The organism is Pedobacter nutrimenti, from assembly GCF_032678445.1.
GTDB classification, from domain to species: Bacteria; Bacteroidota; Bacteroidia; order Sphingobacteriales; family Sphingobacteriaceae; genus Pedobacter; species Pedobacter nutrimenti_A.
This window is the reverse complement of record NZ_JAVTSQ010000002.1, coordinates 461,373-519,043: the sequence shown is the minus strand read 5'-3', so window position 1 is coordinate 519,043 and position 57,671 is coordinate 461,373. Positions and strand designations below refer to the sequence as shown.

The following is a 57,671-nucleotide window of genomic DNA, read 5'->3' as shown; positions in this document are numbered from 1 at the left end:
TTCCAGTCTGCCGGCCTGGTATATACCGGGGCATCCAGAAGATCCCCTTGAAAACTATCTGATAAAGCAGAGGTTTCATCGTTCAGAACACCAGGAATAAGCCGCACAATAGCGTCAACCAGTACAGCAGCAGGCAACTCCCCACCAGACAGTACATAATCTCCTATAGAGATTTCCCTGGTCACAAAAATATCCCGGATTCGTTGATCTATCCCTTTATAGTGGCCGCAAAGAATGATCACATTTTTTCTTATCGAAAGTTCATTGGCGATATTCTGATTAAGTGTTTCCCCATCAGGACTCATAAAGATCACCTCATCATATTCCCGTTCTTTTTTGAGCGCTTCAATGCATTTAGCAAAAGGCTCGATACCCATCACCATACCAGATCCACCTCCATACGGATAGTCATCAACACTTTTTTGCTTATTGCTTGCATAATCCCGCAGGTTATGTACCACAATTTCAGCAATACCCTTCTTCTGCGCCCTTTGAAGAATAGAATGGGCAAAAGGGCTTTCCAATAAGCCAGGAAGAACAGAAATGATATCGAAACGCATGAGATTAATTGTTAAGGTAAATGTCTAACAGGCCTTCCGGAAGATCGATCAGCAGGGTTTGACGCTCTTCATCAATTTCCAGGATCATATCTTCATTTAAAGGAAACAAAACCTCCTTATTTTGATAAGAAATGGTCGCTACAAATTGCTGAGGGTATTCATTAATTTCGATGATCTCGCCAAGTTCTCCTTGTGTTTCATCTGAAACAATATAGCCTTTCAGGTCATTATAGTGAAAATCTTCGTCTTCTCTTTCAGGAACTTTAGACAAAGGGATATAGATCTTTTTTCTTAATAATGGCTGTGCCTTGTCAATATGATCGACATCGTCAAAAAAGAAATTACCGGTATTGTTGGGTTGCAACTTATAGGACGAAATAAAAAAAGGAACCATTTTCCCGTTAATCTCGGCAAATACGATGTCAAGATCCAGCAATTCTGGTTCATCATATTCAAAATACAACTGAACCTCTCCTTTCAATCCTTTTGTTTTGGTAATGTATCCTATATAAAATGCTTCTTCTGCTTTCATTGTTCCTGTATAAAGCCGTTGGGCCTGACTAAAATGTATTAAATAAAAATAGCGAAGGGCCTCCAATGATGAATGAACCCTTCGCTATCCTTTAGAATAACAAAAATACTATGCTTCTTCGTTGTTCTCTTCAGTTGCAGTTTCTGCAGCAGGAGTTTCTTCAGCTGCTTCTTCAGCAACCGGCTCTTCTACTACCTCTTCTACTGGTGCATTTTTTGCAGCAATTGCAGCGGCACGATCAGCATTTTTCTTAGCTTCTGCAGCTAAAGCAGCTTTCTTAACTTCATCTTTAGATTTAGTCAAGTTATCTTTTTTACCTTCAATTCTACCATCTTTAGCGCTTAACCACTCTGCAAATTTAGCTTCTGCCTGCTCTGCTGTTAATGCACCTTTTTTAACACCACCTTCTAAGTGTTTTTTGTATAAAACACCTTTGTAAGAAAGGATAGCGCGACAAGTATCCGTAGGCTCAGCACCTTTGTTTACCCAGTCCAATGATTTTTCAAAGTTAATTTCAATGGTTGCAGGATTGGTGTTTGGGTTATAAGAACCTAAACGCTCAATAAATTTACCATCTCTTGGTGAACGGGAATCCGCTACCACTACGTGGAAAAAAGGTTTTCCTTTTTTACCGAATCTTTGCAATCTGATTTTAGTTGCCATTTTTGATCTTAGTTTATGTATTCAACATAGTTCCCGGAGCTTTATGCTTGCGGGGCTGCAAAAGTAAGTAAAATACTAATGATAAGCAAGATGCAAATTGAAAAACAGCTGCCATTTTAAATAAAAATTATTTCTCAAAGACAATTTAACGCTGAAACACCGAATGATTTTCCCTAAATTGTGTAATAATTTTAATATTTAGGTGTCTTATTTTAAACGAGATTGATATGTTAATTACAACCACAAATACCATTGAAGGAAAAAAAATAGTCAAATATGTTGGCCTGGTTTCCGGCGAAACCATTATTGGGGCAAATATTTTTAAGGATCTCTTCGCCGGCATCCGGGATATCGTTGGCGGTCGTTCCGGCTCTTACGAACAGGTTTTAAGGGAAGGTAAGGACACAGCTGTTAATGAAATGCAACAATATGCGGCAGCCCTTGGCGCAAATGCAATTATTGGCGTTGACCTCGATTATGAAACTGTGGGTAGTGGAGGAAGCATGCTTATGGTAGCGGCAACAGGTACCGCAGTGATTATAGAATAAAAGAAAAGGGCTTTTTTAAAGCCCTTTTCTTTTATAATTTTATAATGATAATATTTCCACGAGTTTTAACCATGCTGGACTGATTTCTTCTGCGTTGATGTGTTTAATTGCATGACTAAAAGGCGTAAATACAATTTCCCTGTTGATTTGTCCAACCATTTCTCCTGATTTACCATGTAAGAGGCCTTCTACCGCAGAAACCCCAAACCGGCTGGCCAAAACCCTGTCCATACAACTGGGCTTACCCCCTCTTTGAATATGGCCCAAGACGGACACCCGGATATCATACGCAGGAAATTTTTCTTTAAGCACTTCTCCGACATTAAAACCTCCACCAATTTCATCCCCCTCTGCAACAATAATAATTTTTGAGGCTTTATCTTTACGTCCGTGCTCCAATCTGGTGATCAATCCTTCAATACCGGTTTTAGCTTCTGGGATCAGAATGGCTTCAGCGCCTACTCCAATGCCACTTCTGAGTGCGATAAGACCGGAGTCCCTACCCATCACTTCTACAATGAACAAACGGTCATGAGATTCCGCTGTATCACGAATCTTATCAACGGCATTAATGACCGTATTGATTGCTGTATCATATCCAATGGTAAAATCTGTACCTGCCAGGTCATTATCTATGGTTCCGGGCAAGCCAATGATCGGGTAGCCAAACTCCTGGGAAAATAAATTTGCTCCGGTGAATGTTCCGTCTCCGCCAATTACAATTAAAGCGTCGACACCCTGTTTCACCAATTGTTCGTGGGCAGTTTTACGACCTTCGAAAGTGCGAAATGCATCGCTTCTTGCTGTTTTCAGGATCGTCCCTCCACGCTGAATGATATTTGCCACAGATTTTCTGTCCATGGAAATGAAATCACCATTGATAAGACCTTCATAACCCCGGAGTATTCCGGTAACTTCTAAGTCATAGTAAATTGCTGCTCTAACAACTGCCCTTATGGCAGCATTCATACCCGGAGCATCACCTCCGGAAGTCAATACACCTATATTTTTAATCTTATTCATTTAAACCTTATTTCCCTGCTTTAAATTTATCGAGTCCGCTCTGCAAATACGCAGCATATTCTTTAGCATCAAATATAGCACCTTTAGGCGTAACCAAAGGATTTAAATCCGGTCCGGCTAAAACATAAAAGGGCTGAGAGTTGGTATTGTATTTTGTAGCCTGGAAATCGCCGTTCCACCAGCCCAGATCATCTGTATTATGTTTCAGAATAGTGGAGTAATGGACTTTTTCCTTTGGCATTTTTACATTTCTTTCGTCTACATATAACTGGATCAGTACATATTCGTCACGAATTAATCTGCCCACCTCTTTGTCAATCCAAACCATATCTTCCATCCTGCGGCAGTTTGTACAGGCATGGCCTGTAAAATCAATCAGGACAGGCTTATTCACCTTTTTAGCATATTCAAGTCCCTCATCCAGGTCAAAGAAAGGATGGAAACCAACTGGAGGTTTTAAAAATTCACTGTGTTTTACCTTGGCCGGAAAACCAGCAGATACAGGAGCTGCAGATGACCCGCCTCCGCTTAAAATAAAATCCTGTGTGTTCATAGGTGGGGCAATACCACTTAAAATATTCACCGGGGCACCCCATAAGCCAGGAACCAGATACATGGCAAAAGAAAGTGAAATGATGGCAAAGAAAAGACGTGGTACAGAAACATAAGGGACATCACTGTCATGAGAAAATTTGATCTTCCCCAAGATATAAATCCCCATCAAAACAAAAATTACAATCCACAATACCAGGAATATTTCGCGGTCAAACCATTCCCAATGCCAGGCCAGATCCGCTGCTGAAAGGAATTTTAAAGCCAATGCAAGTTCCAGGAAGCCGAGACATACCTTAACACTATTCAGCCAACCACCTGATTTTGGCATACTGCTTAAAAAGCCAGGAAAAACGGCGGATAAGGTAAAAGGAAGTGCAAGCGCCAGGGCAAATCCAAACATCCCAACTGCAGGGGCCAGAATCTCTCCTTTTGAACTGGCCTGAACCAGCAGGGTACCAATAATTGGTCCTGTACAGGAGAAAGAAACCAGCGCCAGCGAGGCTGCCATAAAGAAAATGCCACCCAAACCTTTGCTGTCATCTGCTTTCTGATCAATCTTATTCACAATAGCGCTTGGCAGGGTAATTTCGAAAGCGCCAAAAAAAGACACCGCAAACACCACAAGCAGAATAAAGAACAGGAAATTAAACCAGCCGCTGCTGCTGAATGCATTCAGTCCTGCCGAGCCAAAAAGAGCGGTGACCAACAAACCAAAGGCAACATAAATCACAATAATGGAAAGTCCATAGATCAGGGCTTGTCCTATTCCTTTTTGTTTGCTCCCCGATCTTTTTGTGAAGTAACTGATGGTTAATGGGACCATAGGAAAGATACAAGGCATTAGAAAAGCCAGAAACCCACCAAATAAACCGGCGATAAACGTTTCCCAGAGTGTCTTTTCTTTTTCTGTCTGACCTGCTGCAGGTATTGTTTTACCGGCAGTTATAACGGCTTCTTCTTTTTTTGCTGTATCGGCTTTAACAACCTCTTTTTTCAGGTCATTTTTGGCACTGTCTGCAGGAGAGCCTATTTCTGTAAATTCTATATCATCGGCATTCAGTGTCGTATCCTGTTGCTGTATCAGCGCAAAACTCCGCCCGGAATTCCCCAGACTAAGCGAAAGAATGACTCCTAAAACCAGTATTAACTTTTTCATCAGTATATAATTTGTTTTTTAATGGAGATGAAGCTATCATGAGCATATTCATTGCTGTTTGCGAGCGTTTGCTCATGATGGTTTCATTAGTATATAATTAATTTTAAAGGTTATGAAGCTATCATGTGCTACCAAATTCTATTCCTATCGGTTTGTCTGCTGCTGCACATGATGGTTTCATAATAACAAGACGGTGAATTTAACGATAATTTTTATCCGGATAAAAATAAAAAGAGCGCCTCCCAAGGGTTGCGCTCTTCAATTTCTAGAATAGAATCCTCTATTTTACCTGAACGCTGAACTCCACTTCTGTTGGAGGCAAACATTTACTATCGTTACAAACCATAAATTCTACTTTTCCTTTGACGGTTGTAGAAGGTTTGTTCAGTTTCACTTTTTGCTGAAAGATAACTTGTTTTTCAAAATAGCTTACATTCATATCGAATGACTTCTCAAATTTAGTAACTGGTTTTGGCTCCGAAGTCGTTCCAACCTTTACATAATCTTTAGAAGGGGCAAAAGTAACGGATGTTTTCACAGGTCCGCCATCTTTTACATTTTGAGAATAAATATGCCATCCATCTTCGATGCTTGCTTTAATAAAAACAATAGCTTCTGTCTTACTGATCTTTTTTTGTCCATAAGACCATTTTACCGGATTTTCGATCTGAGCTGATGCAGCAAAAACCGAAAGCACTAAAAAACTAAGTATTAATGTGATTCTTTTCATTGTGTGTGGTTTGTTTTTACTTAACGTTTTTTCAATTTAAAAATTCTATTTCCTTAAAATTATATTCCTTTTCTGTTTCTCCCTCAAGTAGGACCAGCATCCCGGTATCTCTTACCCCTTGTATGCTTGCGAAAAATACTTCGCCATTATGTCTGTACTTATGCTGTTCATCGAACCTGTACAGCCTGTTATGATAAGCATTCCGAAGGTAAAGGTAATCTGCGGCCTTTAATTTCAGGTAATTACTTTCAATATGACTGCAAATGTCTGTTAATAGCATTTTTAAACTAACATCTTTATGTAAAATTTGATAAACAGATGTTGCCTTACCACTTAAATGTGGTTCGAAATGCTGCTGGTTTACATTTAAACCAATTCCGATAATACCAGATTTAAACCGGTTTCCGGCAATCATATTTTCAATGAGTATACCCCCTAGTTTAAGATCTTTATAATAAATATCGTTTGGCCACTTTATACTGACTCCAGCGCCTAATAAATTAGTTAAGGCCTCATTAACGGCGATACTTATGGCCATATTGAGCAGGAATTGTTGCGGTATATTCAGGAAGCTCGGCTTCAGATACACACTGAAAGTAAGGTTCTTTCCAGGCTCTGTATGCCAAATGTTCTGTTGCTGGCCTCTTCCTGCATACTGATTATCTGCCATAATTACAGTTCCTTCTGGTAATGGCTCGGATTTTGACACCAATTCTTTCAAAAAGTTATTGGTAGAATCAACCTCTGATAATTTGATAAGATTTTGACCAACAAATAATGTTGAAAAAGTGTTATTTTGCAAGTGTTGATTATATTTGTTGTTTATCAAAACTAAAACATTTTAATGGTAAAAAAGAAAATAGGAAACCTTTCTACATACCTATCCGAATTGGCTGTACATGGTATACAGGAAAAAAAAGGGAATGACATCGTACGTCTTGATTTAAGAAACCTCAACAGCTCCGTTTCAGACTATTTTATCATATGTAATGCAGATTCTTCTACTCAGGTCAAGGCAATTGCCGACAGTGTAGAAAAGGAAATCTATACAAACACCCAAACCGACCCGTGGCGTAAAGAAGGGTTCGAGAATGCAGAATGGATCATTCTGGATTATTTTGACATCGTAGTTCATATCTTTAAAACCGAGAAAAGAGATTTCTTTGGAATTGAAGACCTATGGGGCGATGCGCAGTCTACTTCTTATCAAAGCGCCTAATTTTAATTAAAACATTTTGAATCCATGATGAAAGAGAAAGAAAATACAAAACCCAAGTTGATTAAAAGGATACCCAATATTCCAAAAAAACCTCAAAAGGGTTCCAAGTTTAACATCTTCTGGGTTTATGCCGCTATAATTCTGGGATTGATCTTACTTCAGTTCCTGTTTAACACAGATACCAGCAAGCCGGTCCCATACCAAACCTTTGAAAGCGAAATGCTGAAACCAGGTGATGTAGAAAAAATTGTCGCCTACAAATACGAGGACCTGGTCCGGGCAGACGTTTTTATCAAAAAAGACCGGGTTAAAGAAAGTAAATACGATCAGTACCGTACCAAAAACAACTTTGGTGCTGCCGAAGGTCCGACAGTATATTTTACTGCCGGTTCTATGGATGGTCTGGATGCACAGTTGAAAGAATCTCAAAAAGATATTCCTGAAAACCAGCACATTCTTGCTGTTAAGGAAACCAGACAAAGTACCTTTAATTCCTGGTTCTTTACGGTGATCATTCCGGTGCTCTTATTTATAGGCTTCTGGATCTTCATTATGCGTCGTATGGGCGGTGGCGCCGGCGGTGGAGGCGGTCAGATCTTCAATATTGGAAAATCTAAAGCGACCCTCTTTGATAAAGAAAGCCAGGTCAATGTTACCTTCAATGATGTTGCTGGTCTGGAAGAAGCCAAACAAGAAGTAATGGAAATCGTCGATTTCCTTAAAAATCCAAAAAAATACTCTAATCTGGGTGGTAAAATACCAAAAGGAGCCTTGTTGGTTGGTTCTCCCGGAACAGGAAAGACTTTATTGGCTAAAGCCGTTGCAGGTGAAGCCCAGGTACCTTTCTTCTCTCTGTCTGGTTCAGACTTTGTGGAAATGTTTGTTGGTGTTGGTGCTTCCCGTGTACGTGATTTATTTAAACAAGCCAAGGATAAAGCACCTTGTATCATCTTTATTGATGAGGTAGATGCAATTGGCCGTGCAAGGGGCAAGAACAGCATGATGGGTGGAAACGATGAACGTGAAAACACATTAAACCAACTTTTAGTGGAAATGGATGGATTTGGCACAGATTCAGGTATCATTATCCTTGCAGCCACCAACCGTCCGGATGTTTTAGATTCAGCTTTGCTTAGACCAGGAAGGTTTGACAGACAGATCTCTATAGATAAACCCGATCTGGTTGGCCGTGAACAGATCTTCAAAGTGCACTTAAAACCAATTAAAACCTCGGAAGAAGTAGATGCTAAAAAACTTTCAGCGCAAACACCTGGTTTTGCAGGAGCAGAAATTGCAAATGTTTGTAACGAGGCGGCTTTAATTGCTGCCAGACGTAATAAAACAAAGGTAGACATGCAAGACTTCCAGGACGCTATTGACCGTGTTATCGGTGGTCTTGAAAAGAAAAATAAAATCATCTCTCCTGAAGAAAAGAAAATTGTGGCTTATCATGAAGCCGGGCATGCTATTGCAGGCTGGTTCCTGGAACATGCTGACCCATTGGTTAAGGTATCTATTGTTCCTCGTGGTATTGCTGCACTTGGTTATGCTCAATATCTGCCAAAAGAACAATTCCTGTATACAACAGAGCAATTAACGGACGGTATGTGTATGACCATGGGTGGAAGAGTTGCCGAAGACATCGTATTTGGAAAAATCTCTACCGGTGCCCAGAATGACCTGGAACGGATCACTAAGCTTTCTTATGCAATGGTAACCATTTATGGTATGAATGCCGTTGTTGGAAATGTATCTTTCCACGATCCGCAAACAGAATATAACTTCAACAAACCTTATTCTGAAAAGACTTCAGAAATCATTGATAATGAAGTTCGCATCCTGATTGCAGCTGTATACGACAGAACCAAGCAATTGCTGATTGAAAAAAGAGACGGCTTAGAGAAACTGGCTCAGAAATTACTGGAGAAAGAGATTTTATTCCAGGCAGATCTGGAAGAGATCTTGGGTAAACGTCCATTTGATAACCGTACGACCTATGACGAATTCGTTAATGGAACCGGAGATCAGACACCAGCAGCCAAGGGTTTGGTGCACGATGGTGTTGGCGAAACTACTGATCCTTCTGCAACTGCAAAAACTGTACAGCCAGAAGAGAATAACTAATTTATGGTAAGCTGCCGTTCCTCAGCGGACGGCAGTAAATCAAAAACCTATGCAAGAAAATATCTCTTCAAAAGAGTTAATGCTAAAGAAAATCAGGAAAGCACTCCTTGAAAAGAGAGATCATCCTTATCCAAATTTAGAAGAAACTCCACTATACAAAAAAGAGGAAGAACTCCTGGAAGTTCAATTTGCCGAACAGCTCACCGCTGTATCCGGCCATTTTATTTTCTGTGAAAATGGAATGGATTTTATTGAGAACATCCTGGATCTTGCCGATAAATTTAACTGGAGAAAAATCTATTGCTGGGAACCTGAATTACAGGAATTATTAACCCAATTTGAATTTCCTTTTTATAAGACCGATAAGGACTTTGAAATGGCCGAAGTAGGCCTTACACTTTGCGAAGCATTGATTGCCAGAAATGGCTCTGTAATGGTCTCTAACCAAAATGCCGCGGGGAGAAGGCTCAGCATATTTCCCCATCACCATATTGTAATTGCCAGAACCGGTCAGCTGGTGGCCGATCTTAAAGATGCCTTTGCATTGATTAAGAGTAAATATGGGGCGCAGATTCCCTCTATGATCAGTACAATCACTGGCCCAAGCCGTACAGCAGATATTGAAAAAACACTGGTCCTGGGTGCCCACGGCCCTAAAGAGTTGTTTGTCTTTTTGATTGACGAATTCAATTAAAATTTGTAGTTTAAGTAATTAATCCTATTTTTATACTGTATACCTAAACGGTATACGGTATGAGATGAGTAATATTGAGATGAATTTGTATTCCGTAATTATAGGTACAGGAAGTTTTATTCCTGATCATGTTGTATCAGGAGATGCCTTTTTGGACTCCACTTTTTATGAAAATGGCCTTATTCTGGACAAAGGAAATGCAGAAATTATCTCGAAATTTTCTGAAATCACAGAGATCAACGAAAGACGTTATGCTGACCCTGCACAAGTAAGCAGTAACATTGCTACAATTGCTGCCCAAAGGGCGATAGACAATGCCTCAATAGACAAAGAAAGCCTGGATTACATCATATTCTGTCATAACTTTGGTGACATTAAACTCAACAGCAACCGCATGGACATGCTTCCCGCGCTTGCTGCAAAAGTTAAACAGGCCCTGGATATTAAAAATCCAGATTGCGTAGCCTATGATTTGATTTTTGGCTGTCCGGGTTGGGTACAAGGCTCCATCCAGGCAAATGCCCTGATCAAAAGCGGGGACGCAAAAAGGGTAATGGTTATTGGAGCGGAAACCCTTTCCAGAATCATTGATGCACACGACAGAGACAGCATGATCTTCTCTGACGGAGCGGGCGCGGTGATTTATGAAGCGAAATCCTCAGCAGAGCCTATAGGACTTATTTCTCACAAGACACAAACCTATGCCGTTGACTATGGCTCTTTGCTGGTGATGGGAAGAAGTCATAATCCCGATGCCTGCAATGAAAATGCCTATCTGAAAATGAATGGCAGAAAATTGTATGAATTTGCGGTAAGCTACGTGCCCCAGGTGATCAAAACAGCCATTGATAAAGCTGGAATTGACATTCTAGACATTAATATCGTATTTATTCACCAAGCTAACGGTAAAATGGACAATGCCATTATGAAACGCCTGTTTAAATTATACAATCAGGATAAAGTTCCTGAAAATCTGGTCCCGATGACAATCTCCTGGCTGGGCAACAGTTCGGTAGCTACGATTCCGACACTTTTAGATCTTGTTGCTAAAGGTCTGGTCAAAGACTACGAGATTAAAAAAGGTCAATATGCTGTATTTGCTTCCGTAGGCGCAGGAATGCACATCAATGCCTTTATCTATCGCTTTTAATTTCCGGTTCGCTTTAAGCCCTGTTTAGCCTGCAATTCTATACTACTCTCATATTCATGGTCTTTCATTGAAATGGCGGTATTGTAGCAGGCTTTGGCTTTAGCAGGATTGCGCTTTTTCTCGTAGATCTTCCCCATAAGTAAGGCAGAATTGGCTGCAAAATAATATTTTAAGCCCTTTCCGGAATTGATTGCATTTTGATAATCGGCAAGCGCCTCATCATCTTTGCCCAGTTCATCATTTACCCTTCCCTTGCGATAATAAAACTCCGTTTTGTTCTTTGCTGTCATATTGTCTGTTTTAACAATAGAAAGAACTTCCGATGCTTTGGTTAAATAACCCCCATCGAAAAGAAGCCGGGCTTTAAGGAGTTCTGGTGTGGGTGCTGGTGCCGTAGCTTCATTAAGTGCCTGTTTATCTTTTTCCATATAAGTATAGCCCCCGCTTTTAACTTTGGATGTAAAGCAGGAATAAGCCCCTGTATCCCCTTTTAATAAGGAAAGCCAAGCCAAGTGAAGGTTCACGTCTTTAATGTAATTAGCGCCCTTATTTTGCTGCAGAAATTTATTAAAATATGTTCCTGCCGAGTAATCCAGCTTATTGAGTTTGGCTGTTCCCATAAGCAGGTCCAGATAAGGAAAGGAAGAATAAGCCGCTCCGGAAGGCTTTCCCGAGAGAATCTCTATCGCCTGATCATTATGGCCACTTCTGATACACACATAGGCCTGAAGATAAGATTTCAGCAAACTCGCATCATTGATCCTTTCCGTGTATTTCATCGTTCTGCTATAAGCGTCAGGGCTGTGGGCAATATCGCTCAGTACATAGGCGTAGTAAAAAACAACCTCTTCATAAAAAGGTTCATAAGTAGTTTTAGGAAGCTGTTCTGCCAATTTATCAAGCATTGAAATCCCGGTATTCAGATTTCCTTTGACACCAAAAGTAGATAATGTACTTTTTAACATGCCATCAGGCAAATTTCCCAGGAAAGCATTAATTAAACCCAAACCTTTTTGGTTCAACTGAAAAGCCGGAAATTTTTTACTATTGTCCGCCAATAAGGAATTAGCCCTTTTTATCTCTCTCGCCGCCGTAAAATATTCACCGAATTTACCGCTCAGCAACGCCCATTGCAAATTGATTTCTGCCTGTGCATAGAGATAATAGGGTGAATTTCTATCCTTGTCGTCTTCAATTTTATCCAGCCTGTCTGATTTATAATCTTTAAGGCGGTCAAAATCCGACTTACTTTCAGTGGTGATCAGGTAAAAATAATCGATGTAATTTTCCAGTAAAGGAACAATGGAATTATCTGGATGTACAGCCTTCTCTGCAGCAACAAGTTGCCTTGCTGCATTTAATTTAAGGTCAAAGATGTTTTTATAAGCCTTTAAGCAATTGGCATTGAAATCAAAGTTAGAAAAGCCTTTCAAAGGAAAAAGCAGAACAAAAACCAGGAACAAACAAACGGGTAACCCCTTCTTATACATAGACAGATCGTGTTAAAATACAAAAACAGTTAACGCCTGTAATCAGCATTATGTTTCACCTGTTATTTTATTATTTTCCAAATAACCCAAAATTTAGGCCAAAAAAAACGGCCAGGTAAACACCTGACCGTTTTGTATTCTTTTTAAACCGTCTATTGTTGTTCTGCCAGTTCGTGAGTCAAAGCCTCATCTACCAGAATCCTTCCACAGTGCTCGCAAACAATAATTTTCTTGCGCTGACGGATATCCAGCTGACGCTGAGGTGGAATCTGGTTAAAGCACCCTGAACAAGAATCCCTGTCAATAGTCACAACCGCCAGACCATTGTTCGCATTGCCTCTCAATCTCTTGTAAGCAATCAGCAAACGGTCCTCAATTTGAGTTTCTGCTTTTTCAGATTTTTTGGTTAAAGCCTGCTCTTCTTTTTCAGTTTCTGCAGTAATGGTTTCCAGCTCCCCTTTTTTGATATCCAGGTCTTTTCTTCTGGATTCCAGGTCAGCAAGCGCTTTTTCGTAAACTTCCGTTTTTTGTGCAATCTCAAATCCGTGCTCACGGATCTTTTTCTCACATACCTGTATTTCTAAAGACTGGATCTCCACTTCTTTAGTCAAAGCATCGTATTCACGATTATTTTTAACATCCTTTAACTGCGTTTCGTATTTCTTGATCAGGTTTTGTGCTTCCTTGATCATATTTTTACGCGTTACAATAGCATCTTCAGTATCATCCAGTTCGCCTTTAAACTTCTGAATACGGGTCTCCAATCCGGCAACCTCATCCTCTAAATCAGCAACCTCCATTGGTAACTCACCACGAATCTGGCGTATTTTATCAATTTTAGTATGAAGGGTTTGTAATTCGTATAAAGCTTTTAGCTTCTGCTCTACAGTTTGTTCCATTAAATGAAATAATTTATGGGTATAATTATATTTAACTAATTATCAATGATTTAACAGCCTCTCAGCCTTTACAAGATGTCAAATTACGGCCGGCATCCTTGCTTTAAAAAAGCCGCCGTTCTTGATGATCTGTTGCTAAAGCTTGCAAAGATAAGTATTATTTTTGCTTTCATCTATACAATTTGCTATTAATCTGCGATTTGCTCTCTTAAAATCTCCGTGCGATCCGTTGTCCCCAAATCTTCTTACAGATCCCTGGTCTTGCGGAAAAGACTAAAAGAAATAATGAACCGGATTGGTACAGTGTTCCGCTAAACGGACAGGGAATTCCGGAAATTTTTCCAGAATAATGTCCTGCAGCAAATTGGAAGTAAATTGTTCACTTTCAAAATGCCCTATATCAGCGATCATCAATTTCTTATCCGCATCAAAAAATTCATGGTATTTGAAATCTCCGGTAATGAACACATCCGCATTCGCCGCAATAGCATCTCCCAGTAAAAAGCTACCGGCACCACCACATACGGCTACTCTTCTGATCTTTTTCGGTAGGGGCCTGGTGTGTCGGATCACTTTTACATTCATGCTGTATTTGAGGTAATTCAAAAAATCATCGGCTTCCATCCCTTCTTCCAGCCAGCCCACCATGCCAGCACCAACGTTATCCAGTTTATTTTCCAGCGGATAAATATCGTAAGCCACCTCTTCATAAGGGTGGTTCTCCAGCAAAGCGACCAATACCTTGCGTTCATCCTGGGTTCTGAAGATCGTTTCTATCCGGACTTCATGCTCCTGATGCTGTACGCCTCTTTCTCCAACAAAAGGATTGGTATCCTGGCTCCCCTTAAATGTACCATAACCCTCTGCATTAAAACTGCATTCGCTGTAATTAGCGATCTGACCTGCGCCGGCATGAAAAAGCGCAGCGCGTACCTGCAACGCCTTTGCCGATGGACAAAAGGTAACCAGTTTCCTCAAAAGATCGGTTTTAGGACGGAGTATCCTTGGATTTTTTAAGTTCAGCCTTTTACAGATCTCCCCGCTCACCCCATTGTGCACATGGTCAAGATTGGTATGGATGGCATATAGCGCTATATTATGCTTAATCGCCTTGATGACCACCCGTTCAATATAGTTTTTTCCGTTTAATTTTTTTAAACCCTTAAATACAATAGGGTGATGGGTAATGATCAGATTGCAGTTGTGAACAATGGCCTCATCTACAATTTCTTCTGTACAATCCAGGGCCACCAGTGCGCCGGTAACTTCCTGATTACCATCTCCAACTATCAGACCTGAATTGTCATAATCCTCCTGGTAATTTAAAGGCGCATAGCCTTCCAGAAACCTGGTTAAAACAGCTAACTTCATAAAGAGTAAATTTACGACATCGGGAACAGAATCTCTCTCTTTAAATTAAAAAAGCCGCTGCAAAAATTTGCAACGGCCTTGGATCCATTTGGTGTGTGTTATTTTAAAGTACCCATTTTTATCATTTGCAGACTTTCAAAGACCATTCTCTGGTTATATTCAAAAGCCAGGTTCTTATGGTTGATCAGGTCAATGATGGTACCGATGGCACAAAGACCATAAGTGAAGAAATACAAGATGCCCATTCCGATCTGATTCACCAGAAAGCGAGGCAGTCCTGGCACAAAAAAACCAAGTATACAGTACAGGATCATATCGTCCGGATTCCTTCTTTTACTGCTGTAGATCATCAAAAAGCCCTTCAACTGCTGTTCACTAAAGCCCGTAGTTGCCGACTGCAAGTAGGAATATTCCTGTGGCGTGATGCCCGGAAGCATCATAAATGGTGAATCAAACATAATCTTTCTCCTTATTCTTTAAATTAATTCTTTTTTTATCATTCCAACTCAGTTTTATAAGAACACCTATCCGGTAAAAGATGAGTAGGGTTGCTGGTATTCCAAGCCAATGCATTTCTATACTCTCTTTCAAATGACCGTGAAACAACTGCGTAATCGATCTTCCAAGTCCGCATCCCGGACACCATTTTATACCCATATTGGCCAAAGGGCAAAAGGTAAAATGATCTCCTGAAAGGTGACTGTGCGGCTGCGCAGTTGCCAGCAGAATCATTGCCACCAACCAGAAGGTCAGCTCCAATGGAATTTGCTGCAGCATTTTCACAATTCTTTTCATTTTAGAGTAAATAATAGACTCATTGTTACAGGATAGCTATCTAATAAAATCTTACCTTTGTCTTGTGAACATCCGCGACCTGATCAACAGATACAAGACAGATGAACGCATTGTTGCATTGGCAAAGGCCCTCAACGGCCCTAAAGGTAATAAAATTCAGCTAAAAGGTTTAGTTGGTTCAGCCGATGCGACAGTTGCTGCAACTGCCTATTTTTTACTTCATAAGCCCCAGTTATTCATATTACCGGACCGTGAAGAGGCTTCGTATTTCCTCTCTGACCTTGAAAACATTCTGGATAAAGAGATCCTTCTTTTTCCTTCTTCTTTCAGAAAAGCATTCGATTTTACACAAATCGATACCGCTAATGTTTTGGGAAGGGCAGAAGTACTGAATGAACTGAACCACAATTCAGAATTTGGTAAAATCGTGGTTACTTACCCGGAGGCTCTTGCAGAAAAGGTTATTGACCGTTCCGTACTGGAAAAAAACACCCTGGAAATCAGTATCAATACTAAACTGGGTATAGATTTTATCAATGAATTTCTGATAGACTACGATTTTCAGCGCACAGACTTTGTTTATGAACCTGGTCAGTTTTCTATCAGAGGCGGTATCGTAGATATTTTTTCCTTTTCTCACGACCTTCCTTACCGGATTGAGTTCTTTGGAGACCTGGTAGAAAGCATCCGTACCTTTGAAATTGAAAGCCAGTTATCTGTAGAAGACGTTAAAACCTTAACGATCATCCCCAATGTACAATCCAAATACCTGACAGAAAACAACATCAGTCTGCTTGACTACATTGAAAAAGATACTCAGCTTTGGTTTAAAGATGTTGAATTTACCCTGGATATCGTTAAAAGCGGCTACAAAAAAGCAGTAGAACTCTGGAAGGCCCTTCCGGCAAAAGATAAAACTCAAAACCCGGAATGGATAGACCCTAAATTCGGATTTACAGACGAAAAAATGCTGGCTGATATCCTCCAGGACTTCCATCTTGTTGAATTTGGTAAACAATTTTTTTACAAGACCGATCATGTTTTCGCCTTTGATACCAAGCCGCAGCCCTCCTTCAATAAGGACTTTAATCTACTGATCCATAACCTCAAAGAAAACGAAAAGGAGGGAACCCATAACTTTATTTTCAGTTCTTCTCCAAAACAGACGGAGAGGTTATATGCGATTTTAGATGATATTGACAAGACTGCAAAATTTACCCCTGTCAATATCCCGCTGAGAGAGGGATTTGTAGACCCCCAGCAGCATCTGGCTTTTTATACAGATCACCAAATCTTTGACCGCTTCTATAAATACAAGCTCAAGCGTGGTTATCAGCGGAGTCAGGCCATCACACTCAAAGAACTCCGGGACTTGAAACCTGGCGATTTTGTGACCCATATCGACCATGGAATCGGTAAATATGCCGGTCTGGAGAAAGTGGAAGTGAATGGTAAAACACAGGAAATGATCCGCCTCGTTTATGCGGATAATGACTTGCTGTACGTGAACATCAACTCCCTGAACCGGATTGCCAAATACAGCGGCAAAGATACTACCCCACCCAAAATGAATAAATTGGGTACCGAAGCATGGGATAAGCTTAAAAAAACCACTAAAAAAAAAGTTAAAGACATCGCCCGGGACTTGATTAAGCTTTATGCCTTAAGAAAAGCCCAGGTCGGAACTGCTTTTGCCCCCGACGGCTATCTGGAAACTGAACTGGAAGCCTCCTTTATTTATGAGGATACCCCGGACCAGGAAAAAGCCACCCTCGATGTCAAAAAAGATATGGAAGCCCCGCATCCGATGGACCGTTTGGTTTGCGGAGATGTAGGTTTCGGAAAAACAGAAATTGCTGTAAGGGCCGCTTTCAAGGCTGTTGCCAACGGAAAACAAGCCGCTGTACTGGTTCCGACCACCATTCTGGCCACACAGCATTTCAAAACCTTTTCACAGCGTTTAAAAGACTTCCCTTGTACAGTTGATGTCATCAACCGTTTCAGGACCAATAAACAGATTAAAGAAACCTTATCCAAACTGGCTGAAGGTAAAGTAGATATTGTTATTGGTACACACCGTCTGCTCAGTAAAGATGTAAAATTCAAAGATCTGGGGATTATGATCATAGATGAGGAACAGAAATTTGGCGTATCCTCTAAAGAAAAACTAAGGGCTTTAAGGGTCAATGTAGATACCCTTACCCTAACTGCTACCCCGATTCCAAGAACCCTGCACTTCTCTTTAATGGGAGCAAGGGACCTTTCCATCATCAACACCCCACCGCCTAACCGCCAGGGTGTAAACACGGAACTCCATGTATTTAATGATAAACTGATCCAGGAAGCCGTACAATTTGAACTGGACCGCGGTGGCCAGGTGTTTTTTATCCATAACCGTGTAAAGGACCTGATGCAACTGGGCGGCCTGATCCAGACACTGGTTCCAAAAGCAAGAATTGGAATTGCACACGGGCAACTGGACGGAGATGCCCTGGAAGATGTGATGCTGGATTTCATCAATGGTGAAAAAGATGTACTGGTGGCCACCACTATAATTGAGGCCGGGCTGGATATTCCAAATGCCAATACCATCATCATCAACCATGCCCATATGTTTGGTCTGAGCGATCTTCACCAGATGCGGGGCAGGGTAGGACGTTCCAATAAAAAAGCTTTCTGCTATCTGCTCAGCCCACCTTTATCTACCCTGACTTCTGAAGCCCGCAAACGTCTCAGCGCTATTGAAGAGTTTTCAGACCTTGGGAGCGGCTTTAACATTGCCATGAGGGATTTAGACATCCGTGGCAGCGGAAACCTCTTAGGCGCAGAGCAAAGTGGCTTTATTGCAGAAATAGGCTTTGATATGTACCATAAAATACTAGACGAGGCCATTCAGGAACTTAAGGAAGATGAATTCAAAGACCTGTTCAAAGATGAACCTCAGCGTCCGTTTGTCAGTTTCACCCAGCTGGATACAGATCTGGAATTGTACATACCAGATGATTATGTAACCAATATCACTGAAAGATATAACCTTTATACAGAACTGTCCAAAATAGAAAACGAACAGCAGCTGAAAGCTTTTGAAGCCAGTTTAAAAGACCGTTTCGGCCCTGTTCCAAAGGCCGTTCAGACCATGCTCAATGCCTTGCGCTTACAATGGGTAGCTAAGAAGCTTGGCTTTGAGAAGCTTACCTTTAAAAAGGGCGTAGTGCGGGGTTATTTCATTGCAGATAAACAATCTTCTTTCTTTGATTCCAATATGTTCAATAAAATATTGCACTTTGCGCAAATGCATCCACGCCTTTGCAACCTGAAAGAAGTCAAAGATTCGCTGCGGATTGCCTTTGAAAATTTAAATACCGTTGACGAAGCTGTAGAAATGCTGGAAATGGTTGCACAATAAGCCCTTATACCTTTATGAATCCACAACTTTTAAAAGACCTGGTGACCATGCAAATGCCTTTTGGTAAATACAAGGGCCGTATCCTGTGCGATTTGCCAGAGTCCTATCTGATCTGGTTCCAGAATGAGGGTTACCCACCCGGCAAGCTGGGCCAGCTCCTCGGAACGCTCTATGAAATTAAACTCAACGGTCTGGAATATCTTTTAAAGCCGCTAAGGGAAGGAAGAAGATATTAGTTCAAGACGAGATACAGATACGTAAAAACAATCGGTGCAGCAATTAAAAGCCCATCAAAGCGATCCAAAACGCCCCCATGACCTGGCAACAGTGTACCTGAATCTTTTACATCCAGACTTCTTTTCAACATAGATTCGACCAGGTCACCCAAAGTACCAAAGGAAACCACCAGTACCGCCATTCCTACCCAAACCGGAGCAGCAATCTCTTTGAAATAAAAGGAAACCGCTAAAGCAACCAATACACTGGTCAATACCCCTCCTAAAAAGCCTTCCCAGGTCTTTTTAGGGGAGTGACGTTCAAATAATTTATGTTTACCCAGTTTCCTTCCAAACAGATAAGCACCGGTATCACTTGCCCAGAGCATCAGTAAGAAGGCCAATGGCAAATGATAATTATATACATTCCCGCTAAAAGAAAAGCCCAGGGCATAGAAAAAGCAAAAAGGAATGGTTGTATATATCAAACCCACAAAAGTGTAGGAGATGTCAGAAAAAGGGGCCTTTTCCTTTCTATACAGTTCCGCAATAAACACCGAAACCAATAAAGGAATCAGCAAGAGCAAGTACCGGGCTTCAAACTTTAGAAAATAGCAAGAGGCCAGTGAGAGGAAAATAATCCCACCGCTGAGCAGACCAATGCCTGTATGGGGTTTGATGCCAGAATTCCTGATCAGTTTGTAAAATTCTGACAAGGCCATTAAACTCAGCAGTAAATAAAAGACACTAAAAGTATATGCACCCAGGAATATAGATCCGAGCATGACTATGGTAAAGAAAAAAGCGGTTATTGCCCTTGTTTTCATAATTCGTTTTGCTCAATATACACCTTCGCCTTTTCTTCATCTTCCGCATTCACCATCACGGTGAGCACCCCAAAAGTCCCGTAAGAGGAATCCTGTTTGTTTAGTACCACAGCCGGTATCTCATTTTCTATTAATCCCTGTTTCAGGATTTCTGCACTATAGGCATTACTCGTGGTAAATACCTTAACCCAATTGTCTTCCATGAGTTGTTCTTTTTTTAAAATATATAAACAAGGCTATAGTGACCAATAAACTCAATATATAACCATACCATTTAAAATGAAAAGTATTATCGGTGTCATCCAGCGGTAAATGTTTAATTTGGAGGTACCAGGCCACACAAACGGCATAGCCATTGTTTATAAAGTGCCCCAGCATCGCATACCATAAACTCCCGCTCCAATAATAGATATACCCAAATCCAGCCCCTAATAACAATCTGGGTAAAAACCCAAAAAACTGCATATGTATAGCGCTAAAAATAAAAGCAGCAAACCATATGGCTACATGGGGATTGTTAAACATTCTGTTCAAACCTCTCTGCACACCACCTCTGAACATCAATTCTTCTGCAACCGCAGGCAACAGTGCAATCATAAAAAGATTCACCAGGAAATCCCAGGTTGTATTGATCTTAAGCAGGATCATCGTCATCCTCATTGCCTCTTCTTCCTTTTCCCGAATCAAGGTGTCCAAGGGTTTCAAAAAATCAGGCAATACCATTTTCTGATTGATCAGGGCTGTCCATTCCATAAAGGGCATGGAACATATCATAATTAAAAAAACGAGAAAAATCCATTCCAGCTTTGGTTTTCCAAAACCATAAAAATCTTTAATCTTTCTGCCGTTCTCAAAAGCCAAAAGGAGTGGGGGAGCAAGAAACAAACCAATTGAAGTGCAAATCTGAATGATTTTTAAGCCATTTAAATATTCAGGGTTTCCTCCCATTAAAGCATTTGGCTCAAAAACCTTCGATCCATACATCAAAAAGAGAATCGCAAAACCCAGCGCCGTAAAAACAAAAACCCCGGCAAGGGCATAACCTGCCAACGCAAGCAGCTGTACATAAGCACTTTTTTCAGGTTTTACATTAGGCGGAAAATTCATTATTTGGATTATTTGTACCTTTGTCTTTTTAATTTTGGTTTGAAGATAGAAAAATGTCTGTAAAGATAGGAAATATAGATTTGGGAGACTTCCCTTTATTGCTTGCACCGATGGAAGATGTAAGCGATCCTCCTTTTCGTTTTGTATGTAAACAAAGCGGGGTGGATATGATGTACACTGAATTTATTTCTTCTGAAGGACTGATCCGGGATGCCGCCAAAAGCAGGGCAAAACTGGATATTTTCGAATACGAAAGGCCAATAGGCATCCAGATTTTCGGCAGTGAAATTGATCATATGCGTGAAGCCACTGAAATCGCAACGATGGCCAAACCAGACTTGATGGACATCAATTATGGTTGTCCTGTAAAAAATGTAGCCTGTCGCGGTGCAGGATCAGCATTACTCCAGGACATTGATAAAATGGTTAAGATGACAGAAGCCGTGGTCAAAGCAACACACTTGCCCGTTACCGTTAAAACCAGGCTGGGTTGGGACGATACCACTAAAAATGTAGAAGAAGTAGCTGAACGCCTGCAGGACATCGGTATTCAGGCCCTAACCATTCATGGAAGGACCAGGGCACAATTGTACAAAGGAGAGGCCGACTGGACGTTGATCCGGGAAATCAAAAGAAATCCACGGATCAAAATTCCCATTTTTGGAAACGGTGACGTAGACAGCATCCGCAAAGCAGCAGACTGGAGACTGGAATTTGAAGTAGATGGTATTATGATCGGAAGGGCAGCCATTGGTTATCCATGGATCTTCAGGGAGATCAGACATTTTTTCAATACCGGGGAAATTCTTCCTGGTCCAACCGTAGAAGAGCGTGTATCTGTGTGTAGAACACATTTTGAAAAATCGCTGGCCTGGAAAGGTCCAAAAGTGGGTATTTTTGAAATGAGGCGCCATTATGCCAACTATTTTAAAGGTTTGCCAGACTTTAAAGGGTATAGAATGCAATTGGTAAAAGAAGAAAATATAGAAACCATCCACAGTATTTTGGACGAAGTGGCAGACAAATATCATAATGTTCAGCCCCTGAATGAAATGGCTTGATTTTTGAAATAATTTAGTAAAAATAGCAGTAAAATGGTCACAGCAATAACAGAGGGTGTAAAAATTTCCGTAGAAACCATGTACCAGGAAGAATATTCCAATCCTTCCAATGACCAGTTCATGTTTGCGTATCGTATTGAAATTGAAAACATGTCGGATTATACCATACAATTGAAAAGACGCCAATGGTTCATTTTTGATTCCAATGGAACGGAAAGAGAAGTAGAAGGCGAAGGTGTAGTTGGCTTGCAACCCATTATTGAACCTGGAAATCACCATTCTTACGTTTCAGGATGCCAGTTATCAACAGAAATAGGCAGCATGAGGGGACATTACTTTATGTCCAGAGTGGCTGTAGAAACAGAGTTTATTGTTGACATTCCACAATTCGAACTGATTGCTCCTTACCGTTTAAATTAATTACGGTTTCTTCCAAAGAGCATAGAAGCATAATAGATCAAATTGGCCAGTGCACCAAGTGCAGCCACCACATAGGTCATCGCTGCCCACCAAAGCGCATCCTTGGCTTGTACATTTTCATCTTTAGTATTCATAATATGCTGATTGGTCTTCAACCACAGTAATGCCCTTTTACTCGCATCAAATTCTACGGGTAAGGTTACAAAACTAAACAAGGTTACCAGTAATAATCCGGCAACACCTATACCAAGCACAAAGGGGTTTCCTGTAAAACCAATCATCAGTATGCCGATGATCAGCACCCACTGGAGCAGATTAGAAGAAATGCTTACTACAGGAACCATGTTAGATCGCAGTTGTAACCAGTGATAGGACCTGGAATGCTGTACTGCATGCCCACATTCATGTGCTGCAACAGCTGCTGCGGCAACACTCCTTCCATGAAATACATCTGTACTCAGGTTCACCGTTTTATCGGCAGGGTTATAATGATCGGTCAGTTGTCCTTCTGTACTCATAACCTTGACATCATAGATGCCATAATCGTTCAACATCCGCTCTGCTACCTCTTTTCCTGATAAGCCTGAATTCAACTGCATTTCAGCATATCTGGAGAACTTATTTCTAAATATCCACTGCACAAACATACTGATCACCAGCATGATTAATATTGCTATTAAATACGTTTCCATTTTTTAGGTATGTTTTTCATATACACTCCAATCAAAAAGCGTTCCCTTATTTTTTAACCTGCTGAAATTTAGATAAATTTAGTCTATGGGAACTACCTTATCTTACTGGGAAAAAGCCAGTTTCTTTACTTTTGACATTGGCATTATAGGCAGTGGTATCGTCGGATTAACTGCTGCAATTACTTTAAAACAACAATATAAAAATCTAAGTGTAGCCATCTTTGAACGCGGATTTTTGCCTTCTGGTGCCAGTACAAAAAATGCAGGATTTGCTTGTTTCGGAAGTATTTCTGAACTGATCGAACAGGAAAAATCTATTGGATCCAACGGACTTCACCGTCTCATAGAAAAAAGATGGAAAGGTCTTTTAAAACTTCGGAAACTGGTTTCTGATCAGAATCTGTCCTATAAAAACTATGGCGGATTCGAACTTTTTAAACCTACAGAACAAGAACTTGCCGCCGCATGTGTAGCTAAAATTGATCACTTTAACCAACTGATCAAAGACATCATTCCAGGCGGTAAAAGTTTTAGTCTGGCAGGGGCTAAAGTAAACACTTTCGGCTTTAAAGGAATTGAAACACTGATAGAAAATCAGTTTGAGGGACAGATTGATACAGGAAAAATGATGAAACATCTCCTGCAGCTGGCCAGCAGCCTGGGTGTCGTGCTGTACACCAGCTGTGCGGTGGAAAAAATAAGCGAAGAAGAAAGACATCAAATCCTTTCCACTCCACATGGTCCTTTTAAATGTACGTCGGTACTTCTCGCCAATAATGCTTTTATCAATGAACTTTTGCCAGAAATAGATGTTGTACCCGGCAGAGGACAGGTACTGATCACCAAGCCCATAAAAAACCTTAGGATCAAAGGTACTTTCCATTACGACAAAGGCTACTATTACTTCAGGAATATTGATGACCGTATTTTATTGGGTGGCGGGCGCAACCTGGCTTTTAAAGAAGAACAAACAACAGCATTTGGAACAACTCCAATTATTCGCAAGGCATTGGAACAATTGCTCCAAGAGACCATTTTACCGGATATCCCTTTTGAAATTGAGACCAGCTGGAGTGGAATCATGGGTTTCGGAAAACATATTGATTCCATCATCAGGCAAATCAAACCAGGTATTTTTTGTGCAGTAAGATGTAATGGAATGGGGATTGCAATGGGCAGTCAAACCGGTCAGGATGCTGCCGAACTGATCCTCAAAAGCCTATAACAGGTCTCTTCTTTATTTACTAATTAATTTGTTATTCATTTTTAAAATATTCATTTTTGATAAAAATATTAGTAAAATGGAATACCTGATCCTGACCTTGCTGTTGCTTATTTTATGTGCCCTGATCTTTTTATTTACAAAAAAAAACACTGGCAGTGGCGTTCATCTGCTTGAACTCAAAGAGACGGAACATCAGAAAGCGATCGCCTGGCTTAAAGAAGAAAAAACAAGGACAGAAGACGAATTGAATGATCTGAGAAATCTGTTTATGCAGGAGCGGGGCAAACTGATCAAAGCAGAAGAAAACCTCCACAGTCAGCTGGCCAAACAAGCTGAACAGGAAAAATACATTGCCGAACTCCAGTATAAATTCAAACTAGAATTTGAAAATATTGCCAATAAAATCCTGGATGAAAAATCTTCTAAATTTACAGAACAGAATAAAGTCAACCTCGACAGCATATTAAGCCCGTTACGCGAAAATATCAAGGCCTTTGAGGAAAAGGTAGACAAGGTCTACAAAACTGAATCTGACGAGCGGAATACCCTTAAAGGTGTCATTTCACAGCTCATGGTACAGAGCAAACAAATACAGGAAGATGCCACCAACCTGACCAAGGCGCTGAAAGGCGACAGCAAAAAACAAGGCAACTGGGGAGAAGTGATCTTAGAACGTGTACTGGAAAGATCAGGACTGATCAAAGACAGGGAATACCGTATACAAACTTCCCTCAGTGGTGCAGAAGGTACCCGTCTGCAACCCGATGTACTGATCGATCTTCCTGATGAGAAACATATCGTAGTGGATTCAAAAGTGTCCCTTGTCGCTTACGAACGCTTTGTCAGTGCAGAAAGTGAAGAAGAACGCGAAAATCAGCTTAAACTTCACATCCTTTCCATTAAAGCCCATATACAAGGCTTATCAGGAAAGAACTACCAGGACCTTTACCAAATCAATTCTCCTGATTTTGTCCTGCTCTTTATTCCGATAGAATCCTCTTTTGGATTGGCTGTACAAAGTGATGCGGAACTGTTCAATTATGCCTGGGACAGGAAAGTTGTGATTGTGAGCCCTTCTACCTTGCTGGCCACCCTCCGCACCATTGCCAGTATATGGAAGCAGGAACGGCAAAACAGAAATGTTTTAGAAATCGCGAGGTTAAGTGGTAGCATGTACGATAAGTTTGTTGGATTCTTAAGCGATATGGAGGCCATAGGACGCAACATCAGGCAAAGCCAGGATGCCTATGACAAAGCGATTAGTAAACTCTCCACAGGGGCTGGAAATCTGTCCAGTACTTCTGAGAAAATTAAAAAGCTGGGTGCAAAAACAAATAAGCAGATTGATGTTAAATTTTTGGACCCAGCTTTAACGGAAGAGGAATAACTATAATTTAAATGCGTTCCAGCCCTGGGCTTTCAGTTCATGAACCACATTCGACTTGGAAATCATCTTGCAACCAGAGTTTTTATCCGTCATATGACCTATAACCGTAATGTCAACATCATGCTTTAAACGCTCATAATCAGCCTGTTTAATTGTGAATAACAATTCATAATCTTCCCCGCCGTTCAGTGCACAAACTGTAGGGTCAAGTCCAAGTTCACGTGCCGTTTCATAGGTCATTGGATCAACAGGTAGCTTATCTTCATAAATGGTACAGCCCACACCAGACTGTTCAGACAGGTGGAAAATCTCAGATGCCAGACCATCTGACACATCAATCATCGCCGTCGGTTTTATTTTCATTTGCGAAAGCAGATCAACAATATCCCTACGGCCTTCAGGTTTAAGCTGACGCTCAATGATATAATCCTTTCCTTCCAGATCAGGCTGAATATTAGGGTTTTCCAGGAAAATCTGCTTTTCCCTCTCCAGGATTTGCAGACCTACATAGGCACCTCCAAGATCACCGCTCACACAAAGCAGGTCGCCTTCACCAGCGCCATTCCGGTAACAGATATCCTGCTGGTCTGCATAGCCAATACTAGTTACACTAATCACCAAACCCTGTTTACTCGAAGAGGTATCCCCTCCTATTAAATCAATATTGAATTTATTACAGGCCAGCTCCACCCCTTTATAAATCTCTTCTACAGCTTCCAGCGGAAATTTACTGGACAAACCAATGGAAAAGGTAATTTGTCTTGCTATGCCGTTCATGGCATAAATATCACTTAAATTAACCTGTACAGCCTTGTAACCCAGATGCATAAGGGGTACATAAGCCAAATCAAAATGTACACCTTCCAGCAGCAGATCCGTAGAAACTAAGGTCTGCTTGTCTCCAAAACTCAGTACAGCTGCATCGTCTCCAATCCCTTTTACACTGCTCTCATGCTGGATCTTAAAATGATCCGTCAGGTGTTTGATCAGCCCAAATTCTCCTAATTCTGCAAGGTCTGTACGTTCTTTATTTTCAAACATTATCTTATTGTTATATAGTCAATTAACAGGTTATCCACATTGATTTCATCGTCTATTTTTCGAAAATCAACAGCATCTGGTTCTAATTTATAAGCCTAAACTAGCTGATATCTCCAGCATTCTTTCGATCGGTTTCCTTGCTTCCACAATAATATTTGCGGGAACAGTAACTTCCGGAAGACCATTTTTCATACACAAATACAATTTTTCAAGCGTATTTCTCTTCATATAAGCACAATCGTTGCAAGCACAACTGTTGGTTGGAGGAGCTGGAATGAAAGTTTTTCCCGGACTTGCCTTTTCCATTTGGTGAATAATCCCACTTTCGGTAGCCACAATAAACTCTTGTGCATCGCTATTGATGGAATATTTTAACAATCCTGTTGTAGAACCAATATAATCAGCCATTTGCAAAACCGCTTCTTCACATTCGGGGTGCGCAATGAATTTTGCATTGGGATGTCTTTCTTTTAGTTTGGTAATCTTTTCCCTGGAAAAAATTTCATGAACCATGCAGGCGCCGTTCCATAAAACCAAATCTCTTCCGGTTTTTTTAGCAACCCATGCTCCAAGATTTTTATCCGGTCCAAAAATAATTTTCTGATCTTTTGGCAAACTCTCTACAATTTGTACCGCATTGGTTGAAGTACATACAATATCACTTAATGCTTTTAATTCCGCAGTACAATTTACATAGGTGATCACCAAATGGTCTGGATATTTTTCCTTAAATTTTTTAAATAAATGTGGTGGGCAACTATCGGCCAGTGAACAGCCCGCTTTTAAATCGGGCAGCAAAACCTTTTTTTCAGGAGATAATATTTTTGCAGTTTCTGCCATAAAATGCACTCCGGCAAACACGATAACGTCGGCTTTTGTTTTAGCAGCTTCCTGTGACAAGCCCAAACTATCACCAATATAATCAGCAACATCCTGTATATCAGCTTCTTGATAATAATGAGCCAATACTATAGCATTCTTTTCCTTTTTCAGTTTTTCAATTTCTTCAAAAAGATCCAGAGTCGGGTCAATTGCTTCATCTACAAATCCTTTGATATTTAATTCCTCTAGGACATCCGTTTTCATTAAAGTATAATTTATTTATTTTAAAATATATATTTTCTTTATAATTATTTAATAATCAGCAGTATCCGCTGTATAATGCCTCTTAGATTGCGATATTCACAAGCTGATGCCCTGTACCAGAGCTATATCTAAATGTCAGCGCCTCTGTTTTTATATTTTTTAACGGAACCAAATATACCCAATCTTAATCTGACCGCTTTAGAATGTGATATTTAAAAATTAATTTTTCCTTTTATCTTATAACAAACTCTCAGGAGCTCTATTGTCAAAAAAAAGAGTCCTTTTTTTTCAGCAAACTTCCTATTCTAAATTTGAGCGCTTTAGAATGCGATATTTAAAAATTGACTGACCTTCCTGTCGTATAACAAATTCTCAGGGACTCTGACTCTAAATTTTTTCCTTTTTCTGCTTTTTAAAATTTATCCGTCCTAAAACTTTTGTAAAGGTACGAGGTTTCCACACTTCAATAAATTATAATTATTTAATATAAAATCATTTTCTATTGTTTATTAGTGTGTTGGTATTGTTGGTAATTTCGGAATTTCTATGCAATTATATAACTTGTTCTATAGTTATCCACAAATGATCTGCTTTTTTTTTATAAATATCAGCTGATTAACAATTAGATATTATTTATTCTAAAAACTTATCAATACCAGTATGTGAATTTTTTGACTGAGGATAAAAAGTGAATAACCCTGGGAATGCTGGTTAAAAATAACTGAAAATATTGTGTCAAAATCTGTTTTTACCTTAGCTTTAAACATTCAAAAATATTTGTTCTATTTATTTATACAAGAAATTAACAGTTCTGCCAACGTTGTTAACAAAGTGGTGGAAATTAGCCTAAATCAATGAAAAAAGTCGATTTTTTAGTCATAGGCTCGGGTATTGCGGGTTTGAGCTTTGCTTTAAAAGCTGCCCGGCACGGGAAAGTTTTAATTATTACCAAGTCAAATGAAGATGAATCCAATACAAAATATGCCCAGGGTGGGGTAGCAGTTGTAGTTGATAAAGATGATTCATTTGACAAACATATTGAAGATACTTTAATTGCAGGAGATGGATTATGCGATGAAAAGGTAGTGGAAATCGTCGTAAAAGAAGGGCCTCAGCGTATTCAGGAGATTATTGATTATGGAATCAATTTTGATAAGGATCCGAAAGGCGTTTACGATCTGGCCAAGGAAGGTGGTCATTCGGAGCACCGCGTTTTGCATTATAAAGATGTGACGGGTTACGAAATTGAGAGTGTTTTGCTCAAGCAGATTCATGAGAACGAAAACATAGAGATATTAACACATTACTTCTGTCTGGAGTTGATAACTCAACACCACCTTGGTGAATTTGTTGACAAGAGTACTAAAGATATCCACTGTTTTGGTGTATATGCCTTTAACACAGAGCGTAACGATGTGGAGAAAATCTTAGCTTCTGTGACTATCATGGCATCGGGTGGTGCAGGACATATCTATTCGAGTACAACAAATCCGGTTATTGCTACCGGCGATGGAATGGCGATGGTTTATCGTGCTAAGGGAAAGTTGAGAAATATGGAGTTTATCCAGTTTCATCCCACGGCACTTTACCATCCGGGTGAGTATCCTGCTTTTTTAATTTCTGAGGCAGTTCGTGGTTTTGGCGGCGTGCTCAGAAGAAAGAACGGAGATGAATTCATGTATGAATATGATGCACGCGGTTCTCTGGCACCAAGAGATATTGTGGCGAGAGCCATAGATTCTGAGATGAAAAAGTCAGGTGAAGACTTCGTTTATCTCGACATTACGAATCGAAAAAAGCAGGATATTTTAAATCATTTTCCTAATATTTATGCCAAGTGTTTGTCTATCGGGATAGACATGACTAAGGATCTGATACCCGTTACACCAGCTGCACATTATATGTGTGGAGGTATTTTGGTTGATGAATTTGGAAGATCTTCTATACAGAATCTGTATGCTTGCGGAGAATGTTCCTCTACAGGACTGCACGGTGCAAATCGCTTAGCTTCCAATTCTTTACTGGAAGCGCCGGTCTTTGCCCACCGGATTTATCTGGATGCCGTTGAACGTTTTAAAACAGCTGTAATGCCAGATCATATTCCGGATTGGAATGAATTCGGTGTTACGCAATCGAATGAGGACATCCTGGTGACTCATAATTTAAGAGAAATGCAAAAGCTGATGAGTGATTATGTTGGCATTGTTCGTTCCGATTTCAGACTGGACAGGGCCATGAGAAGGCTGTACCTTTTATTCGAAGAGACTGAAGAATTCTATAAAAAGAATAAAGTTTCAGTTAAATTATGTGAACTCAGAAATGTGATACAAGTGGCCTATATTGTTATAAAATCAGCAATGGCGAGAAAGGAAAGCAGAGGTTTGCATTATACAACAGATTATCCAAAACATGCAGAAACACTAACAGATACCATATTTTAAACGAAGGATTATGCCAGTAATATTACCAGTGAAAGGGAAATCTCCCGATTGGGGAGACAATTGTTTTATTGCACCAAATGCCACAATAGTAGGAGAGGTGAGCATAGGAAATAACTGCTCTGTATGGTTCAATGCGGTGATCAGAGGTGATGTTAATCGTATAAGTATCGGTAACGAAACCAATATACAGGATGGCGCAGTCATCCATGCAACCTATTTAAAGGCGTCCACAACAATTGGAAACCGGGTTTCTGTTGGGCATAATGCTATTGTGCATGGCTGTTTGATTAAAGATCATGTGCTGATTGGGATGGGGGCAGTTGTAATGGATCATGCGGTTGTTGAGGAGTATTGTATCATCGCCGCTGGATCTGTGGTGCTGGAAAATACTTATTGTGAAAGCGGATATATTTATGGTGGGACACCAGCTAAAAAATTAAAGCCCATTACTGAACAGCAACGGGCTTTATTAAATAAACTTCCTGACAATTATATTCTATACTCTGATTGGTTCAGGTAAATTAAGAGGAGGGTTCTTTTGGGATAGTGATGGTTTCATTTCTATCCCAATTGGCCTTTATGGAGAGCTCTTTTGGCTCATTGTAAACCTTTTCAGGTTGAATACCTTTGGCTATCTTTCCGGTATCCCAGAGACCGTTTTTATTAGCGTCGTAAATAATCCTCACGAAATACTTTCCTGCCCGGTAATTGGCAAATTTTAGTACCGTATCCCCCTGGAAAGTATTGGTATTGACAATGAATTTCTTTTCATCCAATACCTGTAGGATATACTGCTTATCTTTTTCAGTAACAGCTACTTTGAGTTGTAATGTGCCATAATTATCCTTGTTTGCCAACTCAAATTTCTTACTGAATTCTTTATTTGTAGCTTTAAATATAGCTGTGAAGGCACCCGCTCCAAACTTGATTTCATAAATGCTTTTGGCTACCCATGGGTATTTAACCAGGTAGGAGAGCAGGTCTGTACTGTCTTTAACTATGGTTATCCCTTTCTTTATAACAGAGTCTTCCATTAGGGTTATTTTAGACAGATCAACACCTTCTACGGGCAGTGTAAAGCTTAAACGAAGGGGCCTGTTGGGATTAAGTAAATTGCCCTCCAGATTGTCTGTAGCGGTTAGCGTACGCGTATAAGTATCTTTTTTACCCCGTGTCAGTTTTGCCGTCTGAAGCAATTTTCCTGCATCAGTTACACTTACTTTTACGGAATCAAAGTTCATATCTTTTAACCAGAGCTTCACGGAGTCTTTCGTGGCATTGAATTTAACAAGTTTACCCGCATCCAGGGCCGAAGGTTCGGTAACTGTAAGTTCTGGTTTGGAGAGTTTCTGGTTAAAGTCCATAAATATACTCCCGTCGGGGTTGAGTTTACGATCAATGATCCTGAATACTGCAGCATCCTCTTTAAACATCACCATATTAACGTCGTTCGTATTGGCTTTTAAATGTATTGGCTCTTTTAAAAATCCAACTTCATCAGAGCTTTGCTGGTAAATTTTATCACTGTTTTTATCCTTAACCGTGTAGATTTTATAGTCACCTTTTCTTAGATTACTCAGTTTGTAGTTTCCGCTGCTGTCTGTTGTGGTATAAATAGATGGACGTTTTTTACCAAATAAGCTGTCTCTTTCCAAAGGGAAAAGCATAACTACGGCTTCTATTTCCGGAAGCTGCGTCAGGGAATTTATGACTTTTCCCTTTATACTTAAAGAGTCCAGGGTAGGACCGGTCGAAAATACATAGGTGAAATTCTTGATCACGTTTCCTTCGTTGATATCGCCAATGGATTTACCGAAGTTTAAAGTATAAGTGGTATTCTTTTCCAGACTGTCCATGAAATTGATTTCAAGAAATTTCTTCTTTACTTTTAGTTCAGGTTGTCTTTCCAGTTCAGGTGAAATTGAAAATTCCTTTTGCTGATTATTGATCTTAAAATATTCATCGAACTGAATCACTATTTTTTTAGCCCGAAAATTAGTAGACAGATCTTTTGGTTCCATTTTCAAAACCTTCGGTGGCTTGGTATCTTTTGGCCCTCCGGTGAGCTGGCCAGGTGTCCCGCAGCCATAAAAAAGGGAAATTCCCATTAGGATAGAACAAAAGATGATTAAAATTCTATTAATGCCTGATTTTGCCATTTTAATGAGCTCTGAGTGATTTTATTCGTGTTTAAACTACTTATATTAAAAAAATTAAAAAGTGCTTTATATCGCTTTAAAATAAGTCTGATTTCGAAGCGATGTTTTGTGCTTTAATTCATTGATTATCAATTAATTGTGTTTTATTTACTGATATGTACCATTAAAACGGAGATATCGGAGGGCGAGACACCTGAAATTCTTGAAGCCTGACCTAAAGTTCTCGGTTTGATCTTCAACAATTTCTCTCTTGCCTCTTTAGACAGGGAAATCAGTTGAGAATAGTCAAAATCAGGATTGATGTCTTTATCTTCCATCTTCTGCATTTTGTTGACGATTTCCTGCTCTTTCTCAAAATAGCTCTCGTATTTAATTTTGATCTCTGCTTGTTCCACTGTCTCCTTATCGTATTTATTGAGTAGTTCATTAAATGCCGGGCTAACCTGACGAAGGTCTTCTATGCCCACCTGAGGACGGCTTAATATGCTAAACAGTTTCACATTTTGAGTAAGTGCACTGGTACCTAGTTTTTCCAGCATGTCGTTTGCGGCCAGCATGTCAATACCTTCTTTTTTTGAAAAGGCAACAATGGCATCTGAATTGGCTATCTTTTGTTTCACCAGGTCGAGGCGTTCATCGCTGATGAGTCCCAGCTGATGACCAATAGGGGACAGGCGAATATCTGCGTTGTCTTGTCTCAGCAGCAACCGGTGTTCAGCTCTGGAGGTAAACATCCGGTATGGCTCATCTGTTCCTTTGGTTACCAGGTCATCAATTAATACACCTATATAGGACTCTGATCTTTTCATAATCAGTTCCTGTTTATCGTGTACTTTCTGATGCGCATTAATTCCAGCGATAAATCCCTGACTTGCAGCTTCTTCGTAGCCTGTAGTTCCGTTGATCTGCCCTGCAAAGAATAAATGGCTTATTTTCTTTGTTTCCAGCGTCAAAGTGAGTTGGGTAGGTGGAAAATAATCGTATTCTATGGCATAACCCGGGCGAAACATTTTAGCATTTTCAAAACCTGGGATTTGAATCAAAGCACGATATTGCACGTCTTCGGGGAGGGAGGTGGAAAATCCATTCACATAAATTTCGCAAGTATTCCAACCTTCAGGTTCTACAAATATCTGGTGTCTTTCCCGTTCTGCAAACCGGTTAATTTTGTCTTCTATAGAAGGACAATACCTTGGTCCAAGGCCTTTGATCCTTCCGGTAAACATGGGTGATTTCTCAAAACCTTCTTTTAAAGTTTCGTGTACATTGGCGTTGGTATAGGTGATCCAGCAGCAACGTTGTTCTGTAGGAAGTGCTACATTGGTATAAGAAAATCTACCTGGATTTTCATCACCCCATTGTTCTTCCATCAGGGAATAATTTAGGGACCTCCCATCTACACGGGGTGGGGTTCCTGTCTTCATTCTTCCTGCTTCGAATCCGAGTTCTTTGAGTTGTTCGGTAATTCCGGTAGCTGCTTTTTCTCCTGTACGTCCACCACCAAATTTCTTTTCTCCAATATGAATTAATCCATTGAGAAATGTACCGTTTGTGAGTACAACAGATTTAGATTTGATTTCCACGCCTATAGAAGTTTTTACCCCAATTACGCGATCGTTCTTTATAATAAGGCTGCTGACCATGTCCTGCCAGAAGTCTACATTTGGTGTGCGTTCAAGGGCCAGGCGCCATTCTTCAGCAAATCTCTTTCTGTCGTTTTGTGCTCTTGGACTCCACATAGCCGGGCCTTTTGAAAGATTCAACATTCTGAATTGGAGGGTTGTTTTATCTGCGATGATGCCTGAGTAGCCACCCATCGCGTCAATTTCTCTAACGATTTGTCCCTTGGCCACACCGCCCATAGCAGGATTACAGCTCATCTGCGCGATCGTTTCCATGTTCATGGTAATCAATAGAACGGAGGATCCGAGATTTGCTGCAGCTGCAGCTGCCTCACAACCTGCATGGCCGGCACCTACAACAATGACATCATATTCTTTAAACATTGCTCTTTTTTATTAATGTTCCACGTGGAACAAGCCTCCTGTAATTGCGAACAAGAGTACTTAGGTTTCACGTGGAACGTTTACTTTTAAAATTCTTAAAAAGGCTGAAAATAGCCACAAATACCCATACTGTCTCTAATATAACGAAAGGAATGAAGCTGATCATCCAGGAAGAATATCCTGCAATCGCAGCACCAAACAAATTCAATATGGCATAAATCGGATCTTCGGCTTTGATTAATTTCAAAGCTTGTAAAAAGAAGGCAACTAGTAAAAGGCCTACACCGATTGTTGCAACTAGATCAGAGGGTTTCATCTTTAATTTATTTTTTCAGATAATTCCAACCAACGTTCCGTAACTTGATCCAGCTCACTTTGAATACGCTCTATTTTATTGGTCACTTCCTGTATCTGGATGTAATCTGTGCTCTCTATAGAAAGTAGGGAAGAGGTCAGTTCTGAAATCTTATTTTCAAGTTTGGCGATTTGGGATTCTGAATCGTCCAGTTCTTTCTGCTCTTTATAACTTAACTTTTTTACCACAGAGGCAGGGGAGTTTTCTACTTCCACTTTTTTAGATGGTTTAGTCTCTTTCGTCTTTTCAGCTTCTAAACTAATCCTGTACTCAGAATAATTACCATTATAAATCGTTACTTCTCCATTGCCCTCCATGATGAACAATTGCTCGCTCATTTTATCCAGTAAATACCTGTCGTGAGAAACCAGAATTAAAACGCCAGGGAAGTTTTCCAGAAACTCCTCCAATACATTTAGGGTATCAATATCCAGGTCATTTGTTGGCTCATCCAGGATAAGGAAATTAGGATTCTGCATCAGGACTTTCATCAGGTGCAAACGCTTCTTTTCACCACCGCTTAATTTTTCTACCATCCCATGTTGCTTCTTTGGAGGGAACAAAAATAAGGTCAGTAACTGCGAAGCGGAGATGGTGGATCCATCTGCCATTTTGATATATTCTGCATCAGATTTTACAATATCAATAACACGCTCTTTTTCATTAAATGCGAGACCACCTTGTTTATAATATCCATAAACTGTAGTATCTCCAGTGTCGGCGGTACCTCGTTCCGGAGACAAGTTTCCAGTGATGATATTTAGAAAAGTAGACTTACCTGTTCCATTTTTTCCTGCCAGTCCAATACGGTCTGCTTTCTTAAATGTATAGCTAAAATCATTAATAATTTTCTTCTCGTCAAAGGATTGTCCGATGTGGTGCAACTCTAATATTTTATTGCCCTGGCGGGACATTTTTACATTCAAGGTAACTGTTTGATTATCAGATCTTTGTTTTGTTTTGTTCTCCAGGTCGTAAAATGCGTCTATTCTGGACTGTGATTTTGTAGTCCGGGCCTGTGGCATACGGCGCATCCATTCCAATTCCTTTTTCAACAGGTTCTTGTTTTTCTGGAAGGTACTTTCATCTGCGGCTTCCCGTTCTGATTTCTTCTCCAGGAAATAGGCATAATTCCCGTTGTAATTGTATATTTTACCTCTGTCGAGTTCTACGATCGTGTTACAAACATTGTCCAGAAAATACCTGTCGTGTGTAACTAAAAGTATAGTTTTATTGCCGGAAGTCAGCAACTTTTCAAGCCATTCAATGGTATCAATGTCCAAATGATTGGTAGGCTCATCCAGTACATAGATCTCCGGATCCTCGATCAGTAGCTTGGCCAAAGCAAGACGTTTTTTTTGTCCTCCTGAAAGGGTAGAGATCTTTTGCTGCAAATGGTTAATGCCCATTCTGCTCAGGATGGTTTTGATCTCATGCTCATATTCCCAGGCATTATGCTCGCTGAGTTCTTCGTATAAGCGGTTCAGTTTTTTCTCGTCAGGATTGGGATCTTCGATCAGTTCTTCATATTCTTTAATCAGCTGTTGCTGTTTATTCTCCAGGGAGAAAATGAAGTCACTGATGCTGTAGCCATCCGGAAAAGATGGTTCCTGGTCCAGAAATCCAATCTTAACCGATTTATTCTTCACGATCTTACCTTCCAGCGGGTTGAAACGCTCCGCAAGTAATTTCAATAACGTACTCTTCCCTGCTCCGTTGATACCTACCAGCGCTACACGCTGTCCGGTCTGGATGCCAAGGGTTAGATTTTTAAACAGCCATTCATCATGATACGCATGACCCAGGCCTTCTGCTGCAATTAGTGTGCTCAATTTATATTTTTAACGATTTGTCAGTTAAGAAATTATTACAAAAGTAAGCAATAATTCTCTTGTATAGCATTGGAGTATTGAGGTATGCTGCCACAGTTTACACCAAAGCAACAAAGCAGACATATGATGTCCCTGGAAATGAAGTCTGAAATCAGATCAAGACTTATCAGGATTTAGACGGGTATTATATGCCACATTGCTTCTGGCGGGGTTTATTTTGGGACAAGCAATTTCCTTCCCGGAAACGATTCCAGGCGATAGAAGGCATGGAAATTGAATGGGAGGTTATTTGGAATTAATGAGGGAAAGATAATGATCTTCTTTTTGCGTCATCAACGTTTTGTCCTTTTTTGACTTGTCTTTATATCCTAACAGGTGTAAAGTTCCGTGGACCATGACACGGCAAAGTTCATGGAATACGGTTCCTTTAAATTCCTTTGCATTTTCCTGGATACGTTCTATACTGATAAATATATCTCCTGCAATCATTTTAAGCATCTCTGAGTGATCGAAAGTGATGACGTCGGTATAGGTGTCATGATCCAGGTATTGTTGGTTCATGGTCAGTAAATACTCGTCTGAGCAAAGTATAAAATTCAGTTCCTCCAGCTGATGGTCTTCGGAGTGGATGGTATCCAGCAGCCAGGTCCTGATCAGTGTTTTATGCTTAAGTGTATAAGAGAGGTCTTCTGTAAAGAAATGGATTGCAATTTTACTCATGCCAGTTAGATTATGGGGCCGAATTTAGCAATTTAAAATAATCACTGATTTTGTTTTTATAGTAATAATTTAAATCGGGCGGCAGTTTTTGGAGAATGTCCTGTTCGTTGCGCTGCCGGAGCCGGAACTTTTCCAGCATCTTGGGATAAGACGGAGGAAAGTCTTTACCGGCTTTGCTTTCCCTTTTGGCATCTTCATCCTGCTGCCGTTCTGCTTTTTCTGCATCCAGCATTTTGGTGAGCAGGTCCTTTTGCCTGCGTATAGTTTCCTGTTCAATCCTTTTATTTACCAGATCTTCTTCGGTTTGTTTCATATCCTGGATCATTTGGTTCAGGTTACCTAATTTTCCTTTTCCATCTTTGTTGTCCTCCCGGTTAATCTTTTCGAGTGCTTCGCGGATCATTTGCTGCTGCTGGGCCATTTTTCCAATTTCCTGGCTCATCACACCTTTGGGAACAGTTCCTTTGTTGCCTGCCTTTTCCAGCTGCTCTCTTGCCTTTTGCATATTGTTGTTGAGCTGTTGTTGCATTTTTTGCAATTGCTGCAAGCTCTGTTGTTTTTTTCCTTTGCCACTGCCCGAAGAATTCTTCATTTTCTGCAGTTGCTCCAGGGCTTCATTTAGCATTAAGCTGAGGTTGTTAATAGAAGTCATGGCATACTGCTGGTTTTCATTGGCGGCATAGGTTTGACGGTCTCCGAGTTTGTCCAGACTCTTGTCCATATTGAAATTAATTTTCTGGACTTCTTCATTCACCGTACTTGAAATCTGAGGCACGCGCTTGCTCAGAGAGAACAAGCTGTCGGCAATGGTTTTCATATTGTCTTTAATGGTCCGCTGCTTTTGAACGTTAAGCGTATACTGCGGATCGGTACTGTTCATATTTTTCAGGCGGAGCATCACTTTTTCCTGTTCAAAGGAGGCATTTAGTAGATTTTGAAGTAACTTTCTGAGTTCCTGTGCATTAATACTATTTTCAGTTTCTGAGGCCTCCTGCTGCTCTTCCTTAAGCTTCTGAGAAAGCTTTTTAAGCTCCTCTGCTGCTTTCTCCTGGCTTTTTGATGCATTTGGTCGATCGGATTTGGATAGTTGATCCTGGGCAGCCTTTTGTAAGGACTCAATTTGGTTGATTTCCTTGTCCGGACGTTGAAAGGGGTTGGGTTTTTCCAATTGCTGGTTTTTTTCGTCCAGTTGCTGAAATTCTTTTTTCAGTCCGGTCAGTTCTTTAGAGATATCGGCCTGTTTCTTTTTGAGGTCCTCAAGGTCTGCATTTTTCTGTGCACTCTGTTTACTCAGGGTTTCTTGCATTTTGGCCAGTTCTTCCAGTCGGTCGGTTTTGTTCTGAAGGTTTTGCTCAAATTCGAGTTGTTTGTACAATTCCAGGATTCTGTCCAGCTCATTTTTTAAAGACTTATTGTCCATTTGCATTTTAGAAAGTTCACCGGAAGTTTTATCCTTGTTGCTTTCGTTCATCAGATTCTGGAGTTTTTCCAAAATGCTTTTCGTTTTTTCATCCAGGGCATTATTGAACAAATCGTCAATCTGCTGTTGCTTTTTCAGGAGTTCATCCTTTAGCAGATTGTTTTCTTCTTTTTCAAAAGTTTGCTGGGCATTAAGTTTTTTGATTTCCTGTACGGATTGGTCCAGTTGTTTTTGCTTGTCCAGCAATTGCTCTATCTGTTTTTTATCTTCCAGGGTAATCTCCTTTTTGTCCAGTAGTGTTTCACCTAGTTTCTTGCTTTCCTTTTCCACCTGGCCGGCAAGTTTAATGGCATTTTCCATTTTTTGTTTCAGCGCATTGCTACCCTGATCCGTTTTTGCAGCGGTTTGCTGTGCAGTAGGGACCAAGAGTGTTTTGATGGCAGATTTGCTCGACTTAGGTCCATTTACACCATCATTATCTGCCACCTCAAAATAATACTCGAGGGTTTGTCCGGGTTGAAAAGCATCATCTTTTAAAGACCAGAAATAGAAGAAACTGGACTGTGTCTGATTTTTCTGGAAAGGAATAGTTTTGGAAATGGCTTTCTTTATTTTTCCATTTTCGAGGATGTGATAATGGAAAGTAAGCGCACTGAAGCCATGGTCATCCGAGATCTTACCCGTAAAATACAGGGTCTTATTGCTGGCGGAATCGGGGTTTTCCGTTACGGAAATCTCCGGAAAGAGGTCTTTAATTACAGTTATGCTATAGCCTATGGCATCAGTGCCCCTGTTTTGAGTGTTTTCTGGACTAACCTGGTAAGTCGTACTGTTTCTGAGCTGTGCCTTGAAGATGCTTTGGTTTTCAGAAACAGGTAGTCTGAAAGTTTTGGTGTCCAGGTTAAATTGAACATGATCTGTATGTTCGGTACCGATGGTCCAGGAAATGAAAGTCCCTTCGGGAACAATCAGGTCGCCGGCATTGGTGTTTTTTTCTTCTTTTTTACCCAGGTAGGATGGATAATGCAGGCTGGCGCTGAGCTGCATAAGGGACGGTCTTGGTTTTACCAGGACGGTATACTTTCTGGAATTAAAGCCTCCTGCAGAAAAATGGAATTCCAGGTCTTTTTGCAGATTTTTAAAGGTGTATTGAAAACGGCTGATGTTTTGTTTTTCAAGTTTATAGGTATTCAGACCACTCACCATATAGACTTCCTGTGGTAACAGGTCTCCCTGAAGGCTCAGGCTCAGGGTGTAATCTTCACCCTGGGTGGACTGAAGTTCTTTTTGAAGCAAAACAAATCTAAAGGGGGCTTCGGGAAGGATTTCCTGGTTATATTTGACAAAACTGCTGGTACCTTCGCGGAGAATGGAAGGGGCTATAAATGAGATAAAAAGGATAACAGCCAGGGGAATCACCAGGTATTTCAGGTATTTTTTATTATCGCTAAGGTGTATCGCACTGGAAAAAGGGACAGGCTTAAGTTCCTGGATCTTTTGGTCTATCCCGGCGAGGATGAGTTGATTGTTGCCGGGGTGCTGATCGGCAAGTGCTTTCAGCTGAAGCGTATTCAGCAGCTTGTCTTTTACATGAAAGAAGTGCTGGCCAATAAGCGTTGCGGCTTCTTCCAGGCTTTGGGTTTTTCTCAGTTTCAGCAGAGTAAGAATTGGCCTTAAGATCCAATAAACGATGGCAATAGCAGCAATTCCCCAAAAGGAAAAAAATAAAAGAGTTTTGATCAGTACGGCTGGGTGGAGGTAATAGACGGAAAGGAAGAGGATTACATACAAGGCCAGGAGCAATGCCCCGGTGTATAGCGTGCCCCGCAAGAGCTGGTTCAGGTAAAACTTCCTGCTGAACTCGTTGATCTTGGATATAAGAAGTCCGTAGTTACCCTCCATAGGCCTAAATTAATTAATAAACTGCTATTTTAGCAGCTAAATATAGTTAAGATGAGATTATCCCTGTCAATTTTATTGTGTTTAAGTATGTTATCTGTTGCAGTAAAGGCTCAAAAGATGAAATGGAACCAAAATAAAGTCATTGCCCACCGGGGTGCCTGGAAAAAAAACAACCTGCCGGAAAATTCAATTGCCTCTTTAAAAGCGGCCATTGATCTGAAATGCTATGGTTCAGAATTTGATGTGCATATGACCTCTGATGGGGTGCTTGTCATCAACCATGACGACGATTACCAGGGCCTGGTGATCACGACTTCGACCTTTGTTCAGCTGAGAGAAAAGAAATTGTCGAACGGGGAGGATATACCGACCTTAGAAGAATACCTTAAAGAAGGCCGGAAACAGCAGGGAACGCGGATGATCCTCGAAATTAAGGATGTGAAGGGGGAGGGACAGCGTATGTTGGAAATCACAGATGCCGTAGTTGCGATGGTGAAAAAATTAAAGATGCAGGCCTGGATGGAATACATCAGTTTTAATTATGAGGTGCTGAAGCGGGTATTGGTGCTGGATCCTAAGGCAAAAGTGGCTTATTTAAATGGAGAAGCCTCTGCTGTACAGTTGAAGAAGGATGGGTTTGTTGGAGCAGATTACCATTTTAGTGTATACAAAAAAGATCCGGAATGGTTTTCCAAAGCCCATGATCTGGGTTTAACATTGAACGGTTGGACCGTCAATAAGGAAGAGGATATGAAATGGCTGCTGGAACATCATATTGACCTGATCACGACCAATGAGCCGGAGTTGCTTTTTGAAGTCCTGAAGGGGAAATAAAGGGCGAAGGCGCATAAAAAAAGCTTCCTGAAGAACAGGAAGCTCGTACGAATTATGGTTATAAATAATCTAGATTACTTTAACATTGATCGCATTCAAACCTTTTTTTCCGCTTTCTACGTCGTACTCAACTTTATCGTTTTCACGAATTTCGTCGATAAGGCCTGTTGAATGTACAAAAATTTCGCTATCTCCGTTTGCAGGGATGATAAAACCGAAACCTTTAGTTACATTAAAAAATTTTACTGTTCCTTCTTGCATTGTATTATTTATTAAAAATTAAGTCTGCAAGTTAGTAATTATTTTGAGATAATCTACTAAAGCGACTTTTTTTGATAATTTCAAGATAATGAGCAGATTATTGTTTGTCTTTGATGCCTTTGATGGTTACAGTGACCTCACTGGCATGGGCTATTCCAAGGGTCGTTCCGGGTTTTACCGTAAATAAATTCTGCAGGTAAACAGAGATGATTCCTTCCAGTACTTTTTTGCGAACTTCATGGTATTCAGGTATTTCTCCGCTGAATGTGCCGAGGCTCATTTTGCCCTTGTCGTCAACCAGTACGGTGAAGGTGTAACCAAAATCTTTATAGGCTTTGTGCATGATCACTCTATAGCTTGGATACAGGTAATCGTAGGCTTCTGTTTTTCCGTTCAGTACGTCTACGGAGCTGAGTCTTTCTACCGAAACAAGCTTGCTTTTCGGGATCAGCTGAACGGGTTGCCGTGCCGCAAAAACACTATCCCGGTTGTTGGGGTGGGCATTGGCTGTTTGGGAACGTTTTTGTATAAAGGCGGTGTCTCTTGAAGTTGGTCTTTGTAAAACTTCTGCATTTGTTTTTAGTATATTCCTGATGTAATTTTCGGCATAAAAGGTCAGATTGACATCTGAGCGGATGTCATTGGCAATTTCTCGTTTGTTCACTTGCAGCCGCTGCATCAGTACACTGTCTTTGGATATGCTCTTGATCCGGAACCATTCTTTAGCAAAATTATAGACATTACCATGGTCATGCAGGAGATGAAAACCAAGCATCCGTTTCTTTTCAGGACTATACGCCAGAATAGAGTCATTGGATTCAAACTGAATGATCCAGCTGGGTTCCTGTTGAAAGCCCAGAGAGTCAAAGGATAGGCCGTTGGAAAATCTCCTTTTCACTTCATGGTACCGGATGCCTTTGAAGGGGAGAAACGAAAGGCGGGTTTTAGGGCTGGTCTTTTTCTGGGTATGTGTAGAGGTATCTGTATGGCAGGCGCTTAGTGCAAGGCACAGGCCAAGCAGGATTCGCATTGAAATGGTCTTCATCATATGGGAACAAAGATATTAAAATGGGCTATTCGACGGAACCGATTTTAATTTTAAACTCTTCTTCGGAGAATGACCAGTTTGTACAACCGTTCTTTTCCCCGCCCGATTTCTATGATGAGGCGGCGGCCATTGCCTGATTTAAGGAGTAAGTCGATATCGTCCAGACTATATTCGTGGATGAGTTTGAAATTGATGGAAAGCAGTTCGTCCTGGGCATGAAAATCGGCTTCTTCGGCAGGTGAGTCCGGTTCTATACGACCCACCAGGTAGTGACTGGGCTTTCCCTCTTCAATATAGACTTCCATGCCGGCCATATCGTGTTCGAAGGTTCTTTTATAGTATTTGTTGGGTTTAAGGTAGACGCAGAAATCGGGATAGTCAAAGGTGATGTCAAAGTGTTTCATCACATTGCTGCCGAGGTTTCCGTTGCGCTCTTTAATCATGGTTTTGGCTGCAGCTTCTTCATAATCGGGGAAGGAGGATAACACATTGTTGAACTCGGTACTACCGATCTTTAAACTGCTGATGCGGCCAATATGCCCGCTGATGAGCCCGGTAAATCCAACTCCAAGATTGGCGCTGATGGTTTTTGCCGGGAGGGGAAAAGGTTTGTCCTGGTAAGATTCCATTGAGATGGCATGGCTGGCGCCGATATCCAGGATCAGTTTAGCTTCAAAAGGCTCCAGTCCTGCAGGATTGACTGTGGCTTTGATATAGGGTTTATTGCTGATCATTTCCAGAGGGATCCTTTCTCCTTTCTTTTTTACGCGGGTTTCAGGGAGTGAAAAAAACAGGCGTTTGGCAGGGTATTTAATTTTGACGACGAAGCTGTTGAAAAAATAATAGCCGATCAGTCCGTAAATACGGGTGCCCAGATAGCTGGACAGGTTAAACAGGTCCTCTTTCAAGATGGCCGTGGGGATATTACTGATGGTAGAATGACCAATTCTGACGTATATCTGATCGGTTAAGTAAGCCTCTACGTCGTTGCCGGCCCCAAGGCCGGATAATTTAGTTACTCGGAGCGGGCCGAGACTCAGGCTGTCTATAATGGTAGGATCTGAGATGATCATCGGGCTGACGCCGGTATCGAGTACAAAATTATAAGGGCCTTTTCCATTGATATACAGTGGAATGACAATAAGGTTTTTGATCAGTTGGAAGTCCATGACGTCTTTTTCGCGGTCTCCATCAAAAGTGAAGGTCTGGGCTCGAAGCGGACTTTGAAGAAACAGGCAAATGACAGATAATAGTAATATGATTCTTGCAGAAAATATTTTTATTAACCGTAAAATGGATTTCATAAACTAATTTAATAATTTAGGCATAGATTCCTATAACATAATTCATATTATGTGGTTTAAACCGAAATTTGCTGTTACCTCATTTTTTCTGTTTTTCTTTTGCTGTGTTTTTGCGGGTTGTTCTCTGGATAGGGATATAGCAGGTAAGGTAAAGAAGGCCTTTCAGGAATCTGAACTTCTTCATCAGTATCCAGTTGGTTTTGAGCTGTTTGATCTGGATAAGGGAAAGGTGATTTATGGGCAGAATAGCCATCAGTATTTTGTTCCGGCATCCAATACCAAATTATATACTTTTTATGCAGCGCTGATGGCATTGCCAGATACCATTCCAGCATTAAGATATATAGAAAAAGGAGACTCTCTGATCTTTTGGGGAACAGGGGATCCTTCCTTTCTGCATCGGGAGCTGCAGGGAAATAAGGCATTGGGATTTCTTCGGAAGCATACTGGAAAGCTTTTTTATTCTCCAGGTCGTTATACCGGGGAGATATATGGGGCGGGCTGGGCCTGGGATGACTATAATGAGGATTTCCAGGCAGAGATCACAGAGCTGCCTCTCTACGGCAATTTGGTGGAGGTGCAGATCGAGGGTGGGATGAAAATTTTACCTGGGGCATTTCGGCAGGCTTTTCTAAGAGACAGTCTTTCTGATCGCCCACAGGGTTATATAAAAAGAGAGCTTTTAAGCAATCGTTTTCATGTGCCTTCAGGAAAATTAACTTTTAAAACGCAACTCCTCCCTTTTAAAACAAGTACAGCATTGACGCTCGCCTTGCTTTCGGATACCTTACACCGGGCAGTGGAGGGGATTTCGTTAAAAATGCCAGATAGTGCCAGGACTTTATACGACTTGCCCAGGGATTCAGTTTTAAAACAGATGCTGTTGCCCAGTGATAATTTTATCGCAGAGCAATTGCTGTTGCTTTGTTCAAATCAGGTGTCTGCAACATTGGGGACTGCAGAGACGATAGCCGCAACAGAACAGAAACTTTTGACTTCACTGCCGGATAAACCGGTATGGGTAGATGGTTCGGGGCTTTCCCGTTATAATTTATTTACCCCTGCAGACATGGTACGTGTGCTGGAACTGATCTATAAACGGGTAAACGACCAGAAAAAATTGTTTGCGATGTTACCTGCTGGTGGAAAAAGCGGAACTTTAAAACGGGCTTACCCGGCCACAGACCGGCCCTTTGTATTTGCAAAAACCGGAACTTTATCTGGTGTTCACAATCAGAGCGGCTATGTGGTGACCCGCAGAGGTAAAATCTATATTTTCAGTTTTATGAACAATAATTTTGTGCAGCCTGTTGCTCAGGTAAGAAAGGAGATGGTTAAAATGATAATGTATATTCATGAAAACTTTTGACTTTAGTGCCGTTAAGGGGCCTTTAGGAAGATCAATTTCTGCGGGTGAAAGATCTGTCCTTTATTTTGGAGGAACGGCTTACCTGGGCATACCCGGGCAGCCGGAATTTTTAGACCATTACCTGCAAGGGCTGCATCATTTTGGCATCAATAACGGAACGAGCCGCAGCAATAATGTGCAGCTGGGGATTTATCAGGATGCAGAGGGGGTTGCAGCGCTGAGGTTTGGTGCAGAAAGTGCACTGGTGACTTCAAGTGGTTTCCTTGCCGCACAGATGACGGTCAGGCATTTTGCAGGCTGGGGGCAACTGGAATATGCACCTGGTACACATCCGGCTTTATGGTTGGAGGGAAAGCCGGATGAGGGTGGATCTTTTGAGCACTGGGGTCTGGAGTTGGTGAATAGGATCAATAGAAGCCCACAGAAACGATGGGTGGTGGTGAGCAATTCGATGAACAACCTGTTCCCCGAAAGGTATGATTTTTCTTTTCTGGAGGGGGTAGGACCAGAGAAGGAGTTGATCCTGATTGCAGATGATTCACATGGGATTGGGGTCTTGAACGGCGGCAGGGGTAGTTATCCGGCGTTGCCCGGGCTAGAGCAGGTTAAAGGGATTGTGGTGGCTTCTATGGCCAAAGCTCTTGGGGTAGATGCAGGCCTGGTCTTGGGGCCCGAAACGCTGATCAGGGAGTTGAAAAATACAGAAACTTTTCTTGGGGCTTCGCCACCATCTGCAGCAGGGTTATTTGCTTTTATGCAGTCAGAGGGGATTTACAAAGTGGAATTGGATCGGCTCCTCGAACTTTGCAGGTATTTTGAGGCTGGCCTGGGGGCTTTGAAATCTGATTTTGCTTGCCTGGAAGGTTTTCCGGTGTATCTGAGTGCAGATAAAAATCTGGCACAGCGGCTGATGGAACATGATGTTCTGATCTCTTCTTTTGCCTATCCGGATCGGTTTGGTGAAGTATTGAATCGCATTGTGCTCTGCAGCTGGCACCATAAAAGTGATTTGGATAATCTTTTAAATATTCTGGCGGGCCGCACTTAAATTGCGCTAACTTTGGGCTTTTCTTTTCCAATCCTGTTTTAAAGCCCATGCAAAAAAGTTCTGAATCGATTTATACCCTGCAGTTTGCCCTGGTTTGCCTGAGTTCTTTTCTTTTTTCGGCCAGTTTTAATATGCTGATTCCGGAATTGCCGGCTTATCTGACGGCAATGGGAGGGGCGCATTATAAGGGGCTGATCATTGCCTTGTTTACCCTTACTGCGGGGTTTTCCAGGCCTTTTAGCGGTAAGCTGACAGATACCATAGGTCGGGTGCCAGTGATGGCGGTTGGATCCATGGTTTGTTTTGTTTGCGGCTTTCTTTATCCGGTACTTACTACAGTAGCGGGTTTCCTGTTGTTAAGATTGGTTCATGGATTTTCGACAGGTTTTAAGCCTACTGCAACAGCAGCTTATGTGGCTGATTTGGTTCCTGTTCACCGTTGGGGCGAGGCTATGGGGGTGCATGGGGTTTGCTTCAGTACAGGGCTGGCCATAGGGCCAGCAATAGGGAGTTTGATCACCGACCATTTTTCTATAGATGTTCTGTTTTATTCGTCGTCTTTATTTGCTTTAATGTCTATCGTGATCCTGGCCAATATGAAAGAAACACTTCCGGATCAACAGAAGTTTAAGTTTAGCCTGCTGAAAATCAGCCGTAAGGATATTATTGAGTGGCGTGTGATTCCCGCAACGGTCATTATTTTTATGAGTTACATCAGCTACGGGGCTATTCTTACCGTGATTTCAGATTGGAGCGGTCATTTGGGGACGAGCAATAAAGGTTTGTTTTTTATGGTCTTTACCATCACTTCTTTGCTGATCCGTTTTGTTGCTGGAAAGGCTTCTGACCAGTATGGAAGAATCGTGATTTTGAAGATTTCACTGGCTTTGCTGGCGGTCGCCATGCTCTGGGTGGGGTTTGCGGCAAGTTCTTTTTCTTTAATGGCTGCTTCTGCTTTATATGGGATAGCTACAGGTATGCTTTCGCCAACAGCAACGGCCTGGACGGTAGACCTTAGTGATCCTGAACACCGGGGAAAAGCAATGGCCACCATGTATATTGCCCTCGAAGCGGGGATTGGATTTGGCGCTTTACTGGCCGGCTGGCTCTTCATCAGTGATATTTCTATGATCCCGGTTATTTTTTACTGTTGTTCGGGGGTTACGCTATTGGCTTTGTTATACCTGCAATATGGGTATAAAGTAAAGAAATTGGTTTAGAGATCTTTGAAGGGGATATCCAGCAGTTCATAATTTTGCCAACCCACAAAGTCATAATGCCACCATTCATTTTTAAGGACCCTGAAACCATGTGCCTGCATGGTGCGGATCAGGAGGTTACGGTTGCGGATTACGGATACAGGTAGTTGTGCATAGTCCGCAGCTGCTTGCGGGGCGAAGCTGTCGTATGGCGTGGGCATAGGCAGTTCTTTACCGGTCTTTAAATTGATCAGGCTTAGGTCTATGGCACAGCCCCGGTTGTGTTTGGATCCTTTTGCAGGGTTGGCCACAAAATGCTTGTCTGAGGCTTTTTGATAAAAGGCGACTGTAATTGCATAAGGACGGTAAGCATCGTAAATCCGAAGTCCGAGGCCCTTTTTGCGGAGCTCTTCCTGTACTTTTTGAAGCTGCAGGACCACGGGCTTTCTGGCAAATGCCCTGGCCTGTGGGTACATGACCTGCTTCATGAAATTGTTCCTGGTGGCGTATCGGATGTCCAGTTGCAGGTCGGGAATGGCTTTTTTCAATTCGACAAGCTGCTTGTCCGGGTTCTGCCGGCAGGCATTTTTATATACCGAAAAGGAACTGACCACTTTCAAAGGGGCCGGGACTTTGTTTTGAGCAAAAAGGAGACCACCACTGAAAAGCAATAAAAAGAGGAAAAGGCTTATTTTCATATTTTACTGGTTGGAAACGACCAGCAGCTCGATGTCTTTAAAAGGCAAGTTGAACATATTGGCAAGGTCTTTACTGGTGAGGTGGCCCTGGTAGGTGTATAAAGCTTCCCGGATTCCGGCTTTGCTCCAGACCACATTCATTAGGCCGCCCATATCGCCGATATCGACCAGGATAGGCGTAAAGATATTCGTGAGGGCATAAGATGCGGTTCTGGGTACCCTGGAGGCAATATTAGGCACGCAATAATGGATCACATCATACTTTCTGAATACGGGATCTTTATGGTTGGTGACTTGCGAAGTCTCAAAACATCCGCCTTGATCAATGCTGACATCGATGACAACCGAATTGGGTTTCATCCGGCTCACCGTTTCATCCATCACAATGCAAGGACTTCGACCATGTTTGGCGCGGATGGCACCGATCACAACATCGCAGGTGGTAATGGCTTTGCCGAGAACGATAGGCTGCATCACAGAGGTAAATACCCGGCTACCAAGGTTGTTTTGGAGGCGTCTAAGGCGATAAATGGAGCTGTCGAACACTTTGACTTCGGCACCTAGGGAAAGCGCAGTACGGGCGGCGTATTCGCCTACGGTACCTGCACCAAGGATCACCACTTCTGTAGGAGGGACGCCAGTAAAACCACCCAGCATCAATCCTTTTCCACCGGTTACACTGCTCAGATATTCTGCTGCAATAAATACGGTTGTAGCACCTACGATTTCACTCATAGCCCTGACTACGCTCAGGACATTTCCTTCATCGCGGAGATGTTCAAAGCAGAGGGCGTTGATCTTCTTGGCCAGCAGGGCTTTGAGGTAAGCTTCGTCCAGGTTACCCATCTGAAGGGCTGAAATAAGGGTTTGTCCCTTGTGCATGATGGCTATTTCTTCAGGAGTGGGCGGGGCTATTTTTACAATAATGTCTGCATCAAATACCTCTTTTTTATTGTAGGTAATGATGGCGCCTTGTTCGCTGTAGTCCCGGTCGGAAAAGTTGGCCCCGGTGCCGGCCCCGCTTTCTAAAACTACTTTATGGCCATTGTTGACCAAAAGCGCAACGGAAAGGGGGGTGAGTGCGATCCTATTTTCCTGAAAGGAAATTTCTTTTGGCAGGCCGATGTAGAGGCTGTTGCTTTTTTTTCCGGTTTCTGCTAGTGTCTCTTTGGGTTGAAGTAATCCTTTTTGAGCAATAGAGGCCATTCCTTCTCTTAATCCTGTAGCCATTTTAATGATTTATCTGCCTAAAATTAATAATAATAACCTTAAAGGGAGCAAATTAGCTTTTTAAATTTTAATAAAACTGAAGGTTCTTTTGTCTTCATCCAGAATGCCGATCCGGATTTTAACATAGTGTTCGGGAAGAATTTCTTCAATCTTTTCCGGCCATTCGATTAAGCAGGTATTGCCGGAGTAAAAGTAGTCTTCATAACCGATGTCATAAGCCTCCCTCAGGTTTTTGATGCGGTAAAAGTCGAAATGGTAGACGGGCTGTCCTTCTGCCGATTCATATTCATTGACAATAGAGAAAGTTGGACTGGAAACCACATCGGAGACGCCCAGCTGGTGGCAGATCTCTTTGATAAAGGTGGTTTTTCCGGCGGCCATTTCTCCTTCAAAAATGAAGATCTTTTCTTCATCTGCAAATATTAAAAGTGCCTGAGCGGCCTCCGCTAAATCCTGGAGGCCGTTAATTTCTAGGTTCATTGTGATCTAAACTAACGTGAACTATAGGTTGCAACTGGGATGATCATCTCTTCTAGTGAAATCCCGCCGTGCTGGAAGGTTTCATTGTAATAGTTGACAAACTGGTTGTAATTATTCTGGTAAACAAAGTACCGGTCTTCTTTTGCAAAGATATAATTGGAACTGATATTGATTTTAGGTAATTGCGCTTCATGCGGATTTTTGATCAGAAAAACTTCTTTTGCATTAAAATTGAGGTTTCTGCCTTGTTTATAACGCAAATTGGTATTGGTATTCCGGTCACCGATTACTTTGCTTGGGTGTTTTACCCGGATGGTACCGTGGTCGGTGGTGATCACCAGCTTTACTTTTTTACGGGCCAGTTTTTTGATCAGGTCGAGCAGAGGAGAGTGTTCAAACCAGGATAGGGTAAGCGAACGGTAGGCTGCGTCGTCGTTGGCCAGCTCCCGGATCATCTGCATGTCGGTGCGTGCATGGGAGAGCATGTCTACAAAGTTGTAGACAATGGCATTGAACTCATTTTGCATGAGTTTGTTGAACTGTTCATTGAGCGCTTTTCCATCGTCATAGGTCAGGATTTTATGGTAGCTGAATTTGCAGTCTTTACGGAGGCCCCTCTTGATCTGGTCGGCGAGGAATGCTTCTTCGTGCATGTTTTTTCCACCTTCATCATCGTCATTTTGCCAGAGTGTAGGGAAGCGTTTTTCCATTTCCAGAGGCATCAGACCAGAGAATATGGCATTTCTGGCATATTGGGTTGCTGTTGGAAGGATGCTGGAATAGGTGTCTTCTTCTTCCAGCCGGAAATATTCAGTGATCAGGGGATTGATGATCTTCCACTGGTCGTATCTCAGGTTATCGATGAGGATAAAGAAGACCGGGGTGGTGGAATTAATGAGCGGGAAAACTTTCTTTTTCAGCAATTCATTGGACAGTAGCGGAGCAGTGCCTTTTCCATTCACCCAACCCAGATAATGGTCTTCAATGAACTTGGAGAATTGCATATTGGCCTCAGATTTCTGCATGGTTAAAATTTCATGCATTTGAGGATCATCCAGTTTCTCCAGTTCAAGCTCCCAGAACACGAGTTTTTTATAAACATCTACCCATTCTTCATAGCTCAGCTTGTCGTTGAGGGTCATGCCCAGGCGACGGAAGTCCTGCTGATAAGCCATAGAGGTTTTTTCGCTGATCAGACGCTTGTTGTCGATGATCTTTTTAATGGTCAGCAAGACCTGTTTTGGATTCACCGGCTTGATCAGGTAATCGTCTATTTTAGATCCAATGGCATCTTCCATCAGGTTTTCTTCTTCACTTTTGGTAATGAGGACAACAGGGACATCGTTCTTTAGGTTTTTGATGGCGGAGAGGGTCTCCAGGCCGCTCATTCCAGGCATGTTCTCGTCCAGGAAAACAAGGTCAAAATGTTCTTTACTGAAGGCTTCAAGGGCATCATTACCGTTGGTAAAAGTGGTCACGTGATAGCCTTTCTCGTTTAAGAGTAATATATGTGGTTTTAATAAGTTGATCTCATCATCGGCCCATAGAATCTTGGTTTCCTGCATTATTGTATGTATATAATGTAAATTTAATTTTTGAAAAGCATGCGTGCTTTCTTATTTGTGAATAAAAATAGCAATTTTTGTACCGTATAATTTATTTATAACAGATTGAATAAAAAGAAAATAATTAATGACCCGGTATATGGGTTTATCAATATCCCCTCTGCTCTGATTTTTGATCTGATCGCTCATCCCTGGTTTCAAAGACTGAGGTATATTAAACAGTTGGGAATGACCCATCTTGTCTATCCGGGCGCTTTACATACGCGGTTTCATCATGCTTTGGGGGCCATGCACCTGATGAGCCTTGCCATAGAGGTGCTTAGAGGTAAGGGCCATGAGATCAGTAAGGAAGAGGAGGAGGCAGCAACCATTGCGATTCTGCTGCACGATATAGGTCATGGGCCGTTTTCACATGCCCTGGAGCATACGCTGGTGAACGGGATTCACCATGAGGATATTTCTATGCTGATCATGGAAAAACTGAACCTGGAATTTGACGGCAGGTTGACAAGGGCAATTGATATTTTTAAAGGAAACTGTCCTAAAAAATTTCTTCATCAATTGATTTCAAGTCAGCTTGACCTGGACCGGATGGACTATCTGAACAGGGATAGTTTTTTTACAGGGGTAAGTGAGGGGGTAATCAGTTTTGACCGGATCATCAAAATGTTCAATATTGCGGATGGAGAACTGGTGATTGAAGAAAAAGGGATTTATTCTATAGAGAATTTTCTGATTGCCCGACGGCTGATGTACTGGCAGGTGTATTTGCACAAAACAGTGATTGCGGGAGAACAGCTGCTGGTCAAGATTCTGGAAAGAGCAAAAGAGCTGGCTTCAGGCGGAGAAACTCTTTTCGCGACACCAGCTTTACAGCATTTTTTACAGGGCGGGGTTTCAGAACAGGATTTTTTCACAGAAGAGCGGCACCTGCAGCAATTTTTGAAACTGGATGACCAGGATATTTTTGCTTCGGTGAAGGTTTGGGAAAATCACCAGGATAAAATTTTATCCAGGCTTTGCGGAATGCTGACCACCAGGAGTTTATATAAGACTGAGATCAGTAATGACGCCCCTGAGCGGTCCAGGCTGCAGTTGTTAAAGGAAAATGCGGCTGCGGTACTGGGGATTTCAGAAGAGGAAGCCCGTTATTTTGTTTTTACGGACGAAATCTGGAACCGGGCTTATAATGCCGGAAATAGCAATATCAATATTCTTCTGAAAAATAATGTGCGGATTGATATCGCAAAGGCATCTGATTTATCTAATTTAGAGTCGCTGGACAAGACGGTTAAAAAGCATATCCTTTGCTATCCCCGCATTATTTAGCATTTTTTAACATTAGAATTCAAATTTTATTCCGTTTTTAGTTTTTTTTCTAATCAATATTAAAAATAAGATAACCTATATGGGTTTATTTGTTCATATCAATTTAACATATACCTTTGTAAAATGCAATTTACTGCCAAGCAGATAAGCGAACTATTAAGTGGGACTATTGAGGGGGATGAAAATGTTCAGGTGGCTGAGCTTTCTAAGATAGAGGATGGTAAGGCAGGGTCTTTGTGCTTTTTATCCAATCCTAAATACGAAAATTATTTATATCAGACAGAGGCTTCTGTGGTCATTGTTGGTCAGGATTTTACACCTGCCCAGGACTTTACCTGCACCTTAATAAAGGTTAAAGATCCTTATAGTGCATTTTCTGTACTACTGGACAAGTATAATGAAATCATGAACCAGAGTGCGGATAAGTCTGGTATAGAAGAGCCCAGTTTTGTACATCCTACAGCAAAGATCGGTAAGAATGTTTTTATAGGGGCTTTCAGCTATATCGCTGAAAATGTAGTGATTGGTGATGATACAAAAATTGCCCCCCAGGTGTTTATCGGAGAGGAAAGCCGGATCGGTGCGCATTGTGTGCTGCATCCAGGTGTGAAAATATACAACCGTTCTGTACTGGGAGACAGAATTATTATTCATTCCAATACCGTAATCGGAAGTGATGGCTTTGGTTTTGCACCACAGGCCGATGGAACATATACTAAAATTGCCCAGATTGGCAATGTGATCATAGAAGATGATGTAGAAATTGGGGCCAATACGGCTATAGACCGGGCAACAATGGGATCTACTTTCATCAGAAAAGGGGTTAAGCTGGATAATCTGATCCAGATTGCTCACAATGTGGACGTTGGTGAACATACGGTTGTTGCTGCCCAATCGGGCATTTCCGGAAGCACGAAGCTTGGTGGAAATTCTGTGGTTGGTGGCCAGGTCGGTATCGCAGGTCATTTATCCTTGGCTAAAGGAACCCAGATTGGCGCACAGGCTGGAATTAATTTCAATATCACAGAAGAAAATAAACAATGGCATGGCAGCCCGGCCCAGCCATTAAGGAACTGGATGAGGGCCTCGGTTATCTTCAAACAGTTGCCAACAGTTGAACTAAGGATTGCTGAACTGGAAGCCAAGATTAAAAAACTCACCTTACTAATAGAACAAAGTAGTACTACAATACCAGGAAAATAATGAACGTTAAACAAAAAACCATTAAGAACGAGGTTTCGGTAAAAGGCGTGGGCCTGCATACCGGTGCAAATGTTACTTTAACTTTTTGTCCTGCTCCGGAAAACCACGGGTTTAAATTTCAAAGAATAGATCTTCCGGGTCAGCCGATCGTTGACGCGGATTGTGATAATGTGACGGATACGGCCAGGGGAACGACCATATCGCAAAATGGAGCGAGCGTAAGTACTGTAGAGCATGTGATGGCTTCTTTGGTCGGAATGGACCTGGATAATGTGTTGATGAAACTGGATGGTCCTGAAACGCCGATTATGGATGGTAGTGCAATCCAGTTTCTGGATGCGCTGGAGTTGGCAGGTGTGGTTCTTCAGGACGTAGACCGGGAATATTTCCAGATCCCGCATAACATTACTTATACAGAGGCAGACCGGAAAGTGGAAATTGTGGCTATGCCACTGGACGACTACAGGTTTACTTGTATGATTGATTATAATTCTCCTGTTTTGGGCAGTCAGCATGCGGGTATTTCCAGTATTGCAGAGTTTAAAAAAGAAATCGCTTCCTGCAGGACCTTTTGTTTTCTCCATGAACTGGAATATCAGTTGCAGAACAACCTGATCAAGGGTGGGGATTTGAACAATGCAATTGTGATCGTAGATAAGGAAGTGACCAGGGATGAATTGGATCACCTGGCAAAGATATTTAACAGAAATGCGATTGATGTAGCGCCTCAGGGTATTCTGAACAACATGGAGCTTAGACATCAGAATGAACCGGCCAGACACAAGTTATTGGATATGATCGGTGATCTTGCCCTGGTTGGAGTGCATTTAAAAGGCCATATTATGGCGGCCAGGCCGGGTCATGCGGCTAATGTTGCTTTTGCAAAAAAAATCAAAGCGGCCATCAAAAAAGAAAAAAACAAAAAAGTACAGCATGTGTACGACCCGTCTGTAAAGCCTTTATATGACGTGGTGCAGATCATGGACATTTTACCGCACAGGCAACCCTTCCTGTTTATCGACAAAATTCTGGAACTGACCAAAACTTATGTGGTGGGCGTAAAGAATGTGACGATGAATGAAGAGCTCTTTAAAGGGCATTTTCCTGGTGCTCCGGTATTTCCAGGGGTGATTCAGATCGAAGCGATGGCACAGACCGGGGGGATATTGGTTTTAAGTACAGTGCCGGATCCAAGAAATTATCTTACCTTGTTCCTGAAAATTGACAATGTGCGTTTTAGGGCGCAGGTTTCTCCCGGAGATACCATTGTTTTCAGATGTGATTTAATGGAACCGATCAGAAGGGGAATTGCACAGATGAAAGGCGTGGGTATGGTTGGCGAGAAAGTTGTAGTTGAAGCCGAAATGATGGCGCAGATTGTTAAAGTTAAAGATAGCGATAAAACGGCATGATCCAACCTCTAGCATATATACATCCACAAGCAAAAATAGCAGATAATGTTGTTATAGAACCCTTTGCGGTGATCCATAAAGATGTGGTGATCGGTGAGGGTACCTGGATCGGATCAAATGTGGTGATCATGGACGGGGCGCGTATTGGTAAGAACTGTCGTGTTTTTCCGGGATCGGTGATCTCCGGTGTTCCGCAGGATCTTAAATTTGCGGGCGAGGTAACAACGGCTGAAATCGGAGACAATACGACGATCAGGGAATGCGTAACCATTAACCGGGGAACAAAAGATAAATGGAAAACGGTGATTGGAAGCAATTGCCTGATCCAGGCTTATTCTCACATTGCCCATGACTGTGAAGTTGGGGACCATTGTATTTTTTCCAACAGCACGACGCTGGCGGGACATATTACGATTGGTAATTATGTGGTGCTGGCAGGATTGGTGGCCATCCATCAGTTTGTTAAGGTGGGCTCACATGCTTTTGTGACCGGTGGTTCACTGGTGAGAAAGGATGTTCCTCCCTATGTAAAAGCTGCAAGGGAGCCCTTGTCTTATGCAGGAATCAATTCTGTAGGGTTGAGGAGAAGAGGTTTTTCTTCAGAGAAGATCAATGAGATCCAGGAGATTTACCGGGTGCTTTTTGTGAAACATAATAATGTGACCAAGGCCCTGGATATGATAGAAGCAGAGTTTAAGCCAACAGAAATCCGCGATGAAATCGTTGATTTTATCCGCAATTCGAACCGCGGGGTCATGAAGGGCTTTGGATCTGGCAGTTAATTCAGCCAATGATCATTGACTTAAATAAAGCAGGGCGCCGGTTTAACCAGGAATGGATTTTCCGGAATTTCTCTTATCAGTTTAAAGCAGGTGAGCAGTACGCGATACTTGGGCCTAACGGATCGGGGAAGTCAACTTTGTTAAGTGTACTTACAGGGAGTTTATCCCCTTCAGAAGGTACGATCGCCTATAGTGAGACTAAAAATATTCCGGTGGAGCAGATTTATAAACGCATCAGTTTTGCTGCTCCATATTTAGACCTGATCGAAGAATTTACGCTTCAGGAAACCATCAGTTTTCATTTTAAGTTTAAAGAATTTAGTGCCGGGATGAATGCTGAAAGGTTATTGGAGCGCCTGGGGCTGGCAAAGGCTCAGGATAAGCCTTTGAAGTACTTTTCTTCAGGGATGAAGCAGCGGACCAAACTTGCGCTGGCTTGTTGTGCTGATACGCCAATGTTGTTGTTGGACGAGCCAACATCTAACCTGGATACGCAGGGAATTGACTGGTACCATCAGCTGATTTCTGATTTTTCGGCAGATAAATTGCTGGTGGTATGTTCTAATCAAGAAGTAGAGTATTCTTTCTGCACGCATTTTATCCAGGTAACGGATTATAAAACAGCTTAACGTATTATTTGCTTTTATAATGAAAATGTCACGAAATATGGAGGAACAGGCGCTAAAACAGCATTAAAAATAAATTTTAAAATTACTATTGTAGAATTAAAAAATAGTCTTTACCTTTGCGGCACGAAATCGGGCAGGGTAACAGGCACAATTTCAAAGAAAAATGGCAAAAGCATCAGAAGTAAAAAGTGGAAACATCCTTCGGTTTAACGGAGAATTGGTACAGGTAGAGGAGTTCCTTCATCGTACCCCCGGAAATTTACGGGCTTTTTATCAGGCAAGAATGAGAAATGTGAAATCTGGCAAACTAGTTGAATACAGATTTCGTGTGGATGAGGAAGTAGAGATTTGCCGCGTTGAAACCAGTGATTACCAGTACTTGTATGAAGATGGGGACGCATTGGTGGTGATGGATAACAGTACTTACGAACAGTTTAACATACCAAAGGTATTGTTTGGTAAAAGTGTT

The 57,671-nt window shown here is 41.4% G+C and carries 54 protein-coding genes (2 of these 54 cut by a window edge); 23 read left to right on the top strand and 31 right to left on the bottom strand.

The genetic code is table 11. The annotated features are described in order from the left end of the window. The 3 genes from trmD to R2S08_RS05015 all read right to left on the bottom strand — a co-directional run. Window positions 1-560 carry the 5' portion of a tRNA (guanosine(37)-N1)-methyltransferase TrmD gene (gene trmD / locus R2S08_RS05025; RefSeq protein WP_108555360.1) on the bottom strand. 118 nt of this gene lie to the left of the window's left edge, so 560 of the gene's 678 nt are visible here — the first part of the coding sequence; it begins with the start codon at window positions 558-560; the stop codon falls past the left edge of the window. 4 nt (window positions 561-564) lie between these two features. Beyond that, window positions 565-1,092, bottom strand: a complete 528-nt coding sequence (rimM, locus tag R2S08_RS05020) for a ribosome maturation factor RimM (RefSeq protein WP_316834103.1) — start codon at window positions 1,090-1,092, stop codon at window positions 565-567. A 108-nt stretch (window positions 1,093-1,200) separates the two neighbouring features. Next, on the bottom strand, window positions 1,201-1,755 hold the full coding sequence (locus R2S08_RS05015) for a 30S ribosomal protein S16 (RefSeq protein WP_133779040.1): 555 nt from the start codon (window positions 1,753-1,755) through the stop codon (window positions 1,201-1,203). A gap of 227 nt (window positions 1,756-1,982) precedes the next feature. On the opposite strand from R2S08_RS05015, the gene R2S08_RS05010 reads away from it, so the two are divergent. After that, window positions 1,983-2,303 carry a heavy metal-binding domain-containing protein gene (locus tag R2S08_RS05010; RefSeq protein ID WP_110828362.1) on the top strand — a complete coding sequence of 107 codons (321 nt, stop codon included), beginning with the start codon at window positions 1,983-1,985 and terminating at the stop codon, window positions 2,301-2,303. A gap of 39 nt (window positions 2,304-2,342) precedes the next feature. On the opposite strand, the gene pfkA is transcribed toward R2S08_RS05010, so the two are convergent. The 4 genes from pfkA to R2S08_RS04990 all read right to left on the bottom strand — a co-directional run bounded on the left by pfkA (window position 2,343) and on the right by R2S08_RS04990 (window position 6,569). Then, the gene (gene pfkA / locus R2S08_RS05005; RefSeq protein WP_316834102.1) at window positions 2,343-3,326 is read right to left on the bottom strand and encodes a 6-phosphofructokinase; all 984 of its coding nucleotides are present in this window, start codon (window positions 3,324-3,326) and stop codon (window positions 2,343-2,345) included. A gap of 7 nt (window positions 3,327-3,333) precedes the next feature. Next, on the bottom strand, window positions 3,334-5,037 hold the full coding sequence (locus R2S08_RS05000) for a protein-disulfide reductase DsbD family protein (RefSeq protein ID WP_316834101.1): 1,704 nt from the start codon (window positions 5,035-5,037) through the stop codon (window positions 3,334-3,336). A gap of 280 nt (window positions 5,038-5,317) precedes the next feature. Further along, on the bottom strand, window positions 5,318-5,767 hold the full coding sequence (locus tag R2S08_RS04995; protein WP_316834100.1) for a protein-disulfide reductase DsbD domain-containing protein: 450 nt from the start codon (window positions 5,765-5,767) through the stop codon (window positions 5,318-5,320). A gap of 31 nt (window positions 5,768-5,798) precedes the next feature. Beyond that, window positions 5,799-6,569 (bottom strand): biotin--[acetyl-CoA-carboxylase] ligase, encoded by a 771-nt coding sequence (locus R2S08_RS04990; RefSeq protein ID WP_316834155.1) that lies wholly within the window; start codon window positions 6,567-6,569, stop codon window positions 5,799-5,801. Window positions 6,570-6,611: 42 nt separating this feature from the next. Between R2S08_RS04990 and rsfS the strand changes: the two genes are divergently transcribed. The 4 genes from rsfS to R2S08_RS04970 all read left to right on the top strand — a co-directional run bounded on the left by rsfS (window position 6,612) and on the right by R2S08_RS04970 (window position 10,954). After that, window positions 6,612-6,986, top strand: a complete 375-nt coding sequence (gene rsfS, locus R2S08_RS04985) for a ribosome silencing factor (protein ID WP_108551366.1) — start codon at window positions 6,612-6,614, stop codon at window positions 6,984-6,986. 27 nt (window positions 6,987-7,013) lie between these two features. Beyond that, a complete protein-coding gene (gene ftsH / locus R2S08_RS04980; RefSeq protein WP_133779443.1) occupies window positions 7,014-9,110 on the top strand; it encodes an ATP-dependent zinc metalloprotease FtsH in 2,097 nt (698 codons plus the stop codon). 49 nt (window positions 9,111-9,159) lie between these two features. Next, entirely contained in the window at window positions 9,160-9,804 is a 645-nt protein-coding gene (locus R2S08_RS04975) for a lactate utilization protein C (RefSeq protein WP_133779044.1), read from the top strand. Window positions 9,805-9,868: 64 nt separating this feature from the next. Next, window positions 9,869-10,954 (top strand): ketoacyl-ACP synthase III, encoded by a 1,086-nt coding sequence (locus R2S08_RS04970; RefSeq protein WP_316834099.1) that lies wholly within the window; start codon window positions 9,869-9,871, stop codon window positions 10,952-10,954. Here R2S08_RS04970 and R2S08_RS04965 read toward each other — a convergent pair. The 5 genes from R2S08_RS04965 to R2S08_RS04945 all read right to left on the bottom strand — a co-directional run bounded on the left by R2S08_RS04965 (window position 10,951) and on the right by R2S08_RS04945 (window position 15,509). Next, window positions 10,951-12,444: a tetratricopeptide repeat protein gene (locus tag R2S08_RS04965; RefSeq protein ID WP_316834098.1), complete on the bottom strand. Its 1,494-nt coding sequence runs from the start codon at window positions 12,442-12,444 to the stop codon at window positions 10,951-10,953. The two genes, R2S08_RS04970 and R2S08_RS04965, sit on opposite strands and share 4 nt — an antisense overlap. A 152-nt stretch (window positions 12,445-12,596) precedes the next feature. After that, the gene (locus R2S08_RS04960) at window positions 12,597-13,343 is read right to left on the bottom strand and encodes a zinc ribbon domain-containing protein (protein WP_108551375.1); all 747 of its coding nucleotides are present in this window, start codon (window positions 13,341-13,343) and stop codon (window positions 12,597-12,599) included. Window positions 13,344-13,616: 273 nt separating this feature from the next. Then, window positions 13,617-14,714 carry a Nif3-like dinuclear metal center hexameric protein gene (locus tag R2S08_RS04955; RefSeq protein ID WP_316834097.1) on the bottom strand — a complete coding sequence of 366 codons (1,098 nt, stop codon included), beginning with the start codon at window positions 14,712-14,714 and terminating at the stop codon, window positions 13,617-13,619. 98 nt (window positions 14,715-14,812) lie between these two features. Next, the gene (locus R2S08_RS04950) at window positions 14,813-15,172 is read right to left on the bottom strand and encodes a TM2 domain-containing protein (RefSeq protein WP_108551377.1); all 360 of its coding nucleotides are present in this window, start codon (window positions 15,170-15,172) and stop codon (window positions 14,813-14,815) included. Further along, window positions 15,165-15,509, bottom strand: coding sequence for a DUF2752 domain-containing protein (locus tag R2S08_RS04945; RefSeq protein WP_316834096.1), 345 nt, complete (start codon window positions 15,507-15,509; stop codon window positions 15,165-15,167). The genes R2S08_RS04950 and R2S08_RS04945 overlap by 8 nt, the downstream gene beginning before the upstream one ends. Window positions 15,510-15,573: 64 nt before the next feature. Between R2S08_RS04945 and mfd the strand changes: the two genes are divergently transcribed. Then, the gene (gene mfd / locus R2S08_RS04940; protein ID WP_316834095.1) at window positions 15,574-18,915 is read left to right on the top strand and encodes a transcription-repair coupling factor; all 3,342 of its coding nucleotides are present in this window, start codon (window positions 15,574-15,576) and stop codon (window positions 18,913-18,915) included. A gap of 14 nt (window positions 18,916-18,929) precedes the next feature. After that, a complete protein-coding gene (locus tag R2S08_RS04935) occupies window positions 18,930-19,151 on the top strand; it encodes a DUF3820 family protein (protein ID WP_316834094.1) in 222 nt (73 codons plus the stop codon). Here the strand turns inward: R2S08_RS04935 and R2S08_RS04930 are convergent. From R2S08_RS04930 to R2S08_RS04920, 3 genes are read right to left on the bottom strand one after another with little or no spacing between them, the layout of a single operon-like run. Beyond that, the gene (locus R2S08_RS04930) at window positions 19,148-19,957 is read right to left on the bottom strand and encodes a phosphatidate cytidylyltransferase (RefSeq protein ID WP_316834093.1); all 810 of its coding nucleotides are present in this window, start codon (window positions 19,955-19,957) and stop codon (window positions 19,148-19,150) included. The two genes, R2S08_RS04935 and R2S08_RS04930, sit on opposite strands and share 4 nt — an antisense overlap. Beyond that, window positions 19,954-20,160, bottom strand: coding sequence for a DUF2007 domain-containing protein (locus R2S08_RS04925; RefSeq protein ID WP_316834092.1), 207 nt, complete (start codon window positions 20,158-20,160; stop codon window positions 19,954-19,956). Before R2S08_RS04925 ends, R2S08_RS04930 begins: the two co-directional genes overlap by 4 nt. Then, entirely contained in the window at window positions 20,141-21,064 is a 924-nt protein-coding gene (locus R2S08_RS04920; protein WP_316834091.1) for a CPBP family intramembrane glutamic endopeptidase, read from the bottom strand. Before R2S08_RS04920 ends, R2S08_RS04925 begins: the two co-directional genes overlap by 20 nt. Window positions 21,065-21,117: 53 nt before the next feature. On the opposite strand from R2S08_RS04920, the gene dusB reads away from it, so the two are divergent. Further along, complete coding sequence (dusB, locus tag R2S08_RS04915; protein WP_316834090.1) at window positions 21,118-22,125, top strand: tRNA dihydrouridine synthase DusB; 1,008 nt, start codon at window positions 21,118-21,120, stop codon at window positions 22,123-22,125. A gap of 33 nt (window positions 22,126-22,158) precedes the next feature. Further along, a complete protein-coding gene (gene apaG / locus R2S08_RS04910; protein ID WP_316834089.1) occupies window positions 22,159-22,545 on the top strand; it encodes a Co2+/Mg2+ efflux protein ApaG in 387 nt (128 codons plus the stop codon). Here the strand turns inward: apaG and R2S08_RS04905 are convergent. Next, a complete protein-coding gene (locus tag R2S08_RS04905) occupies window positions 22,542-23,237 on the bottom strand; it encodes a zinc metallopeptidase (RefSeq protein WP_316834088.1) in 696 nt (231 codons plus the stop codon). The two genes, apaG and R2S08_RS04905, sit on opposite strands and share 4 nt — an antisense overlap. A gap of 85 nt (window positions 23,238-23,322) precedes the next feature. On the opposite strand from R2S08_RS04905, the gene R2S08_RS04900 reads away from it, so the two are divergent. Together R2S08_RS04900 and R2S08_RS04895 are read left to right on the top strand one after the other, a co-directional pair. Further along, window positions 23,323-24,462, top strand: a complete 1,140-nt coding sequence (locus tag R2S08_RS04900; protein ID WP_316834087.1) for an FAD-dependent oxidoreductase — start codon at window positions 23,323-23,325, stop codon at window positions 24,460-24,462. Between the two features lie 76 nt (window positions 24,463-24,538). Then, the gene (locus R2S08_RS04895) at window positions 24,539-25,849 is read left to right on the top strand and encodes a DNA recombination protein RmuC (protein WP_316834086.1); all 1,311 of its coding nucleotides are present in this window, start codon (window positions 24,539-24,541) and stop codon (window positions 25,847-25,849) included. Here the strand turns inward: R2S08_RS04895 and thiL are convergent, their stop codons facing one another. Both thiL and nadA read right to left on the bottom strand, forming a co-directional pair. After that, entirely contained in the window at window positions 25,850-26,890 is a 1,041-nt protein-coding gene (thiL, locus tag R2S08_RS04890; RefSeq protein WP_316834085.1) for a thiamine-phosphate kinase, read from the bottom strand. It lies immediately after the preceding gene. Between the two features lie 87 nt (window positions 26,891-26,977). Next, complete coding sequence (nadA, locus tag R2S08_RS04885; protein ID WP_316834084.1) at window positions 26,978-27,976, bottom strand: quinolinate synthase NadA; 999 nt, start codon at window positions 27,974-27,976, stop codon at window positions 26,978-26,980. 854 nt (window positions 27,977-28,830) lie between these two features. Here nadA and nadB point away from each other — a divergent pair. Both nadB and R2S08_RS04875 read left to right on the top strand, forming a co-directional pair. Further along, window positions 28,831-30,417, top strand: a complete 1,587-nt coding sequence (gene nadB / locus R2S08_RS04880) for an L-aspartate oxidase (protein WP_316834083.1) — start codon at window positions 28,831-28,833, stop codon at window positions 30,415-30,417. A 10-nt stretch (window positions 30,418-30,427) separates the two neighbouring features. After that, a complete protein-coding gene (locus R2S08_RS04875; RefSeq protein WP_316834082.1) occupies window positions 30,428-30,937 on the top strand; it encodes a gamma carbonic anhydrase family protein in 510 nt (169 codons plus the stop codon). A 1-nt stretch (window position 30,938) separates the two neighbouring features. Here R2S08_RS04875 and R2S08_RS04870 read toward each other — a convergent pair whose 3' ends face one another. The 6 genes from R2S08_RS04870 to R2S08_RS04845 all read right to left on the bottom strand — a co-directional run bounded on the left by R2S08_RS04870 (window position 30,939) and on the right by R2S08_RS04845 (window position 40,811). Continuing rightward, window positions 30,939-32,525, bottom strand: a complete 1,587-nt coding sequence (locus tag R2S08_RS04870; protein ID WP_316834081.1) for an Ig-like domain-containing protein — start codon at window positions 32,523-32,525, stop codon at window positions 30,939-30,941. A gap of 194 nt (window positions 32,526-32,719) precedes the next feature. After that, on the bottom strand, window positions 32,720-34,582 hold the full coding sequence (gene mnmG, locus R2S08_RS04865; RefSeq protein WP_316834080.1) for a tRNA uridine-5-carboxymethylaminomethyl(34) synthesis enzyme MnmG: 1,863 nt from the start codon (window positions 34,580-34,582) through the stop codon (window positions 32,720-32,722). 67 nt (window positions 34,583-34,649) lie between these two features. Next, entirely contained in the window at window positions 34,650-34,898 is a 249-nt protein-coding gene (locus R2S08_RS04860) for a CBU_0592 family membrane protein (RefSeq protein ID WP_316834079.1), read from the bottom strand. Between the two features lie 2 nt (window positions 34,899-34,900). Continuing rightward, window positions 34,901-36,769 carry an ABC-F family ATP-binding cassette domain-containing protein gene (locus R2S08_RS04855; protein WP_316834078.1) on the bottom strand — a complete coding sequence of 623 codons (1,869 nt, stop codon included), beginning with the start codon at window positions 36,767-36,769 and terminating at the stop codon, window positions 34,901-34,903. 285 nt (window positions 36,770-37,054) lie between these two features. Continuing rightward, window positions 37,055-37,489, bottom strand: coding sequence for an rRNA maturation RNase YbeY (ybeY, locus tag R2S08_RS04850; RefSeq protein WP_316834077.1), 435 nt, complete (start codon window positions 37,487-37,489; stop codon window positions 37,055-37,057). Between the two features lie 10 nt (window positions 37,490-37,499). Then, window positions 37,500-40,811, bottom strand: a complete 3,312-nt coding sequence (locus R2S08_RS04845; RefSeq protein ID WP_316834076.1) for a DUF4175 family protein — start codon at window positions 40,809-40,811, stop codon at window positions 37,500-37,502. A gap of 51 nt (window positions 40,812-40,862) precedes the next feature. Here R2S08_RS04845 and R2S08_RS04840 point away from each other — a divergent pair, with 51 nt between their 5' ends. Beyond that, complete coding sequence (locus tag R2S08_RS04840; protein ID WP_316834075.1) at window positions 40,863-41,645, top strand: glycerophosphodiester phosphodiesterase; 783 nt, start codon at window positions 40,863-40,865, stop codon at window positions 41,643-41,645. Window positions 41,646-41,714: 69 nt separating this feature from the next. Here the strand turns inward: R2S08_RS04840 and R2S08_RS04835 are convergent, their stop codons facing one another. The 3 genes from R2S08_RS04835 to R2S08_RS04825 form a co-directional block, all read right to left on the bottom strand. Then, window positions 41,715-41,906, bottom strand: a complete 192-nt coding sequence (locus R2S08_RS04835; protein ID WP_008241764.1) for a cold-shock protein — start codon at window positions 41,904-41,906, stop codon at window positions 41,715-41,717. Between the two features lie 97 nt (window positions 41,907-42,003). Beyond that, a complete protein-coding gene (locus tag R2S08_RS04830; RefSeq protein ID WP_316834074.1) occupies window positions 42,004-42,954 on the bottom strand; it encodes a hypothetical protein in 951 nt (316 codons plus the stop codon). 50 nt (window positions 42,955-43,004) lie between these two features. Continuing rightward, complete coding sequence (locus R2S08_RS04825) at window positions 43,005-44,258, bottom strand: aspartyl protease family protein (RefSeq protein ID WP_316834073.1); 1,254 nt, start codon at window positions 44,256-44,258, stop codon at window positions 43,005-43,007. A 49-nt stretch (window positions 44,259-44,307) separates the two neighbouring features. Here R2S08_RS04825 and R2S08_RS04820 point away from each other — a divergent pair, with 49 nt between their 5' ends. The 3 genes from R2S08_RS04820 to R2S08_RS04810 are packed head-to-tail and all read left to right on the top strand — an operon-like array spanning window position 44,308 to window position 47,895. After that, window positions 44,308-45,627, top strand: a complete 1,320-nt coding sequence (locus tag R2S08_RS04820) for a D-alanyl-D-alanine carboxypeptidase/D-alanyl-D-alanine-endopeptidase (protein ID WP_316834072.1) — start codon at window positions 44,308-44,310, stop codon at window positions 45,625-45,627. Further along, window positions 45,614-46,675, top strand: a complete 1,062-nt coding sequence (locus R2S08_RS04815) for an aminotransferase class I/II-fold pyridoxal phosphate-dependent enzyme (protein ID WP_316834071.1) — start codon at window positions 45,614-45,616, stop codon at window positions 46,673-46,675. Before R2S08_RS04820 ends, R2S08_RS04815 begins: the two co-directional genes overlap by 14 nt. 47 nt (window positions 46,676-46,722) lie before the next feature. Further along, window positions 46,723-47,895, top strand: a complete 1,173-nt coding sequence (locus R2S08_RS04810; protein ID WP_316834070.1) for an MFS transporter — start codon at window positions 46,723-46,725, stop codon at window positions 47,893-47,895. On the opposite strand, the gene R2S08_RS04805 is transcribed toward R2S08_RS04810, so the two are convergent. From R2S08_RS04805 to R2S08_RS04790, 4 genes are read right to left on the bottom strand one after another with little or no spacing between them, the layout of a single operon-like run. Then, complete coding sequence (locus R2S08_RS04805) at window positions 47,892-48,572, bottom strand: M15 family metallopeptidase (RefSeq protein ID WP_316834069.1); 681 nt, start codon at window positions 48,570-48,572, stop codon at window positions 47,892-47,894. The two genes, R2S08_RS04810 and R2S08_RS04805, sit on opposite strands and share 4 nt — an antisense overlap. A gap of 3 nt (window positions 48,573-48,575) precedes the next feature. Next, the gene (locus R2S08_RS04800; RefSeq protein WP_316834068.1) at window positions 48,576-49,802 is read right to left on the bottom strand and encodes an alanine dehydrogenase; all 1,227 of its coding nucleotides are present in this window, start codon (window positions 49,800-49,802) and stop codon (window positions 48,576-48,578) included. A 60-nt stretch (window positions 49,803-49,862) separates the two neighbouring features. Then, window positions 49,863-50,282, bottom strand: coding sequence for a tRNA (adenosine(37)-N6)-threonylcarbamoyltransferase complex ATPase subunit type 1 TsaE (gene tsaE / locus R2S08_RS04795; protein ID WP_316834067.1), 420 nt, complete (start codon window positions 50,280-50,282; stop codon window positions 49,863-49,865). Window positions 50,283-50,293: 11 nt separating this feature from the next. Beyond that, window positions 50,294-51,847 carry a bifunctional response regulator/alkaline phosphatase family protein gene (locus R2S08_RS04790; protein WP_316834066.1) on the bottom strand — a complete coding sequence of 518 codons (1,554 nt, stop codon included), beginning with the start codon at window positions 51,845-51,847 and terminating at the stop codon, window positions 50,294-50,296. 105 nt (window positions 51,848-51,952) lie between these two features. Here R2S08_RS04790 and R2S08_RS04785 point away from each other — a divergent pair, with 105 nt between their 5' ends. The 6 genes from R2S08_RS04785 to efp all read left to right on the top strand — a co-directional run. Beyond that, window positions 51,953-53,176: an HD domain-containing protein gene (locus R2S08_RS04785; protein ID WP_316834065.1), complete on the top strand. Its 1,224-nt coding sequence runs from the start codon at window positions 51,953-51,955 to the stop codon at window positions 53,174-53,176. A 123-nt stretch (window positions 53,177-53,299) separates the two neighbouring features. Beyond that, complete coding sequence (gene lpxD, locus R2S08_RS04780; protein ID WP_316834064.1) at window positions 53,300-54,379, top strand: UDP-3-O-(3-hydroxymyristoyl)glucosamine N-acyltransferase; 1,080 nt, start codon at window positions 53,300-53,302, stop codon at window positions 54,377-54,379. Continuing rightward, window positions 54,379-55,791, top strand: coding sequence for a bifunctional UDP-3-O-[3-hydroxymyristoyl] N-acetylglucosamine deacetylase/3-hydroxyacyl-ACP dehydratase (locus R2S08_RS04775; RefSeq protein ID WP_108555716.1), 1,413 nt, complete (start codon window positions 54,379-54,381; stop codon window positions 55,789-55,791). Before lpxD ends, R2S08_RS04775 begins: the two co-directional genes overlap by 1 nt. Next, window positions 55,788-56,573: an acyl-ACP--UDP-N-acetylglucosamine O-acyltransferase gene (gene lpxA / locus R2S08_RS04770; protein WP_316834063.1), complete on the top strand. Its 786-nt coding sequence runs from the start codon at window positions 55,788-55,790 to the stop codon at window positions 56,571-56,573. Before R2S08_RS04775 ends, lpxA begins: the two co-directional genes overlap by 4 nt. Window positions 56,574-56,581: 8 nt before the next feature. Then, a complete protein-coding gene (locus tag R2S08_RS04765; RefSeq protein ID WP_316834062.1) occupies window positions 56,582-57,202 on the top strand; it encodes an ABC transporter ATP-binding protein in 621 nt (206 codons plus the stop codon). 163 nt (window positions 57,203-57,365) lie between these two features. Further along, window positions 57,366-57,671: the 5' portion of an elongation factor P gene (efp, locus tag R2S08_RS04760; RefSeq protein ID WP_316834061.1), read on the top strand. 255 nt of this gene lie beyond the right edge of the window; 306 of the gene's 561 nt are visible here — the first part of the coding sequence; it begins with the start codon at window positions 57,366-57,368; the stop codon falls past the right edge of the window.

Excerpts from the sequence above, each read along its gene's own strand:
- rimM (WP_316834103.1), bottom strand. The coding sequence starts at position 1,092 with ATGAAAGCAGAAGAAGCATTTTATATAGGATACATTACCAAAACAAAA.
- R2S08_RS05015 (WP_133779040.1), bottom strand. The coding sequence starts at position 1,755 with ATGGCAACTAAAATCAGATTGCAAAGATTCGGTAAAAAAGGAAAACCT.
- R2S08_RS05010 (WP_110828362.1), top strand. The coding sequence starts at position 1,983 with ATGTTAATTACAACCACAAATACCATTGAAGGAAAAAAAATAGTCAAA.
- pfkA (WP_316834102.1), bottom strand. The coding sequence starts at position 3,326 with ATGAATAAGATTAAAAATATAGGTGTATTGACTTCCGGAGGTGATGCT.
- R2S08_RS05000 (WP_316834101.1), bottom strand. The coding sequence starts at position 5,037 with ATGAAAAAGTTAATACTGGTTTTAGGAGTCATTCTTTCGCTTAGTCTG.
- R2S08_RS04995 (WP_316834100.1), bottom strand. The coding sequence starts at position 5,767 with ATGAAAAGAATCACATTAATACTTAGTTTTTTAGTGCTTTCGGTTTTT.
- rsfS (WP_108551366.1), top strand. The coding sequence starts at position 6,612 with ATGGTAAAAAAGAAAATAGGAAACCTTTCTACATACCTATCCGAATTG.
- ftsH (WP_133779443.1), top strand. The coding sequence starts at position 7,014 with ATGAAAGAGAAAGAAAATACAAAACCCAAGTTGATTAAAAGGATACCC.
- R2S08_RS04975 (WP_133779044.1), top strand. The coding sequence starts at position 9,160 with ATGCAAGAAAATATCTCTTCAAAAGAGTTAATGCTAAAGAAAATCAGG.
- R2S08_RS04970 (WP_316834099.1), top strand. The coding sequence starts at position 9,869 with ATGAGTAATATTGAGATGAATTTGTATTCCGTAATTATAGGTACAGGA.
- R2S08_RS04965 (WP_316834098.1), bottom strand. The coding sequence starts at position 12,444 with ATGTATAAGAAGGGGTTACCCGTTTGTTTGTTCCTGGTTTTTGTTCTG.
- R2S08_RS04960 (WP_108551375.1), bottom strand. The coding sequence starts at position 13,343 with ATGGAACAAACTGTAGAGCAGAAGCTAAAAGCTTTATACGAATTACAA.
- R2S08_RS04955 (WP_316834097.1), bottom strand. The coding sequence starts at position 14,714 with ATGAAGTTAGCTGTTTTAACCAGGTTTCTGGAAGGCTATGCGCCTTTA.
- R2S08_RS04950 (WP_108551377.1), bottom strand. The coding sequence starts at position 15,172 with ATGTTTGATTCACCATTTATGATGCTTCCGGGCATCACGCCACAGGAA.
- R2S08_RS04945 (WP_316834096.1), bottom strand. The coding sequence starts at position 15,509 with ATGAAAAGAATTGTGAAAATGCTGCAGCAAATTCCATTGGAGCTGACC.
- R2S08_RS04935 (WP_316834094.1), top strand. The coding sequence starts at position 18,930 with ATGAATCCACAACTTTTAAAAGACCTGGTGACCATGCAAATGCCTTTT.
- R2S08_RS04930 (WP_316834093.1), bottom strand. The coding sequence starts at position 19,957 with ATGAAAACAAGGGCAATAACCGCTTTTTTCTTTACCATAGTCATGCTC.
- R2S08_RS04925 (WP_316834092.1), bottom strand. The coding sequence starts at position 20,160 with ATGGAAGACAATTGGGTTAAGGTATTTACCACGAGTAATGCCTATAGT.
- R2S08_RS04920 (WP_316834091.1), bottom strand. The coding sequence starts at position 21,064 with ATGAATTTTCCGCCTAATGTAAAACCTGAAAAAAGTGCTTATGTACAG.
- dusB (WP_316834090.1), top strand. The coding sequence starts at position 21,118 with ATGTCTGTAAAGATAGGAAATATAGATTTGGGAGACTTCCCTTTATTG.
- apaG (WP_316834089.1), top strand. The coding sequence starts at position 22,159 with ATGGTCACAGCAATAACAGAGGGTGTAAAAATTTCCGTAGAAACCATG.
- R2S08_RS04905 (WP_316834088.1), bottom strand. The coding sequence starts at position 23,237 with ATGGAAACGTATTTAATAGCAATATTAATCATGCTGGTGATCAGTATG.
- R2S08_RS04900 (WP_316834087.1), top strand. The coding sequence starts at position 23,323 with ATGGGAACTACCTTATCTTACTGGGAAAAAGCCAGTTTCTTTACTTTT.
- R2S08_RS04895 (WP_316834086.1), top strand. The coding sequence starts at position 24,539 with ATGGAATACCTGATCCTGACCTTGCTGTTGCTTATTTTATGTGCCCTG.
- thiL (WP_316834085.1), bottom strand. The coding sequence starts at position 26,890 with ATGTTTGAAAATAAAGAACGTACAGACCTTGCAGAATTAGGAGAATTT.
- nadA (WP_316834084.1), bottom strand. The coding sequence starts at position 27,976 with ATGAAAACGGATGTCCTAGAGGAATTAAATATCAAAGGATTTGTAGAT.
- nadB (WP_316834083.1), top strand. The coding sequence starts at position 28,831 with ATGAAAAAAGTCGATTTTTTAGTCATAGGCTCGGGTATTGCGGGTTTG.
- R2S08_RS04875 (WP_316834082.1), top strand. The coding sequence starts at position 30,428 with ATGCCAGTAATATTACCAGTGAAAGGGAAATCTCCCGATTGGGGAGAC.
- R2S08_RS04870 (WP_316834081.1), bottom strand. The coding sequence starts at position 32,525 with ATGGGAATTTCCCTTTTTTATGGCTGCGGGACACCTGGCCAGCTCACC.
- mnmG (WP_316834080.1), bottom strand. The coding sequence starts at position 34,582 with ATGTTTAAAGAATATGATGTCATTGTTGTAGGTGCCGGCCATGCAGGT.
- R2S08_RS04860 (WP_316834079.1), bottom strand. The coding sequence starts at position 34,898 with ATGAAACCCTCTGATCTAGTTGCAACAATCGGTGTAGGCCTTTTACTA.
- ybeY (WP_316834077.1), bottom strand. The coding sequence starts at position 37,489 with ATGAGTAAAATTGCAATCCATTTCTTTACAGAAGACCTCTCTTATACA.
- R2S08_RS04845 (WP_316834076.1), bottom strand. The coding sequence starts at position 40,811 with ATGGAGGGTAACTACGGACTTCTTATATCCAAGATCAACGAGTTCAGC.
- R2S08_RS04840 (WP_316834075.1), top strand. The coding sequence starts at position 40,863 with ATGAGATTATCCCTGTCAATTTTATTGTGTTTAAGTATGTTATCTGTT.
- R2S08_RS04835 (WP_008241764.1), bottom strand. The coding sequence starts at position 41,906 with ATGCAAGAAGGAACAGTAAAATTTTTTAATGTAACTAAAGGTTTCGGT.
- R2S08_RS04830 (WP_316834074.1), bottom strand. The coding sequence starts at position 42,954 with ATGATGAAGACCATTTCAATGCGAATCCTGCTTGGCCTGTGCCTTGCA.
- R2S08_RS04825 (WP_316834073.1), bottom strand. The coding sequence starts at position 44,258 with ATGAAATCCATTTTACGGTTAATAAAAATATTTTCTGCAAGAATCATA.
- R2S08_RS04820 (WP_316834072.1), top strand. The coding sequence starts at position 44,308 with ATGTGGTTTAAACCGAAATTTGCTGTTACCTCATTTTTTCTGTTTTTC.
- R2S08_RS04815 (WP_316834071.1), top strand. The coding sequence starts at position 45,614 with ATGAAAACTTTTGACTTTAGTGCCGTTAAGGGGCCTTTAGGAAGATCA.
- R2S08_RS04810 (WP_316834070.1), top strand. The coding sequence starts at position 46,723 with ATGCAAAAAAGTTCTGAATCGATTTATACCCTGCAGTTTGCCCTGGTT.
- R2S08_RS04805 (WP_316834069.1), bottom strand. The coding sequence starts at position 48,572 with ATGAAAATAAGCCTTTTCCTCTTTTTATTGCTTTTCAGTGGTGGTCTC.
- R2S08_RS04800 (WP_316834068.1), bottom strand. The coding sequence starts at position 49,802 with ATGGCTACAGGATTAAGAGAAGGAATGGCCTCTATTGCTCAAAAAGGA.
- tsaE (WP_316834067.1), bottom strand. The coding sequence starts at position 50,282 with ATGAACCTAGAAATTAACGGCCTCCAGGATTTAGCGGAGGCCGCTCAG.
- R2S08_RS04790 (WP_316834066.1), bottom strand. The coding sequence starts at position 51,847 with ATGCAGGAAACCAAGATTCTATGGGCCGATGATGAGATCAACTTATTA.
- lpxD (WP_316834064.1), top strand. The coding sequence starts at position 53,300 with ATGCAATTTACTGCCAAGCAGATAAGCGAACTATTAAGTGGGACTATT.
- R2S08_RS04775 (WP_108555716.1), top strand. The coding sequence starts at position 54,379 with ATGAACGTTAAACAAAAAACCATTAAGAACGAGGTTTCGGTAAAAGGC.
- lpxA (WP_316834063.1), top strand. The coding sequence starts at position 55,788 with ATGATCCAACCTCTAGCATATATACATCCACAAGCAAAAATAGCAGAT.
- R2S08_RS04765 (WP_316834062.1), top strand. The coding sequence starts at position 56,582 with ATGATCATTGACTTAAATAAAGCAGGGCGCCGGTTTAACCAGGAATGG.